Here is a 56,585-nt window from a genome sequence, read left to right as displayed (position 1 = left end):
ACTCAATCCGGACACCGCGCTGAGCATCTCCAAGCGGCCGCTGTGGCAGATCGCCGCGGCCGTCCTGCTGTCGCTGACCTTCGCGGTGCTGTTGCAGCAGGAACGATCCACCGTGCTGCTCGTCTCCCTCAACGGGGGTGTCGCCTGGTCCGTCTACGGGGCGATGCACTTCGTCGCCGGGATCTCGCCGGTCGCCTCTACGGCCGTGGCGGCGGGGCTGGTCGGGCTGTTCGGGCAGCTGCTGTCCCGGTACCGGTTCGCGTCGGCGCTGCCGTACACGACCGCGGCGATCGGGCCCCTGCTGCCGGGGTCGGCCACGTATTTCGGGCTGTTGTCGATCGCTCAGAACAAGGTCGACAAGGGCCTGGTGTCGTTGGCCACGGCGGCGTCGCTCGCCATGGCCATCGCCATCGGGGTGAATCTGGGGTCGGAGATCTCGCGGTTGTTCTTGCGGGTGCCGGGCGCTGCCGCGGGGGCTCGGCGGGCTGCCAAGCGGACTCGGGGTTTCTGAGCGCCTGGTAGCTCGGGGGGCCTTGTCTGTCGGCGAGTGCGGGTCGCGTGTGGCTGGTCGCGCCCACGCGGCGGAGCCGCACATCGATACAGCCCCGCGCCCCTAAAGGGGCGCGGTAGCTAGCCCTGCTAGTAACCCTGGCCCTGGTCGTTGTACTGCGGCGGGTACTGCTGGTTGCCGTAGGGCTGCTGTTGGTACGTCTGCTGGGGGTACTGCTGCTGTTGGGGCTGCGGCTGCGCGTAGTACTGGTCGTAGCCGTTGTTCTGGTCGTAGCCGTTGTTCTGGTCGTAGCCGTTGTTCTGCTGGGGCTCTTCGATGCGGCGGAGCTGGGTCGTCGAGTCGTCCATGATCACCGGGAACGGCTGGGTCGCGGCCGGGTCGGCGGGGGGCTCCTGGTGGGGGCCCTGGGGCTCCTTCTTGGCCTTGGAGCGGGCGCGGAGGAACTCGATGATGATCGGGACCACGGAGACGAGGACGATCAGGATCAGGATCAGTTCGATGTTCTTGTTGACGAACTCGATCTTGCCGAGCCAGGAGCCGAGCAGGGTCACGCCGGCGCCCCACAGGACGCCGCCGATCACGTTGTACGTGATGAAGGAGCGGTACTTCATGCCGCTGACACCGGCGATGATCGGTGTGAACGTGCGCACGATCGGCACGAAGCGGGCCAGGACCAGGGACTTGGGGCCGTACTTCTCGAAGAACTCGTGCGCCTTGACCACGTTCTCCTGCTTGAAGAGGCGGGAGTCCGGGCGGTTGAAGAGCGAGGGGCCGACCTTCTTGCCGAAGACGTAACCCGCCTGGTCGCCGAGGATCGCGGCGACGCAGATGAGGGCGATCGCCGCCCACAGCGGGAAGTCCAGGGTGCCCGCGGTGATCAGCAGGCCGCAGGTGAAGAGCAGGGAGTCACCCGGCAGGAAGAACCCGATGAGCAGGCCGGACTCCGCGAAGACCACGAGCAGGAGGCCCCAGATCCCGAACCTGTCGAGCATGGTGTTCGGATCGAGCCAGCTCGGGCCGAGGGCGAGCGTCATCACGGTTCCGGGCTCCTGAGGGGTGGAGGGAGGTGCCAGCGTCCAGGTACAGCCGCACAAAGCTATCAACGCGATGTGTCCGCCCCAGGTTCCACCGGTGTCTCCAGGATGCACTGTGCATCCCATAGGACAAAGCTGTGAGCCATGGGTATCGAAGAGTACGGCGGCGGCCAGGGGCCGCAGGCCGATGTACTGGTCGTGACGACGAACGACGTCCCCGGGTACCGGGTCGAGCAGGTGATCGGTGAGGTGTTCGGCCTGACCGTCCGCTCACGGCATCTCGGCAGCCAGATCGGCGCCGGTCTGAAGTCGATGGTCGGCGGTGAGCTCAAGGGGCTCACCAAGACCCTCGTGCAGACCCGCAACCAGGCCATGGAGCGGCTGATCGAGCAGGCACGCGCGCGTGGGGCGAACGGCGTCCTGGCGTTCCGCTTCGACGTGACCGAGGCGGCGGACGTCGGCACCGAGGTGTGCGCCTACGGGACGGCGGTGGTGCTGGCCCGGGTGTGACCCCGGGCCGGGCCCCTAGGAGGTGTGCCGGGACGCGTTCGCCAGGATCGCGTCCCTCAGGTGCTCGGCGAGACCGGGGGCCATGGAGTCGTAGAACGCCTTGAAGCGCTCGTCGGAGACGTACATCTCGGCGAGGCACGCGTGCGTGCCGTACGAGCACGGGTAGAACCAGCGGTCGATGTGCAGGCGGTGTTCCTCGGCCAGGTCGAGCGCCGCGTCGGCGGTGGGCGGTTCGCCGGTGGTCACCAGGGCGGCGTAGCGCTCGCTCCAGGCGTCGACCTCGGCCTGGAGGCGTTTCCAGTCGGCCTTGGTGTAGCGGGCGGCCCTGCGCTGCGACTCGGCGTAGGACTCGGTGCCGCCCCAGCGCCGCTCGGCCTCTTCGGCGTACTGCTCGGGGTCCTTGTCCCCGAAGACCTCGAAGCGTTCCTCGGGGGTGAGATTGATGCCCATCGTGCGTGCCTCCATGGCGTGTTCCACGGCCTCGGCCATCTTCTGGAGCTTCTCGATCCGGGCGGTCAGCAGCTCGTGCTGCCGGCGCAGATGCGCGCGCGGGTCCGTCTCCGGGTCGTCGAGCAGGGCCGCGACCTCGTCGAGGGGGAAGCCGAGTTCCCGGTAGAACAGGATCTGCTGCAGCCGGTCGAGGTCGGTGTCGGCGTAGCGCCGGTGGCCCGCGTGGCTGCGCTCGCTGGGGACGAGCAGGCCGATGTCGTCGTAGTGGTGCAGCGTGCGCACCGTGACCCCGGCGAATCCGGCGACCTGTCCTACGGAGTAGCTCACTTCCGCTCCCTTCTTGTGTCCGCACCCCACGCTGAGGCCTCACGTCACGTGAGGTGCAAGCCCCGCGAGCCCCACGTTCCCAAGATGTCCGGCCTCAAGATGTTGGGTCCGTTTTGCCCGCCTATGGTGAGCCCGTGGCCCAGGACAGCGCGCAGCAGGCACCCGTTGCCCCTACGACCCCGGCGCGCACCCTGCTGCCGTTGATCGTCCCCGCTCTCGTCGTGGGCGTGCTCGCGAGTCTGCTGTTCCTCGGGGTGAGCGCGGCGGCCGAGCAGCTTCAGCACGTGCTGTGGAGGAACCTGCCCGACGCGCTGGGCATCGGCCGGTACTCGGTGCTGTGGATGCTCGTCGTGCTGACGGCCACCGGCATCGCGGTCGGGCTGGTGGTGTGGAAGGTGCCGGGGCATGCCGGTCCCGATCCGGCCACCACCGGCCTGGAGGCCGTACCGCTGCCGCCCATGGTGCTGCCGGGTCTCCTGCTGGCGACCGCGCTGATGCTCGCGGGCGGGCCGAGTCTCGGGCCGGAGAACCCGATCATCGCCGTGAACGTGGGGCTCGCGCTGTGGGCGGGGCGCGGGCTGGCGCCCCGGGTGCCGGGCGGGGGGTGGGGCGCGCTGGCCGAGTCGGCGACGATCGGGGCGCTGTTCGGGACGCCGGTCGCGGCGGCCCTCCTCATCTCGGAGGCGCTGGCCGGGCGGCAGACCAGGGGCGCCCTGTGGGACAACGTGTTCGCGCCGCTCGCGGCGGCGTCGGCGGGCGCGCTGACGACCACCCTGGTGGCCCATCCGACCTTCGACCTGCACCTGCCCGCGTTCGGCCGCCCGGGTTGGGCCGACCTCCTGGCGGTCCTGGTACTGGCACCACTGGCCGCACTCCTCGGAATGGCCGCGGTATACGCCTTCCCCTACGCCCATGGCGCCTTCTCCCGCCTCGGGCACCCCATGCTGGCGCTTCCGGCCGGTGGACTGGTGCTGGGCCTTCTGGCGGCCGTGGGCGGCCATCTGACGCTCTTCAAGGGGCTGGACGAGGTCGGAGAGCTGGCGGCCGATCCCGAGGGCTGGTCGGCGGGCCGGTTCGCGACGATGACGGTGGTGAAGCTGGCCGCGCTGTTGGTCGCCGCGTCCTGCGGTTTCCGGGGCGGGCGGATCTTCCCGTCGGTGTTCATCGGCGTCGCCTTCGGCCTGTTCGCCCACGCGGTCGTACCGGCGGTGGATCCGGCGCTGGGGGTCGCCGCCGGCGCGCTGGGCATGCTCCTGGCGATCACCCGGCAGGGCTGGGTGAGCCTGTTCACGGCCGCGGTCCTGGTGTCCTCGCCCGCCATCCTCGCCCTGCTCTGCATCGCCTCGCTGCCAACCTGGCTGCTGGTGACCGGAAGGCCGCAGATGCAGTTGCACGCCGACGGAACTCCGGTTCGCTAGTACCCGTTGGTTCTTTTGATCCTTATCGGAGGCACGCCCATGCCGTTGCACAAAGGTCCCGACCGGTCCGCCGAGCGCCCGATGTCCGTGAACCCCTTCTACGGAGAGGCCAATCCGGTCGGCGGCATGACCGAGGCCCCGCCCAAGCACCGGCTCCCGGAAGCGCCGTTGTCGCCGATGACGGCGGCCCAGCTGGTGCACGACGAGCTGATGCTGGACGGCAACTCCCGCCTGAACCTGGCGACTTTCGTCACCACCTGGATGGAGCCGGAAGCCGGCGTCCTGATGGCGGAGTGCCGGGACAAGAACATGATCGACAAGGACGAGTACCCACGCACCGCGGAGCTGGAAAAACGCTGCGTGGCCATGCTCGCGGACCTCTGGAACGCACCGGACCCCTCCGCGGCAGTGGGCTGCTCGACAACCGGCTCCAGCGAGGCCTGCATGCTCGCCGGAATGGCCCTCAAGCGCCGCTGGATGCAACGCAACAAGGACCGCTACCCGGCCGCCCGCCCGAACCTGGTGATGGGGATCAACGTCCAGGTCTGCTGGGAGAAGTTCTGCAACTTCTGGGAGGTAGAGGCCCGCCAGGTCCCCATGGAGGGCGACCGCTTCCACCTCGACCCCCAAGCAGCGGCCGAGCTGTGCGACGAGAACACGATCGGGGTCGTAGGCATCCTCGGCTCCACCTTCGACGGCTCCTACGAGCCGATCGCCGACCTCTGTGCCGCCCTCGACGCCCTCCAGGAGCGCACGGGCCTCGACATCCCGGTCCACGTGGACGGCGCGTCCGGCGCCATGGTCGCCCCCTTCCTGGACCAGGACCTGATCTGGGACTTCCGCCTCCCGCGCGTGGCCTCGATCAACACCTCGGGACACAAATACGGCCTGGTCTACCCGGGCGTCGGCTGGGCCCTGTGGCGCGACAAGGAGGCCCTCCCCGAGGAACTCGTCTTCCGCGTCAACTACTTGGGCGGCGACATGCCCACGTTCGCCCTCAACTTCTCCCGCCCCGGCGCCCAAGTGGTCGCCCAGTACTACACGTTCCTGCGCCTCGGCCGAGAGGGCTACCGCGCCGTACAGCAGTCCACCCGAGAAGTGGCCCGCGGCCTGGCCGACCGCATCGAGGCCCTCGGCGACTTCGAACTCCTCACCCGGGGCGACGAGTTGCCGGTCTTCGCCTTCACCACAGGCCCGGACGTCAAGGCATACGACGTGTTCGACGTCTCCCGCCGCCTCCGGGAGCGCGGCTGGCTGGTCCCCGCGTACACCTTCCCGGCAAACCGAGAGGACCTCTCGGTCCTACGGGTCGTATGCCGCAACGGCTTCTCGGCCGACCTGGCAGAGCTGTTCCTCGAAGACCTGCAACTACTCCTCCCCCAGTTGCGAAACCAGCCGTACCCCCTGACCCGAGACAAACAAGCGGCAACGGGCTTCCACCACTGAGACGACCGGCCGGGGGCCGTGAGTGGCGTCCGAAGCGCGGACCGTCAGCCGCGTACGGCGAGAAGGGGCCGTGTCGGGGGGTGTCCGCCCGCAGCGGTTGGCGCGTCAACACGAGCGCGTTGGTAGGCACCCGATTCCGCGCCGTTCCGAGGACGGACACCCCCCGGCGCGGCCCCGACCCACCACCGAACCAAGGGCGAACCACCCGCACACCGCCGACCGCCGACTCACCCCCCAAGCCCCCGGAACCGCCGCACCGCAAGCGGAATGAACACCACCAACAGCCCCAGCGGCCAAGCCACAGCCGCCCACACATGCCCCGTTTCGCCGCCGGGCCCGCCAAACAGATCGCGTACGGCCGTCGCGGTCTGGGACATCGGGTTCCACTGCACAACCGTGCCCAGCCAGTCAGGCATGGCGGCAGGCGTGGCAAGCGCGTTGGACAGGAACCCGACCGGCCACACGAGGATCTGCACGGCCTGCACCAACTCCGGCCGCCCCGCCACCAGCGCCAGTTGGATCCCGACCCACAACATGGCGAACCGAAAAAGCAGCAACAGGCCCACAGCACCCAGGAATTCACCAGGCCCGGCATGCGGACGCCAGCCGAGCCCCAGCCCGACCCCGATCAACACGACCAGCCCGATCGCCGACTGCAGCATGTCGGCGGCCGAACGCCCCACCAGCACCGCCCCATCCGCCATCGGCATGGACCGAAACCGGTCGATCACCCCCTTGTTGAGATCCTGCGTGACGGCGAGCATCGTGCCCTCCAGCCCGAAGGCCATGGTCAGCGCGAACATCCCGGGAACCAGGTAGTCGACGTAGGCTCCCTCGACCGCCCGGCCACCGCCGATGAGATAGCCGAACATCAACAGCAACATCACCGGGAAGACAAGACTCACCACCACCCGCACGGGCTGCCGCACCCAGTGGGCGAGTTCACGCCGGGTCATGGTCCAGGAATCGCTCAGGGCATGGGCGTTCACACGGCCTCCTTCACGTGCGTACGGGCGTCGCCTTCCGCTCCCGTGAGATGCAGGAACACCTCGTCCAGGGTCGGCCGCCGCAGCGCCACGTCCTCGGCATCGATCCCGCCCTCCTCCAACGCCCGCACAACGACGGAGAGCGCCGTCATCCGATCGACGACCGGCGCACTGAGCAACCGCCGGTCGGCATCGACCCGGATGTCGGCCGCGGGAAGCGGCAACAGCGCTACGGCGGCGCCCAGTTGCCCCGCGTCACGCAGGACGACGTCGATACGGTCGCCGCCGGTGCGGGACTTCAGCTCGTCCGGGGTGCCGTCGGCGATGACCCGGCCCCGGTCAACCACCGACACCCGGTGGGCGAGTTGGTCGGCCTCCTCCAGGTACTGGGTGGTGAGCAGGACCGTCGTACCGCCGCCGACCAGGGAGCGGACCGCAGCCCACACCTCGGCCCGGCCGCGCGGGTCCAGGCCGGTCGTCGGCTCGTCCAGGAAGAGGACCTCCGGGGCGGTGACGAGCGAGGCGGCGAGGTCGAGGCGGCGGCGCATGCCTCCGCTGTAGGCGCGGACGGGTTTGCGGCCGGTGTCGGCGAGGCCGAAGCGCTCCAGGAGTTCGTCGGCGCGCACGCGTGCGTGGCGGACGCCGAGGTGGTGGAGGCGGGCGAACATCTCCAGGTTCTGCCGGCCGCCCAACTCCTCATCCAGAGCGGCGTGTTGACCGAGCAGACCGATGCGGAGGCGGACCGCGCGGGCCTCGGTCAGCACGTCGTGCCCGGCCACCTCGACGCGTCCGGCGTCGGGCCGCAGCAGGGTGGACAGGATACGGACCAGGGTGGTCTTGCCCGCGCCGTTGGGCCCGAGCACCCCGTGCACGGTGCCGCGCGCGACTTGGAGGTCGAGCCCGTCGAGCGCCTTCTTGACACCCGTTGCCTTCTTCGCGTCCTTCTTCGCGTCCTTGGCCTTCTTGCCGCCGTACGTCTTGTGCGCGTCCTCGACGGTGATCGCCGCGTCGGCCACGGAGCACCCCTTCACTAATCAAGTTTGACTACCAACCCGAAGACGTCGAAGATAACGCCGTCGATCGCGTTAGTCAAACTTGATTAGCGAGCGTCCCCGGGATGCCGCTCCCCCGTCGCGTACGGGTTCTCCACACCGTCCGCCAGGACGCCGACGAACGGTTCACCCTCCCCCGCGAACGTGTACGCCCCGCCCTCGATGCGCGCGATCAGCCCCTGGGTCCACGCGGCCTCGGCATCGGCCGTGTGGATCCAGAGGTTCATGATCTCGCCGATGTGGCCCAGCTGTTCGGGACCGTCCTCGGGGATGTAGTGCTCGGTGACGGAGGCGCGCCACTGGTCGATGCCCCGGGTGCGCTCCTTGAGCAGGGCCACCGCCTCGGCCCTCGGCAGTTCGACGAGGAAGCCGATGGCGGCGGACTTGACGTCCATCTGCTGGTCGTACGACGTCAGCGCCGCGCGCAGCAGCCGGAAGAACTCCTCGGTGCCCGGGTCGGTGATCTCGTACTCCGTGCGCGGCGGCCCGCCCACGGTGGACGGCGCGACCTCGTGGGCGTGCAGCAGGCCCTGCTTGGCCAGTTGCTTGAGGGCGTGGTAGATCGAGCCCGGCTTGGCGTTGGACCACTCGTGCGCGCCCCAGTACTCCAGGTCGTTGCGCACCTGGTAGCCGTGGGCCCGCCCGTGCTGGCGGACCGCGCCGAGCACGAGGAGACGGATCGCTGACATGGGTTCAGCGTAGAACCCGGGAGATCAGCCCCAGCTCGCGCCCTGCTCCTTCGCGACCAGCTCGAAGGCGGTGGCGCCGTCGAGGGACTCGCGGATGATGTCGGCGTGGCCGGCGTGCCGGGCGGTCTCTCGGATCAGGTGCAGACAGAGCCAGCGCACGGAGACACGGCCCTCCGGCGGGAACCAGGGGTCGTTCGGGAGCGGGAAGGTGTCGTCGAGGCTGGGCACCGAGCGGATGTAGGCCTCGGTCTCGGCGGCGACCTTCTCCCAGTACGCGAGCTGGGACTCGACACTCTCGCCGTCGACCAGTTGGAACGTCTCGTGCCAGTTGGTCTCGTCGCGCTTGATCGCCGGCGGCTCCTGCTTCGCCCGCGCGATCCAGCCCTGCTCGACCTCGGCGGCATGCTTCAGCAGCCCGGAGAGGGAGAGTTCGCTGGCGCTCGGCCTGCTCGCGGCCTGCTCCTCGGTCAGCCCGAGCAGCGCCCGCCGGATACCGCCCCGCTGCTCCTCGATGAACGCGAGCAGCGCCCCGCGCTCGTCGCCCTGCGCCTCTGCGGGTACGTGAGTGACCATGACCGTCGCCTTTCGCCGGTGCCGGCAGGGAGCCCGTCCCCCTGCCCGACATCGACGAAGCTACGGGCCATTGAGGTCAGTTTCTGTCCTCAATGGCTACCCCCATTGGTATTGAGGAGCCGAGACTGGCCATTCTCATAATCATGCGGTTACTGAGAAGCCGGGTTCTCAGGCTCGATATTGCATAAAGAGACACCAAGGCCTAAGGTAATCAGGGTTGAAAGTGAGACCGCAGTCAGGTCACCGGCACAGCAGCTATCCGCCGCCCATCGCGAGGCTCCGGACATAGCTGTGCCCCGGGCTGTGTGCAATGCAGTGACAGTACTCCGGGGCGCACGTAGCCGAGGCTAACACGGAAGCTTTCATTCAGGGGAGGGTCAGCGGTGACAGAGGACGAGGCCAAGCGGATCGTCGACGCGATCTCGGTGGAGCGGTTCCAGCCGTTCCTCGACGAGTGCGGCGGCGACTTGAGCATGGCGTTGCGCCTGTACTGCTGGGACGGTGAGATCTCCCGCGCCTTCCTCGGCGTTCTGCGTGACTTCGAGGTTGCCATGCGGAACTCGTTCCACGCCAAGCTGAGTGGACGGTACAGCCGCACCGACTGGTGGGACTCTCCACGCGTCCAACTCACCGGAACGGGTCGCGAGCAGGTACGGAGCGCTCAGCTGGCTCTCCATCGCGAGTACGGCGCCGGGTACACCGCGGACGACATGGTGGCCAAGCTGACGCTCGGCTTCTGGGTCGGCCTCACCGGTCGCGGCCTCAACTACGAGATGCAGTTCTGGAATCCAGCTCTGCGCCACTCGTTCCGCGGCTATCAGGGCCGCCGCGGCGCGCTCCAGCAACAGCTGGACTATGTACGCAAGTTCCGCAATCGCATCGGCCACCACGAGCGGATCTGCCACCGCCACTTGGCGCAGGACTTCGATACCCTCCTCCGGCTCATGCAGTACGTGTCGCCAGAGAAGGCCAGTCTTCATCGACAGCACAGTCAGGTGCCGGCCGTCCTCGCCCGAAAGGCGAGCGTGCTGTCCGGTCAGGAACCGGTGAGGGTCTGATGACGCGGGCGATTCCCAGTACGGAGCCTGCGCTCTACGCGCCGGTCACGCTCGGTGAGATCAAGGAGCTCGCCAAAGTGGGGCGCCCCACAGTCAGCAACTGGCGCCGCCGGTTCGCTCCCGCCGCGCTGGTCGCAGCCAAGGACGGACGAAAGCCCTTCCCCTCCCCGGTCGGCGGCAGTGAGAGTAAGCCGTTGTTCGACGCGTTGGCGATCGCGGACTGGCTGGATCTCCGCCCAGTCCCGGAAACTGAGCCGGACGAGCAGGGCAAGGTGCCCACCTACGGCGACAGGTTCCGTCGAGGCCTGAAGCTGCGTGGCCTGGTGGCGCTCAAGCATCGTTTGGGCTCGGCGGAGACGCTCGTCGCGCAGGCACTGGCCGTCATCGCCATGGAGGCGGAAGGTCGAGACCTTGTTCCCGAATGCCTGCCCGAAGACCTGCAAACCGACTGCGACGCGGCAGACCCTGGCGTCCGTCGGGCCGTCTCTTCCCTGGTGCATGAGATCGGTTCGCCGGGCAAGGCCGCAGACGCCTTGCTTGGCATCGACGAAGATGTCGAACTCGCCAAGCGACTCGAATCCGACCTCGTCATGGATACGGTTCCCAAGGAGATCGTCTCTCTGGTGGCCTCTCTCATCGGGCCGAACGAAGGCGGTCCGGACGAGCGGTCCACCATCAGCCTGTGCGCGGGGCTCGGAGAGCTTCTCCTCGGTATGGACGGCGGCCCGTACGGAAAGCTCGGCGGCCACGGCGAACTGGTGGCGGTCGAGCCGGACCCACTGCGCCGGAAGCTGCTGCAGTACCGACTGCTCAGCTACTCGATGTACGGCGGCGGCACGGACGTATGCGCTCAACCCTCCGACCTCGACACACTGCGTACGTGGGAGCAGGGAGAGAACGACGAGCCGTGGGGCTTCCCGAATGCCGACATCGTGCTGGCCTCTCCGCCGTACGCCTCCGGGGAGCGAGAACGGGATGAGAGAGGACCACTCTGGTGGGCCCAGGAAGCAGTCCGCCGTCTCAACCCGGGCGGGCACGCCTACGCAGTCGTACCAGCCTGGACTCTGACGCGTACCCGTGGAGCTGTACCCGCGCCCACGGTCGACGCTCGGGATTCGCTCCTGACGCAAGGAAGCGTTGAGGCGATCGTCCAACTCCCGCGCCGCATCCACCCGTTCCGTACGGGGGCCGAGTTCGCGCTGTTGATCCTGCGCCCGCCGACATACGACCCTGCCGACCTCCAGACCCTCCTCATCGACGCCGACCGCATTGCTCAGCGGACCGGTGGACGGAAGTGGATCGGTCAGGTGACGCAGTTGGCACTCTCGGAGGGCGTGGCCGACCCTCGGGACGCACGGTCGATCCCGCTACGGTCAATACGCCCCGGTGGGGAGCAGTTGCTCGACAGGCGTTCGGTCCTGCCCTCTCACCGGCTGGCCGCCCCGGAAGCCGGGGTCGACCACTTCGAGGAAACGGTCACCGCGCGCCGGGCTACTGCCGCGGCCATGCCCCAGCTCCGGGACTGGCTTGGCGCCATGGACATCGACAAGCGACGTACGCCCATACGTCACCGCAAGCTCGACGAGCACCTCACGGCCGGGCAGTTGAAGTCCCTCACTGGGCATCGCATTAAGGACTCGGACATCGTGGATGCCGGCCTGCCGGTCATCGGACGCGAGGAAATGCTGGGCGAACTGCCGCTCGGACAGCGGCGGATCACTCCGGAGGCTCTCTCAACGTACTCTGCCGCCAGAATCACGGAGCGGGGCGATGTCGTCGTACTCGCCGAGCACGGAGTGCGTTGCCAGGTGGACCCGGCCGGAGGCTGTGTGCTGCTCTCCCCTGTGCAGGGACTGCGGATCGCGGCGTATCGCGATCACCTGGTGGCAGTTGCCAAGGGCGACCCCGTCCGTCCGGACGCCCTCTGGATGCGCCCCCATTCCCTGGCCCAACTCCTCCAGTCGCCGCGCAACCAGCTTCGCGGCAGCGGATCGCTCGTACGGCGGGTGAGCGTGCGCGACATGGACCTCCCTCAACTACCCGCCGAAGAGATCGCCGAGTTGGAGGCCATCCTCACCGAGACAGAACGGCTGCGCGCCGATGTGCGACGCCAGTTGGAGGCACTGGACCACTTGGCCGAGCGTATCTCCGCGGGAGTCGCTGACGGTGACCTCGCGTTGCGGCGACGCTGATCGGCACCGTGTGTAGGAAAGTTGCAGAGCCCGTCCCCTTAAGTGACTTGAGAGAAACGAGAACTCCCGTGCCCCCCCGTAAGAAGAAGGAAGCCAAGCCGGAGGACATGAAGTCCATCCTCTGGAAGTCCGCGGACAAGCTGCGCGGAAGCCTGGACGCCGCCGAGTACAAACACTTCGTGCTGGGGCTGGTGTTCCTGAAGTACGTGTCAGCGGCTATGGAGGAGAAGCGGGCGCAACTGGAAGAAGGGCTCCGCCCCGGGGGCTGGCTGCTGGCCGACCTCGGTTTCGACGGGGAGGCACCGGCGGGGGCAATCCCGCAGATCCTGGAGGACCGCGAGCTCTATACGGGTGCCGGAATCTTCTACGTTCCGCCGACCGCCCGGTGGGAGGTCGTACTGGAGCGGGCCAAGGGCACGCTGGACGACCCCACCCTCGGCAAGGTCATCGACACGGCGATGGAGACGATCGAGAAGTTCAACACGTCGCTGAAGAAGGGCACGCTGCCGCAGCAGTACAACAGCGGCCGGGTCGATGAGACAACCCTGGCCGGTCTGGTGAAGCTGCTCGACCGGCTCACTTTCCAGGCGCAGGTGAGCGAGGACGGGCAACGGGTCGGGGCGCGGGACCTGATGGGTGAGGTGTACGAGTACTTCCTCGCGCAATTCGCCCTTCAGGAGGGGCGCAAGGGCGGTGAGTACTTCACTCCGCCGAGCGTGGTGAAGCTGCTCGTGGAGATGCTCGAACCGGCGGAGAGCGAGCGCGTCTTCGACCCCGCATGCGGGTCGGGCGGCATGTTCGTGCAGGCCGAGAAGTTCGTGGAGACGCATGGCGGCGACCGTGTGAACGTGGCGGTGTACGGCCAGGAGCGGAACCTCACGACGTGGCGTCTGGCCCACATGAACCTCGCGATCCACGGCATCGAGGTGGACTTGGGCGAGGAACCGGCCGACTCCTTCCGCAACGACCAGCACGGGGACCTGAAAGCGGACGTGGTTCTTGCCAATCCGCCATTCAACATCTCGGACTGGGGTGGGGAGTTGCTGGGTCTAGACGACAGGTGGGTGTACGGAACTCCGCCGGTCGGCAACGCCAACTTCGCGTGGATCCAGCACATGGTGAGCAAGTTCGCGCCCGGAGGGCGGGCGGGAATCGTCCTGGCGAACGGCTCGATGAGCAGCAAGTCGGGTGGCGAGGGGGACATCCGGCGGGCGATGGTCGAGGACGACGTGGTCGCTTGCATGGTGGCGTTGCCTGGGCAGTTGTTCCGATCCACGCAGATTCCTGCGTGTCTGTGGTTCCTCGCAGAGGGCAAGGGGCGGCACTCCAAATGGGTTCGGGGGCGGAAGGGCGAGGTGCTCTTCATTGACGCCTCCAAGATGAGCGAACTTGAAGAGGGAAGTCGCACAGTCAAGAAATTGCTCGCCGCCGAGATCGAAAAAGTTGCAGGAACCTTTAGGGCCTGGAGGGGGGCCGGAACATACGAAGACGTGCCCGGGTTCTGCCGAAGCGTTCCGTTGGCCGAGCTGCGAGAGCACGAGTTTGTACTGACGCCGGGGCGGTACGTGGGGACTGCGGAGGCCGAGGAAGATCCGGATGCGGAGCCCGTGGAGGAGAGAGTGGCTCGGCTGGCCAAGGAGTTGTTCGGGCTATTTGAGGAATCGGGACGACTGGATGCTGCCGTGCGTGGGCAGTTGGGGAGGCTGTAATGCACACCTGGCAGCGTCGCCATCTGTCCGATCTATGCTCAACCATCACCGTTGGCCATGTTAGCTCGATGACAAGCGAATACGTTTCCCGAGGGGTTCCTTTCCTCCGTTCCAAGAACGTTAAGCCGGGACGCCTGGATCTCTCAGATCTAGTGTTCACGCGAGAGTCCTTCCATCAGCGCCTGAAAAAATCACAGCTGCGCGCCAATGACATTGTCATCGTACGCACCGGAACGCCTGGATCTGCCGCACTCATCCCAAAGGAACTGGGCCCAGCAAATTGTTCTGACATCATCATTGCCCGACCAGGTGAGCACGTGAATCCGCGCTTCCTCTGCTACGCGATCAACGCTACCGCGGGCTCCTTTGTCGCTGCACACACAGTCGGCGCTGTACAACAGCACTTCAATATCGGGTCGGCTCGAAAACTGCAGATCCTCACTCCCCCAAGAGCAGAACAGCAAGCCATCGCTGAGATTCTCGGCGCCCTAGACGACAAGATCGCGGCCAATGAGCGCATCATCAGCACAACCCGCGAACTGGGCAAATCTATGTTCCGTGCCCATGTGGAGGGCCCCAACCACCAGCTAACGCGGCTCACGGAAATCACGACTGGGCTGATGCGTGGCGGTGCCCCAAAATACACCGACCCCAAAAGCGGAATGGTAGTCGTCAACCAGAAGTGCGTACGGCGCGGGCGCATCGACCTGGAAAGGGCCCGGCACACCGCGCCCACCCAAGTCCGAGGAGATCGCCTACTGAGCTACGGTGACGTATTGGTCAACTCCACAGGCGTGGGAACTCTTGGCCGGGTGGGACGATGGGATCATGATATCGACGCGACCGTCGACTCACATGTCACGATCGTGCGGTTCGACTTCGGCGTGGTAGCCCCTATCATCGGCGCATATGCCCTCTTCGCTGCTCAACCCAGGATCGAAGCCATGGGCGAAGGCAGTACCGGCCAGACGGAACTGAGCCGCATCAAACTTGGCCAACTGGTAGTCACGCTGCCGAGCGGAGATCTCTCAGGAGACTTGGCCGACTCCCTAACCGCACTTGAGCACGCAGCCCGTGCACGGCTGGACGAAATTCGAACCCTTGAAAAGCTCCGGGACACCCTCCTCCCCCAGCTAGTAACAGGAAAGCTCCGTATCAAGGACGTCGAAAGCACCGTGGAGGCAGTCGTATGACAACCGAAAGTGGGCAGCCCGGCAGCACCGGCTCCGAAAGAGACGGAACCACTTCGGAGATAGCCAACGTGGACCTCGACCCCACAACCCCGTCCCCCGAAGCCGCCGCCACCCACGCCGAAGCCCTCACCTTCTCCGAAAAGGACTGGGAGCACATCGCCCTGGACCAACTCGGAGAATTCGGCTGGCTGCACATCGATGGGAAGGACCTCGGCCCCGCTCACGGGCAGCGCAAGGCGTGGGACGACCTCGTTCTCTACCCCCGCCTGCGTACCGCAATCGCCACTCGCTACCCGCACCTGCCCGAACCCGCTGTCACCGCGGCCATCGACGAGCTGCTCAAGCCGCCCCCCGGCTCCGACATCCGCCAGAACTGGCTTTTCTACAGGCGGCTCACCTTCGACGCCGTGAAGGTCTCGTACAAAGACGCCCTCACCGAAACCGAGAAGCACGAGACCGTCCGAGTCGTTGACTTCGCCAACCCTCACGGCAACGACCTGGTCGCCGCATCCCAGGTGCGCGTCAAAGGCATTCGCGAGCGGGAGTTCGTCTTCGACATCGTCCTGTACGTCAACGGACTCCCCCTGGCCGTCATCGAGTTGAAGAAGGCCAGCGGCCCGGACGACGCCCGCAAGGCCTACGACCAGATCCAGAACTACCGACGCGAGCTGAGGCCCGACGGCGTCTTCCGGACCCTTCTCCTCTCCGTCGCATCCGACGGGATAACCGCCCGTCTCGGCACCCCCTTCACGCCCTGGCAGCACATGGCTCCCTGGCACGCCGACGAGGACGGAACCCTCCTCCGGAAGAGCGAGTGGCGGGACGGGCGCGCACTGGAGCGGATGATTCAAGGTCCGCTCGAACCGGGCCGGTTCCTTGACCTCATCGGGTCCTACCTCTCCTACTCCGCCGAAGGCACCGGCGGCGACGTCGACACCGTCAAACTCGCAAAGGCTCACCAGTACTTCGCCGTGCGCGAGGCCGTCGCCGCGACCGAGTCCGCCGTCGCCACCGACGGCAGGGCAGGTGTCGTCTGGCACACACAGGGCGCGGGCAAGAGCGAGGAGATGCTCTTCTACACCGGGAAGGTGGCTGGCACACCTGAGCTGTCGAACCCGACGATCGTGTTGCTCACTGACCGGATCGACCTCGACGGCCAGCTTTTCACCACCTTCGCCAAGAGCCACAGCCTGCACCGAATCGTCGGCGAACCGGAGAAGGCCGAGAACTCCAAGCAGCTCAAGGAGCTTCTCACCCGAAACGAGAGCGGCGGCGGTGTCGTCTTCAGCACGCTTCAGAAGTTCCGTATCAGCAAGGCCGAGCGGGAAGCCGGCGCCCGTCACCCCGTCATCTCCACGCGCCGCGACATCATCGTCGTCGTCGACGAAGCCCACCGCAGCCACTACGACTTCGAGGACGGCTTCGCCCGGCACCTGCGGGACGCGCTCCCCAACGCCACCTTCCTCGCCTTCACCGGTACGCCCATTGACAACGTCACCGGCAACACCGAGGCGGTCTTCGGCCCGACCATCCACACGTACGACCTGACGCAGGCCGTCGACGACGGGGCGACCGTCCCCGTCTACTACGAGGCGATCCTCCACAAGGTCAAACTGAAGGTCAGCCTCCCGGAGGACGTCGATCTCGATGACCTCGACGCCCAGGCCGAGGGACTCGTCGAGGGGCTCTCCGACGCCGAACAGGCTCGCGCCCGGCGCCGGTTCGCCTCCTTCGAGGACCTCATCGGCGCCCACGAGCGGATAGAGGAACTGGCCGCCACCGTCCTCAATCACTGGGACGTACGCCGTCGCGAGATGATCAAGCTCACCGGCAGGCCCGGCAAGGGAATGATCGTCTGCTCCTCGCGCGCGATCGCCGCCCGCCTTTTCAACGCCCTGGCCCGTCGCCGCCCGGAGTGGGTCGGCGAGCGCGACAAGAAGAGTGGACTGTACCCCGACGACACCGGCAAGATCCGCGTCGTCTTCACCGGAAACGCCGGACATGACAACGCAGAAGTCGCCGACTACGTCCGTACCCCCGCCCAGCTCAAGCGCATTCAGAAGCGCGTCGTGGACAAAGAACAGGACGACGAGCTCGAACTCGTCATCGTCCAGTCCCTGTGGCTGACCGGCTTCGACGCTCCGCCTCTTCACACCCTCTACCTGGACCGCCGTATGCGTGGCGCGGCCCTCATGCAGGCCATCGCCCGGGTCAACCGCACCTGGGGCGAGAAGCCCTCCGGTCTGGTCGTCGACTTTCTCGGAGTCGCCCAGGACATCACCGCCGCCCTCGGCGAGTACTCGGCACCCGACCAGGAGAACCAGACCATCGGCGCCCCCATCGAAGAGGCGTGCGTGTCCGTACGGCGGATGCACCAGCGGATCGGGGACGTGCTGCGGCACTGCCCATGGCGCGCGACCCTGGACAGCCACGGCTACAAGGAAGCCCTGTACGACGTCCTCGAATTCCTTGAGGAGGCCGAGCCGGACCTGGAGCCCGGCAAACCCACTCGTCTACAGCGGTTCATGCATTTCGGCCGCCTACTGTCCCGCTCGTTCTCACTCTGTGCCACGCACCCGGACGTCCAGGACCTGCTGCCCGACATCCGGTTCTACGCGGCCGTCCGTACCTCTCGCGAGAAGATCACCGTCGACGACCGATACTCAGACGGCCTGGCCACCGCGGCCGACGTCAACCGACTCATCGAGCAGCTCAACGCCGAAGCCGTCGCCGCCGACGGGGTGGTCGACATCTACGACGCCGCCGGCCTCACCAAGCCGGACCTGTCCCACCTCGGCGAGGACGTCATCCACCGGATGAAGGCCAGCCGTCACCCCAACCTCGCCATCGAGGCCCTGCGCCGCGCCATCAAGAAGGAGATCCGGGACTCCCACCCGGGCAACGTCGTACGCCAGCGCACCTTCACCGAGAAGATGCAGGAGGTCATGAACCGGTACCACAACGGTCTCCTCACCTCCGCCGAGGTCATGGACCTCCTCGTCGACCTGGCCCGCACTATCTCCGCCGACCGCGCACGTGCCGAGGAACTCGGCCTCACCGAGGACGAGTTGGCCTTCTACGACGCGGTCGCCGCCAATCCCTCCGCCCTGGAGATGGGAGAGGGTGTCCTCTCCGAGATCGCCCACAAGCTGTGCGAACTCGTACGCAAGGACGTCACTGTCGACTGGCGCGTCAAGGGCCAGGCCCGCGACCGCATCCGCGGCAAGGTCAAGCTCCTGCTCCGCCTCTACGGCTACCCGCCGGACAAGGCACCGGACGCGATCGACCGCGTCCTGAAGCAGACCGAGGTGAAGGCGGAGGAGTGGGCCTGAGCACCCTCCGCCCCACTCCCCCCGCCGGGGGTCAGGGCCAGCGCGCCGGAGCCGGCCGACAGGCCGGAGTCTCCTCCTCACCGAACGCATAGCACAGCTCGGCGTGCAGTTGTTCCGCCTCGGACGGGCTGAGGCGGAACACGGTGTCAGCCTTGTGCTCGCCGTCGTACAGCAGCCAGAGCGGGAGCCGTACGCCCTCCTCGGTCGTCGTCACGCACTTGGCGGGGATACGGTCAACTCGCCATCCCCTGGCGATGTTTGGAGCACTCACGTGAACCTTCCTTTCGTTACGTGGAGTTGTCGAATGCCGCTCCAGCGTGACGCGACGCGGACTACTGTCGGTAGTGGAGCGGCGTAGGCCCGCACGTCAGGACAACAGGGGGCTCCGGCGAAGCCACCACGCAAGTCCAACCCGGGCCGCGACGGCCGTCACAACGGGTCAGCGCGGCAAGTGCTGGCCAAGGAACTCGCCCGGCTGCGCGAGCGGTCCGGCAAGTCGTTGAGTGATCTCGCGGGCGAGACGACGTACGACCGCACGTACCTGCACAGGCTGGAGAGCGGAGTCAAGCTGGGCTCGCCGGAGGTCATGGCGGCACTGGACAAGGTGTACGGGACGGGTGAACACCTCGGCGAGCTTTGGGAGTTGGCAAGGGACGACGTCGTCAAGGACAGATACAAGCACTTCATGGATCTGGAGAAGAAGGCGACCATGCGGTACGAGTACGCCTCGTCCACGGTCCCCGGTCTGTTGCAGACGGACGAGTACGCCCGGGAGCAACTGTTCACCGCGCGGCCGAAGGACGAGGACGAGTTGGAGGAGCAGGTCACCAACCGCATGAGCCGCCAGCGGCTGCTGTACAGCGAGGATCCCGTCCAGTTCCGTGCGGTGCTCGACGAGTCCGTGCTCCGTCGGCCCCTGCGGGAAGCCGCTCCGTGGCAGCGGCAGTTGGAGCGTCTCCTGGAAACGACCAAGCTCCCGAACGTCACGCTTCAGGTGTTGCCTTTCTCCGCCGGGCTACAGGATCTGCTCGGTGCCTCGCTCACTCTGCTCTGGATGAAGTCGAACGCCTGCGCCTGTCCTACGATCTGTTTCGAGACTCGGCGCTCTCTCCACGGGACTCCGTGGCACTGATCCGAACCATCCTGGAGGCCTGCGCATCATGCGAACCTCCCGACCCGACCTGAGCGGCGCGGCCTGGCGGAAGTCGAGCTACAGCAACGCCGACGGCGGCAACTGCGTGGAAGTGGCCGACAACCACCCCGCCCTCGTCCCCATCCGCGACAGCAAGCGGCCCCACGCTCCCGCCCTCGTCGTCCACGCCCTCGCCTGGACTGCGTTCGTCACCCACCTAAAGCCCGCCGAAAGCTGAGATCACCGCCCCTCCCTCACGTCAGTCCCTCATGAGAGGCTGACCACGCCCAGCACACAACGGCGAAAGGGGGAGGACAGGTGTACGTATCCGGAATCGGCTTCTCGAACGTCAGAGGCTTCACCGGCGCGCGTGCCGTGGAGCGGCTGCCTCTGCCCGTACCCCGAGACGGCGGAAGCTGGACCGTGCTCGCCGGGCGCAACGGCTCGGGCAAGTCCACCCTGCTGCGCGCCCTCGCGCTCGCCATCGCCGGTCCCCAGGTGGCCCGTACTCTCGTGCAGGACTTCAGCGGCTGGATCACCACCGCCGAGCGGTCGGCGTGGGCGCGGGTAGACGTCCTACCCGACCGTTCCGTCGACCGGTTCACCGGACGCGATCAGACCCTGGACGGACCGATCGCCCTCGGGCTCGACTGGACGGTTCCCGAGGACCCTCCCGACAGGCCGCGCCACGGGCCACCAGCACAGCCGCAGCTCTCCCGGTACGGCGGCGAGGAGGACGACCAGAGAGGTGCCGCCCGGGGCCCCTGGGCCAACAACCCCCAGGGCTGGTTCTGTGCCGCCTACGGGCCGTTCCGGCGCCTGGTGGGCGGTAGTGGCGAGGCGCAGCGGCTGATGCTGGCGCCCGGCCCCGCCGGACGCATGGCCTCCCTCTTCCATGAGGACGCGTCGCTGGCCGAGGGGGTCGCCTGGCTCAAGGAGCTGCGGCTGCGGAGCCTGGAGGAGGAGCAGGACGCCACCAAGCTGCTGGACTCGGTCATGGAGTTGCTCTCCGACGGGCTGCTGCCGGACGGCTACCGTGCCCTGCGGGTGAACTCCGACGGGCTGTGGGTGGCCCCGGCCGGGAACACCGAACGAGCCTACCCGCTGAGGGAGATGAGCGACGGCTTCCGTACCGTCGCCTCCCTTGTCCTGGACATCGTGCGACAACTGCAGAACGCGTACGGAACACTGAACACGATGACGGACCACAACGGTCGGTACGTGGTCGGGATGCCCGGGGTCGTGATCATCGACGAGGTGGACGCCCACCTCCACGTCACCTGGCAGCGGCGGATAGGCCGTTGGCTGCGCACACACTTCCCGCGAATCCAGTTCATCGTCACCAGCCACAGCCCGTACATCTGTCAGGCAGCCGATCCGGGCGGGCTGATCCGACTGCCGGGGCCGGAGGAGCAGCGTGGCCCCGAGGTCGTCGATGAGGCGCTGTACCGACGTGTCGTGTTCGGAAGCGGCGACGACGCGGTGCTGTCCGAGCTGTTCGGCCTGGAGACGCCGTATTCGGACGAGGCCGAGAAGCAACGCGGCAGGCTCGTACAACTGGAGCGGAAGGTGTTCCGCGACGAGGCCGACGAAGCGGAGCTGCGTGAATACCGGGAACTGACCGATCTGCTCACCAGCTCCCTGTCGGCACGGGTGGACGAGGTGGCGGCGAGGTTCGGAGGCGCCCAGTGATCCCGGTGGCACGTCCGCCTGCCCCACGGGAGTTACTGGAGCTGCTCACGAGCGCCACCGACCGGGTCGTGAAGAAGGGGGCTGACAGCGCTGCAGCGGACTCCGTGTGGGACAGCAGCCGCGCGGCCAAACGCGAGATACGCGTCCTGCTCCACCTCATGGCTCCAGCCATCCAACGCTGCATGTACTGCCTCGACAGCCAGGGCACCGACATCGACCATTTCCAGCCCAAGGCGCTGGCACCACTGCGTACCTTCGACTGGCTGAACCACTTGCTGGCCTGCTCGTTCTGCAACAGCAACGCGAAGCGGGAGGCGTACCCCTGTGACGAGGAAACCGGGGAGTGCCTGCTGCTGGATCCCAGCGTCGACGATCCGGCCGACCACCTGACGCTGCTGCCCGCGTCGGGGAAGTACGACGGTCTGACGGCGAAGGGCTGGAAGTCGATCACGGTCTTCGATCTCAACCGGGAGACGCTGAGACGTGGCCGCGTCCGCATGTACCGGCTGTGCCGGGATCTGCTGCCGGTCTGGCACGGGAAGGTACTCCGGGGTGACCTGAAGGGTGCGGGCGACACCGCCATGACCTTGCGCGAGGAGCCCTTCGGAGATGTGCTGCGCACTCTGTGTCGACGGGCCCGCACACCCACCGTGGCGGAGCTGACTTACGGCGAGGAACTGGGACGGGCGCTGGTGGCTTGGCGGCGGACCCAGTCGTGAATACGGGCCGCCCCGGATGTAGTCGATCAGGCCCCGAGTTCAGGGGTCATGGTGGGGGCGGCGATGACCGACGCCGCGAGGGCCGCTTCTGAGATCGCCTGGTGCCGCAGCGAGAGCTGCCGCTGACCGGACCCGTCTGGTCACTCACTCCTCCCAGCGGCCTCGATCAGCACGCGGCGCGCCTCGCGGTGCGGGATAGGTGGCCCGGTGCGCCGCTCCATCCTCACGAGAGTCAGGGCGTCCTCGAGATCTTCCCATGCGGCCGGCGAGACGCGCTCTCCGCCGGGACACCCCGGGCAACCCCACGGGTCCGTTCGCCGAGCCCGGCCTGCGTCTCGGTGAGGGAAAGAGAATGCGAAACGGACATGCACCCGGTCAACACCCGGATACATGCCCGCCGTTACGCGTCAGTGGCCGCCGATCAGAACGGGAACCCGCTCCGCCCGTGCTGCACCGAGATCCACTTCAGGCTGGTGAACGCGTCCAGCATCGACTCGCCGTTGAGGCGGCCGAGGCCGGAGGCCTTCTCGCCGCCGAAGGGGACGATCGGTTCGTCGTGGACGGTGCCGTCGTTGACGTGGAACATGCCCGTGTCGATCTGCTTGGCGAAGTTGACGCCCCGCTCGATGTCACCCGTGTGGACGGCGCCACTCAGGCCGTACGGCGTGTCGTTCACGATGGCCACCGCCTCCTCCTCGCCGTCGAAGGGGATGAGGAAGGCGACCGGGCCGAAGACCTCCTGGCGGAGCAGGGCCGAGTCGGCGGGGAGGTTCGTCAGGACCGAGGGCGCGACCAGGTTGTCGGTGGTCGTGCCGTGGACCAGAGCCGTCGCGCCTTCCGCGATCGCCTGCTCGACGACGTTCGAAAGGGCGTCCGCCTGCGAGGAGTTGATGACCGGGCCGATGACGGTCTGCGGGTCGCGGGGGTCGCCGACCTTGAGGGACTTGACCTTGGTGACGAACTTCTCGGTGAACTCGTCGGCGATCGCACGGTCGACCAGGACACGGTTCGCGGCCATGCAGACCTGGCCCTGGTGGACGAAGCGGCTGAAGACCGCCGCGTCGACCGCGTAGTCGATGTCGGCGTCGTCGAGGACCACGAGGGCGCTGTTGCCGCCGAGTTCGAGGACCGCCCGCTTGAAGTGCGAGGCGCAGACGGTCGCGACGTGGCGGCCGACCTTGTCGGAGCCGGTGAAGGAGATGACCTTCGGGATCGGGTGCTCGATGAAGGTGTCGCCGATCTCCGCGATGTCCGTGATGACGACGTTGAGGAGTCCGCCCGGCAGGCCCGCGTCCTCGAAGATCTTCGCGACCAGGGAGCCGCCGACGATCGGGGTGTTCTGGTGCGGCTTGAGGACCACGCCGTTGCCCAACGCCAGTGCGGGGGCCACCGACTTGAGGGAGAGCAGGAGCGGGAAGTTGAAGGGGCTGATCACGCCGACCACGCCCACCGGGACGGTGTAGACGCGGTTCTCCTTGCCGTCGACCGGCGAGGGGATGATGCTGCCCTGGGGGCGCAGCGCGAGGTGGATCGCCTCGCGCAGGAACTCCTTGACGAGGTGCAGCTCGAAGCCGGCCTTCAGGAAGGTGCCGCCGAGTTCGGCGACGATCACCTCGGCGATCTCCTGCTCGCGGTCCTCGATGATCCGCAGGGCCTTCTCGAACACCGCACGGCGGGCGTAGGGGTTGGTCGCGGCCCATGTCTTCTGGGCGCGGGCCGCCGCCCGGTACGCCTCGTCGACCTCGTCGACCGTGGCTATGGTGATCGACGCGAGCTTCTCACCGTCGTACGGGTTGAAGTCGATGATGTCCCAGGAGCCGGTGCCCGGGCGCCATTCACCGTCGATGTACTGCTGAGCAAGGTTGGTGAAGTAGGACGACATGTGATCCCTCAATCGCTAGCAGACACGATCAACAGCAGACACGATCATCACGGTCTGATCACACGTCATCGTACTTGTGTTTCAAGAGAGTTGGAGCAGTCCCCGAAGAAGATCCCGGCTCTCGTCCGGGCCCGGGCTGTCCTGCTGGAGCTCCTTCAGCGCCTTCTCGTACTGGGCGACGTCCTCGGCCTTGTCCAGGTACAGCGCGCTGGTGAGCTGCTCCAGATAGACGACGTCCGACAGGTCCGACTCCGGGAAGGACAGGATCGTGAAGGCGCCGGACTCGCCGGAGTGACCGCCGAAGCCGAACGGCATGATCTGCAGCCGGACGTTGGGGTGTTCGGAGACGTCGATCAGATGCTGGAGCTGGCCGCGCATCACCTCGCGGTCGCCGTACGGGCGGCGCAGGGCGGCCTCGTCCAGGACGATGTGGAAGTCCGGCGCGTTCTCGTTCACCAGGTACTTCTGCCGCTCCAGGCGCAGCGCCACGCGCCGCTCCACGTCGGCCACGCTCGCGCCCTTCATGCCGCGCCGGACGACCGCGCGGGCGTAGGCCTCGGTCTGGAGCAGTCCGTGCACGAACTGCACCTCGTAGGCGCGGATGAGCGAGGCCGCGCCCTCCAGGCCCACATAGGTGGGGAACCAACTGGGCAGGACGTCCGAGTAACTGTGCCACCAGCCCGCTACGTTGGCCTCCTTCGCGAGGGAGAGGAGTGAGATGCGCTCCGCCTCGTCCGTGATGCCGTACAGCGTCAACAGGTCCTCGACATCCCGCGTCTTGAAGCTCACTCGCCCCAGCTCCATGCGACTGATCTTGGATTCGGAGGCGCGGATCGAGTACCCCGCGGCCTCGCGGGTGATTCCGCGTGCTTCCCGCAGTCGCCTGAGTTGCGAGCCGAGCAGCATCCGCCGCACCACCGATCCGGGCTCTCCCGCGCTCACGTTCGTCAGCCTCCCCAACCGTCTTCAGGGGCCGCAGTCTGCCACTAAAACACTTCGAGCAGTACTCGTTCGATTACAGAAATGGAAAGAAGACGCTCCTCTTCACAGGAAGTCGTCAGGAAGACGTCAGCCAGATACAAGGTCCGGGGCCGAGATCGGCGCGAAGTTGGCGGAAAAAATGGCCAACAAGCGGTACGGGAGGGTCCAATTCGGTCAGCTGCACGTGCATCTGCCCTTGCATCTGCTGTACGCATCCGAAACCATGGTCTCGCGCCACCGCTGCATCGCAACGACCGCGAATTCCCGGGAGTGCCTCGCATGGGGACGAATGGATCGACCATGCTCGAGCCGTTACGGCAGGGCCTTCCACCGCTGGACCCGTCAACCGTGTCCAGCGCCGCCTCTTGTGCCCTGCCCGCCCGCTACGAAGCGGTGCGCGAGGCACGGCAGTTCACCCGTCGCACGCTCGACCAGTGGGACATCGGCGACCGCTTCGACGACGTCTGCCTGGTGGTCTCCGAACTGGTCACCAACGCGCTGCGGCACGCCCTGCCGGCCAACACCACGCGCGCGCCCGAGCAGAACCCGCCCGTGCGGCTGCATCTGATGCGGTGGACCGAGCGGCTGGTGTGCGCGGTGCGCGACCCCAGTCACGACAGCCCCGTCGCCTGCGAGTCCGAGGACTTCTCGGCGGAGTCGGGCCGCGGCCTGTTCCTCGTCGACTCGTTCAGCGACGGATGGGGGTGGCACCCGCTGGCGGGGACGCTCAGCGGCAAGGTGGTCTGGGCGCTGTTCCGGCTGCAGGGCGAGCCGGCGCAGAACAACGCGTGAGGAACCGCGGCTCTTTTTGAGGCCGCGGTTCTACGCGCGTTGCCGTCGGGTGGGTGCGTCGGCCGGCTAACCCACTATCAGGTGGTCGAACTCGCCGTCCTTGATGCCCAGGAGCATCGCCTCGATCTCGGCGCGCGTGTAGACGAGCGCGGGACCGTCCGGGAAGCGCGAGTTGCGTACGGCGACGTCGCCGCCGGGCAGCCTCGCGAACTCCACGCAGGAACCCTGCGAGTTGCTGTGCCTGCTCTTCTGCCAGGCCACTCCGTCCAGCTGCGTGGCAGCCATGCCGTTGTACACGTCGTACCCCAAGTACACGCTGTCAACGCGGTGGTCCACAGGTCGCTCCCGGTTGTGCACTGGCTGGTGTGGCCATTGATGCAGTGGTCAACTGTTCCGGATCATAGCCCTGTTCATGTGCAGATGCATGGGCAGATGCACGTGCACGGGGGGTGGTCCTCCGGTTACAGCTTTGACGACTGCTTTACCGATGCCGTTCCAGCGTCTGCCCCGGTCCGTGCAGGACATGTACTACTGAAGACGCGCACCGGGGCGCTCGTGTTCCGGGAGCGGGACGGCTATCGGGTCGCGTAGGGCAACAATGCCATCTCCCGGGCGTTCTTGATCGCGGCGGCCAACTGCCTTTGCTGCTGGGCGTTCACACCTGTGACGCGTCGGCTGCGGATCTTGCCGCGGTCGGAGACGAACTTCCGCAGCAGGTCGGTGTCCTTGTAGTCGATGTACGTCACTCCGGCGGCTTCCAGGGGGTTGCGGCGGGACTTGGCAGGCCTGCGCTCGGGCTTGCGGGGCACGGTCAGATCTCCAGGAGGGTGTCGAAGGCGGGCGGGAGGCGTTTCCAGGCGGCACGGCCGGCGGCGTACTCGGTGTCGGTCAACAGGCAGGACTCCAGGAGCCGTTCGAGTCCGTCGCGGTCGAGGGCGGGGGACGTGAAGACGAGGTGCTGACAGCAGTCGCCGTGCTCCGGGTGCCAGTCGAGCGCGGCGGCGGCGCGACGTATCGGCGGCACCAACTCCCAGGCGGCGTCCGGCAACGAGGCGAGCCACGGCCCCGCGCTCTCCACACACAGGGCACCGCCCGCGGCGTCCCAGTGGAGCAACGAGTCGGGCTTGTCAGCGAGCCAGAACCGCCCCCGGCTGCGGGCGGCGGCGCAGGTCAGGTCCTCCAGCGCCTCGTACAGCCGCTCCGGATGAAAGGGCCGGCACCGATGCCAGACGAACGTGGACACGCCGTGCGCGTCGGCCTCGACGGGGAGGAGGGCACAGGCCGGGTGCTGGGCGGCGGCTGCGGCTTCTACGTCGAACCCGGCCAGGGCTGCTTGGGCAAGGGGGGATGTGGGGGGTGGGGTGGGGGTAGGGGTGGGGGTAGGGGTGGGGGTGGGTCCGAGGGGTGGAGTGGATACGGGGGATCCGGGTCCGGGGGATCCGGGTCCGAGGGATCCGGGTTCCGACGATTCCGGCGCAGGGGATCCCGGCACGGGCGGCCCGGATCCACGCACCCCCCACGCGAGATCCTCGAATCCCCGCGCCCCCGGTGTCCCCGGCGTGAGCGGCCCGGTTGCCGGAGTGCCGGGGTCATGGCCCCACGGCGCTGAGAATCCCTCGGCCTCCGGGGTCGCCGACCCCCGCTCACGGATGGCCACTTGGCGAGCCGTGGGATGCAACTGCCCCAGCAGCTCCCGGTCCTCGTCATCCGCCTCCTCCGAGTCGAGGACCGCGAGGACGGGGGCGTACTCCAGTTGTCGGGCGAAGGTGTCCGCGATCGTGCGCTGGTCCGTGGCCGCCGCGAGGCCGGCTGCGGCGAGGTCGTCGCCGTTGCCGAGGTAGGGGAGGAGGAGGGCCGCGTCTACGGCGGTGATGACGCCGGTGAGGGTGAGGCCGCCGGACACGATCACCTCGGCCATCGCTTTCGGCTCGACGGAATCCCACAACTCGACTATCGCGAGCCGGACTTGACCGGCCGCGGCCAGGCGGCGCAGTTCCGGGACCAGGTCCTCGCGGAGCGCGCAGCACGCGCAGTCGTTGACGAGGGGGGTCTCGGCGAGGGAGAGGATGCCGGTGGCGTCCCTGGTCGTGCGGACGACGGCGCCCGCCGCCGCCGTAGCGAGGTCGTGGTGGAGTACGACGCTCCCGGGGACGTCGTGGAGGAGTTGGGCGACGGCCGCTCTGCGGGCGTCGGCGTGCAGGCCGGCGACGATGACGACGGAGAGGTCGGGCACGGTCAGTCCTGCTTCCCGTACCGGCGCTCGAAGCGCTCCACGCGGCCGGCCGTGTCCAGGACGCGGGCCGTGCCGGTGTAGAAGGGGTGGCTGATGTTGGAAATCTCGACGTCCACTACGGGGTACGTGTTGCCGTCCTCCCACTCGATCGTCTTCGCGCTCGTCATCGTCGAGCGGGTGAGGAAGGCGTGGTGCGCGGCGCGGTCCCGGAAGACGACCGGGCCGTAGGGCGGGTGGGTGTTCTCGCGCATGACGGTCAGCGCTCCTCTCGGAAGTCGACGTGGCGGGCGACGACCGGGTCGTACTTGCGCAGGGTCAGGCGGTCGGGGTCGTTGCGGCGGTTCTTGCGGGTCACGTAGGTGTAGCCGGTGCCGGCGGTGGACCGGAGCTTGATGACCGGGCGGAGTTCGTTGCGAGCCATGCTGGTACCTTACTGAAAATGAATTCCATTAGCATCATCGGCTACAGCCCCGATCGAGGAGAGGTACGTCACTCGTGTCCGCCCACTGCATGCCGACCGGCGCCCGGCCCGGCTTCGGCAACCGCGTCTCCCACTCCCGCCGGCGCACCTCGCGCCGCTACTGGCCGCCCGGCGAGGGTCGTTACGCACGGCTGCGGCTGACCACCAGGGGAATCAAGACCGTCGACACGGTCGGCGTCGAGGCGGCCGTGGTCTGATGGCGAAGAAGAGCAAGATCGCGAAGAACGAGCAGCGGCAGCGGGTTGTCGCGCGGTACGCGGCCAGGCGGGCGGAGTTGAAGGAGATCATCCGGCGGCCCGGTTCCACCGAGGCCGAACGGGCCGCCGCCCAGCGGGAGTTGCGGAGCCAACCGCGTGACGCCAGCGCCACCCGCGTGCGCAACCGCGACCAGGTCGACGGACGGCCCCGCGGGTACTTCCGCGCGTTCGGGCTGTCCCGGGTGAACCTGCGCGGCCAGGCTCACAGCGGATACCTACCCGGCGTCCGCAAATCCTCCTGGTAGTCACTGGTAGCTTGCTGCGGTCGTCCCGGCCAAGGCCGACCGGGCGGCCGTCCGGCTACAGCTTGGGAGCTACCAGTGACTACGGCGAACTCGACGGTGTCGACTGTGTCGACGGTACGGATCGTGGCCGCTGCCGCCGGTCTGGCGGGTGCGCTCGTACTGACCGCGTGCAGTGGCGGCGATTCCAAGGACGGCTCCTCGTCCACGCCCAGCGCTTCCGCGACCTCGACCGCGACCGCGGACACCGGGGGTTCCACCGGCAGCAGTCCGTCGGCCGCGTCCGACGGACTGCAGGGCAGCTGGCTCGCCACGACCGACGGCAAGGCCGTGGCGCTGGTGATCACCGGCAAGCAGGCCGCGCTGTTCACCACCGGCGGGAGCGTGTGCAGCGGGACCGCGGGCGAGGAGGCGGGGATGCGGATGATCCACCTCAAGTGCACGGACGGCAGCAAGACCCGGGCGACCGGAATGGTCGACTCCGTCAGCAAGTCCGGTCTCGCGGTCACCTGGTCGGGCAGTCTCGGCAAGGAGGCCTACACCCGGGCGGAGGGCGGGAAGCTGCCGTCGGGGCTGGCTACGGCGGGGCTCGGGGGGTGATCGAGGCCGGGCGGTGACGTTGCCCAGTCGTGCCGGAGGCCGGGCTGTGCCCGAGGCCGGGCTGTGTCGTTGCCCGGTCTTGCCGGAGGCTGGGCGTGTCGGTGGAGTGTCGTCCTGTGCGGGATGATCCCCTCATGCGCACCATTTCCCTCGCTGTCACCGCCGTCGCGTCGGCGCTCCTCCTGACCGCCTGCAACGGCAGCGGCGGTGGCTCCGCCGACAGCAAGAACGGCTCGGCCTGCTCCTTCGACGGAGTCGCCGTGCAGGTCGGCCCCGCCAGCACCGCTCCGTCCGCCGGCGACACGGGCGAGGTCCCCGTGTCGCTCACCAACCAGAGCAAGCCGTGCACGCTGGACGGCTTCCCCGGCGCCTCGCTGGAGGGCGGCGGTACCAAGGTCGCCCTCGCCACACAGAAGGGGGCCAAGGCGCAGAAGCTGAAGCTCGCCAAGGGTGACGCGGCCTCCTTCACCATCACCTACGTGCGCGGCGCGGCGGGCGGCAAGCTGAGTCTGGCCGCGACGAAGCTGGTCGTCACCCTGCCCGGCAGCAGTGGCACCGCGAGCTACAAGTGGTCGTACGGGCCCGTCCAGGGCAAGACCTCCGTGAGCGACTCGGAGGCCTCGGTCGGCGCCTTCACGCAGGCCGGCGACTGACGCACATCAGCCGAGCGGTGGCCGGGCCCTCACCTGGGCCCGGTCCGCCGCCTCGGCGCCCTCCGTCCAGCCCGCCTCGTCGCTGACCCCGCGCAGGCGGGTCGTGGTGGTCTCCGGGAACATCTCGTCGACGCGGTCGGTGACGGCGACCTCGCGGGTGGCGAGGACCGGCAGCAGGTCGTCGGTGACCTGCGTCTCGGCGGCCTCGGCCAGCCGGGTCCCGATGCGGTGGGCGTAGGCCGCGAGGAACGACTGCCGGAAGGTCTTGGTCCGCCTGCGGCCACCCGCGCGCTGGGCCGCCTCGGCCCGCGTCATCGCGGTCGTGGCCTGCACGAGGAGTGAGGTGTAGAGCAGCTCGACCACCTCCAGATCGCCCTCGAAGCCGACGACGGTCGAGAAACCGTAGGCCTCGTTCCACACGGCCCGGCAGTGGTTCGCGGCGGCGACCGCGTCCAGCAGCACCGCCTTCGCCTGCTCGTACGGCGCCTCGACCCCGATCCGGCACGCGCCGGGCGCGTCCTTCGCCGGCGCCTGCGCGTCGAGCAGCGCCTCGTCGATACTGTGCCGCGCCATCAGCTCCTGCGCCTTGGCGCTCAGCGCCTCCGCCTCCTCCGGGAACCCGGTCGCCTCCGCCTTCGCTAGCAGCGCGCGGATGCGGGTGAGCATGCGGGAGGCGGGCCGTCGGCTGTCGTGCCGTTTCGGTTCGTCGAGAGGTTCCAGGCTCGGCAGCCGTAGCAGGAGCCGGTACAGCTCCAGCACGGTGGTGGCGTGCGTGAAGCGGTCCGTGCGGGGCGGCGGCGCGTCGGCGGCCAGGTCGTCGAGTTGCGCGCCCCAGCGCGGGCCGCGCGCACGGTCGTCCGGCGCCTGCGCGCGGATCAGCGCCGACACGAGCCGTACGTGTACGTCGTCCAGGTCCCGCCGCACCAGCCGTACGACATCGGCGGGCTGCCATCCGCGCCGCCAGGCCGCCGCCACGAACTCCCGCCCGCGCCGGTCGAGTTCGGCGTCGGCCGCGGGGTCGGCGGCGAGGATCGAGGCGCCCGTGTCGAGGGCGTCGTGGGTGTCGGTGTAGAGGGCGGCCTCGAAGGCGCGCTCGACGGTGCCGGTCGTGCTGCTCACCGGTCGATCGTGTCATGAGGCGCCGGGGTGGGAGGGCGGGGTAGGTTCTCCCGGAAATTGTGACACTGACACGTGCCAGTGTCACATTTTCCGGGAGAGGGTGGGGCTGGTCCTACCTCCGGGACGCCCGCAGGTGGTTCGTGTTCCGGCACACGGAACGCCGCCGAGACGTTCACGGCGGTGATGGGGCCGTCGGGTCCTTCAGCCTCCTCCCTCACGGCCGCGCAGAATGTGGCGCCGCCGCTACGGCCGGCCGGGCGCTGATCACGCGTCCGGCGGTGCTGTTCGGGGACGAGCCGACGGGCGCGCTGGATACCGTCACCAGTCGCCAAGTGCTCACTTCGCTCCGGGAGTTGGTGGACGGGGAGGAGCAGACGACGGTCCTGGTCACGCATGATCCGGTGGCCGCCAACTCCTCGCGGATTTACGGGTGTTGGGACCGGTCCGGGTGGACGGGGGCGGGGGCGGGGGTGCCGCCGTGGTCGCGACGGTTGATCGGCGGGCTGCTGCTGGCGGCCGGACTGGCCCTGCTCGCCCGGTCGTTGTGGGCGGACCTGGCGGACCTGCTGAAGCGGAAGACGTACACGACCCGGCCGATGATCCTCATCACCGGGGTGGCCGTGCCGGCACCGGGGCTGGTGGGCCCTGTCGTGCGGCTGCTGGTGCGGTTGCCGGGTGCGGGTGGGTTGCTGATCCGCGAGAACGCGGCCACGTCGGGGCGGCGAACTGCCGCTGTGGCGGCGCCTGTTCTGGTGACGGTGGCGCTGGCGGGTTCGTTGCCGGGGTCGGCGTGGACGGTCGCGGGGGCCAGGACGGCGGAGGGGCGTGCGCGCACTCGGGCCCAGTTCGTCGTCACCGGTGAGGAGGTGAGGGTCCCGGCGGTACCCGGGGCAACGGTCTCCGCGTCCGCTTCGACCGCGGTCTTCGCACGGGAGGGCGGTACGGCTCTCGTCCGGTCCGACGCTCGGGCCGTGCGGGATGTGCGGGCGTTCGCAGAGGTCACGCGGTTGCCGGTGGTCGCCGGTGACGTAAGGGAGGTGGACGACCGGTCGATCGTCGTGAACGAGGAGTGGGAGCGGCACACGGTCGGCACGTGGGTGCGGGTGCGGCTCGGGGACGGGCGGGCGGCACGGTTGCGGATCGTGGCGGTGCCGGCACGCGGGACGGGGGACGACGGCGCGTATGTGACGGCGGCGAACGCGGCGGGGACGGGGACGGGGGAGGACCGGCTGGACGTGCGGGTCGCGGGCGGGGCTGCTGAACGGGCGCGGGTGGTGGCCGAGTTGAGGACATCCGGGGGGACGGTTCGCAGTGCGGGGGCATGGTTGGCGGAGGTGTATCCGCAGATGGGGATCTGGGGCGGCGGGGGTGGCCGGGGCGGGGCTCGGACGCGGCTCGGGGTGTTCGTGGTGCTGGGCATCTCCCTTGCATACGCGGGGATTTCACTCGCCACGACACTGCTGACGGCGACGTCCGCGCGGCGTGGCGAGCTGCGGCCACTGGGGCTCACGGGGGCAAGTCAGGTGCAGGTGCTGGGAGTTGTGGTGGGCGAGGCACTGGTGGCCGTGGAGGTGGTCGCGGCGGGGGTTGGTGGGGCCGCAGCCTTCCTGCATCTCGGCGTCACACGACTGTCAACTCGGGGTTGACAGTGCCCTACTGTCAACCTACGGTTGACACATGACGACCAACCCGAACGTCACCTCGTCCGTACGTCTCGACGACCTCATCGACGCCATCAAGAAGGTCCACCCCGCACCCCTGGACCAGCTCCAGGACGCGGTCATCGCCGCCGACCACCTGGGCGACGTGGCCGACCACCTGATCGGTCACTTCGTGGACCAGGCCCGGCGCTCCGGCGCGTCCTGGACCGACATCGGCAAGAGCATGGGTGTCACCCGACAGGCCGCGCAGAAGCGCTTCGTGGCCAAGGAGTCCGCCGACCTCGACCTCAGCCAGGGGTTCAGCCGGTACACCATCCGCGCCCGGAACGTGGTCATGGCCGCGCACAACGCGGCCATCGCCGCCCGCAACCCCGAGGGCCGCCCCGAGCACCTGGTTCTCGGCCTGCTGGCCGAACCGGACGGCCTGGCGGGCAAGGCCATCGTCGCGCAGGGGGTCCCCCTGGACGCCCTGCGCCAGGCGGCCGCCACGGCGCTCCCGGCCGCGGCCGACGAGATCCCGGACCTCGTCCCCTACGGCCCCGACGCCAAGAAGGTCCTGGAACTCACCTTCCGCGAGGCCCTGCGCCTGGGCCACAACTACATCGGCACCGAGCACATCCTGCTCGCCCTGCTGGAGCACGAGAACGGCGAGGGCGTGCTGAACGGCGTCGGCATCGACAAGCCCACGACCGAAGGGCACATCGCCGAGATGCTGCGCGGGTATCAGGCCTGAAACACCAGGTCATGGCCGTTGTCAGTCCCGCCTGTCACACTCGCGAACATGACCGACCGCTGGGCGCTCGCTCCGGCCGAGGGTGGTGGTGCCGAGGTCGCCGCCCTCGGTCCGGACGGGCTGCCCGAGGGTGCCGTACGGCGGGAGCCGGATCTCGTCGAGGCCGTACGCGGGCGGCCCGAGGTGAGCCGGTGGGTGTGGCGGTCCACCGCCGAGGTGTATCCGGCGCTGCTCGCCGCGGGGGTGCGGGTGGAGCGGTGCTACGACGTGGAGGACGCCGAGACCCTGCTGCTCGGGCACGAGGGGCGGCACGGCGAGCCGCGGTCGGCCGCCGCCGCGCTGGCCCGGTTGCGGGGTGGGCCGGTGCCGCCGGATCCGCCGCAGCGGGCCGCCGAACCCGGCGCGCAGTCCTCGCTCTTCGAGCCGCAGAGTGTCCATCTCCCCCTGAGCGACCTCCTCGCCGTCTACGCCGAGCAGCAGCGGCGGCACGACTCCACCGCGCACCCGGACCGGATGCGGCTGCTCACCGCCTCCGAGTCGGCGGGGATGCTGGTCGCCGCCGAAATGAACCGGGCGGGGTTGCCGTGGAGCGCCGAGGTGCACCGGGAGATGCTGCACGAGTTGCTGGGCGAGCGGTATCCGGGCGGGGGTGAGCCGCGGCGGCTCGCCGAGCTGGCGGACGAGGTGTCCGCCGCCTTCGGGAGACGGGTGCGGCCCGATCTGCCCGCGGATGTCGTCAAGGCCTTCGCGGAGGCCGGGATCAAGGTCAGGTCGACCCGGCGCTGGGAGATCCAGTCCCTCGACCATCCGGCCGTGAAGCCGCTGCTGGAGTACAAGAAGCTGTACCGGATCTGGGTGGCGCACGGCTGGTCCTGGTTGCAGGACTGGGTGCGGGACGGGCGGTTCCGGCCGGAGTTCCTGGCCGGCGGGACGGTCACCGGGCGCTGGGTCACCAACGGCGGGGGCGGGCTCCAGATCCCCAAGGTCATCCGGCGTGCCGTGGTCGCCGACCCGGGCTGGCGGCTCGTCGTCGCCGACGCCGACCAGATGGAACCCCGGGTGCTCGCCGCGATCTCCCGCGACCCCGGGCTGATGGAGGTGGCCGGCCGGGCCACCGACCTCTACCAGTCCGTCTCCGACCGCGCCTTCTCCGGCGACCGCGACCAGGCCAAGATCGCCGTACTCGGCGCGGTCTACGGCCAGACCTCCGGCGACGGCCTCAAGAACCTCGCCGCGCTCAGACGCCGCTTCCCCCAGGCGGTGGCCTACGTCGACGACGCCGCGCGCGCGGGAGAGGAGGGGCGGCTCGTCCGGACCTGGCTGGGGCGGACCTGCCCGCCGGTGGTCGGGGGCGAGGACGCCGGGGAGGAGGCGGGCATCCCCCAGGACGACCCCGCCGCACCCCCCGCCGACCAGGGCTGGGTGCCCGGTTACGCCTCCACCAACTCCCGCGCCCGGGGCCGTTTCGCCCGTAACTTCGTCGTGCAGGGCAGCGCGGCCGACTGGGCCCTGCTCATGCTCGCCGCGCTCCGCCGGGCCTGTGCGGAGCTGGCGGCCGAGCTGGTCTTCTTCCAGCACGACGAGGTGATAGTCCACTGCCCCGAGGAGGAGGCCGGGACCGTGGTCGCCGCGATACAGGAGGCGGCCGACCTCGCCGGACGGCTGACGTTCGGGGAGACACCGGTGCGGTTCCCGTTCACCGTCGCGGTGGTCGAGTGCTACGCCGACGCCAAGTAGGGCCTACGGTCTCGGTGGTCGACGCGCGTCACGCTGCGACAACAGCTCGCCCAGCTCCTCGACGACCGCCTTCTCGTCCGTCCCGTCGAGCGCTTCGAGAGCCGCCCGCCACTCCGCGTACGCCTGCTCCACGCGGCCTTGTTCCCGCAGCAGCAGGCCGAGTTGGTGGCGGGCCAGACCGCCCATGTAGCGGTCGGCGCGGGCGTCCGCGCGGCGCAGCAGTTCCGCGCAGTCGGTGTCCGCGCGTTCGGTGCGGCCGAGGAGGCGGAGGGCGCGGACCAGGCCGAGGCGGGTCTGCGACTCGCCGTGCCAGTCGCCGTGGCCGCCGAGGATGCGCAGGCTCTCCTCGAAGTGCGGCAGGGCGGCGGCCGGTTCGCCGAGGGTGAGATGGGCGTAGCCGATGTTGCAGTGCGCGGAGTGCTGCACGATGACCGCGCCGATCTCGTCGCCGATGGCCAGCGAGCGCCGGTGCTGCTCGATGGCGGCGCGCGGGTCGGTGTGCTCGTACAGGTTGCCGAGGTGGCTGTGGGTCACGGCCTCGCCGTACGGGTCGTTCAACTGCCGTGAGTACGTGAGGCTTTGGCGCAGGGCGACCCCGGACTCGGCGTAGTGGCCGAGGCCTTCGAGGAGCAGGCCGCGGTTGTTGAGGCAGCGGCGGATCCAGGAGGGCGTGTCGAGCCGCCACCAGATCGCCAGGGCCTGGTCGTTGAGGCCGAGCGCCTCGCTCTGCCGGCCGGTCAGGAAGTGCAGGCCTGCGAGGTCGCCCAGCGCGTACGCCTCGGCCGCCGCGTCGCCGAGCCGCCGTGCCGCGCCCAGGGCGGCCCGGCCGAGCACCTCCATCTCGGCGACCCGGCCGCCGCGCAGGAGGTAGGGGAAGAGGAGCCGGACGAGGGTCGAGACGTGGGCGGTCCTGCGGTCGTCGGAAACCTCCTCGCCCCCGTACCGGTTCACCAGTGTCAGCACGTTCTCCAGCTCCAGGTCGCCCCAGGCGAAGGCGTCTTCGGAGCTGCGGAAGGGGGCGGTGGCCGTCACCTCCGGTGTGTGGCCGGGGAGTTGGGCGGCGGTCGGGCGGCGGCGGTCGTCCTGGTCGAGGCCCGGTTCGACGATCGCGGTGAGGGTGCGTTCGGCGACGGCGGCGTACCAGCCGAGGGTGGTGTCGACGAGGCCGCCTTCCCCTCCCCGCTGCGCCAGTTCGCGGGCGAAGTCGCGGACCAGGTCGTGGGGGGCGTAGCGGCCGTACGCCGTCTCCTCCAGGAGCGCGACGTCGACGAGGCGGTCGAGGGCGGCCTCGGCGCGGCGTTCGCCGGTGCCGGCGAGACGTGCCAACAGGGGTGCGCCGTACGCCGGGAGGTCGAGGGTGCCGATGTGGCGCAGGGCGAGGGCCGCGTCCCGGTCGGTCCCGCGTTCGGAGGCGGCGAGGGCGTCGTGGGCCACGGCGAGGGAGCGCCGGACGCTGAGGTCGTCGTATTCGAGGTGGTTCAACCGGCTTTCCGTGGCGGCGAGTTGACCGGCCAGGACGTCGGGGGTGAGGGCCCGGCGGGCGGCCAGCCGGGCGGCGACGACGCGCAGGGCGAGCGGGAGGCGGCCGGTGAGTTCGACGAGGGGGTGGGCCGCGTCGAGGCCGTCCCTGCCCGACACCGCGCGCAGCAGCGCCGCGCTGTCCTCGCCGGAGAGGGGCGCGAGCGGGAAGCGGCGGGCGCCGTCGAGGGCGGTCAGCGGCGAACGGCTGGTGACGATCACCGCGCAACCGGTGCCGGCCGGCAGCAACGGCCGTACCTGGGCGGCGTTCTCCGCGTCGTCCAGCACCATCAGCGTGCGGGTCGGGGCGAGCAGCGAGCGGAGCAACGCGGCTGCCGCGTCCGGGTGTTCGGGGATGTGCCGGGGTTCCGCGCCGAGGTCGCGGAGCAGGGCGTGGAGTGCCTGGCCGGAGGTGAGGGGGGTCATGCCCGGGGTGGCGCCGTGCAGGTTCACGTACAACTGCCCGTCGGGGAAACGTTCCCGCAGCTGGTGGGCCGTATGCAGGGCGAGCGCACTCTTGCCGACGCCGGCCATGCCGCTGATGACGGCGAGGGGGTGGGCACCGGGGTCTGCGGAGAGGGGGGCGAGGGTGTCGTGCAGGGCGTGGAGGGTGTTGGCGCGGCCGGTGAAGTGGGCGGGTGGGGGTGGGAGTTGGGCGGGGTGGGGGGAAGGGGGTGCGTGGGGAGACGGGGGTGCGTGGGGGGTGGGGGCGGGTGCGGGAGCGGTGGGCTCGGGGACGGAGTCGGTGGGCTCGGGGACGGAGTGCGTGCCTCTTGGAGCGGAGTCGATGGGCCCGGGGACGGAGTCGGTGCGCCCGGGAACTGAGCGCGTGCCTCTTGGAGCGGAGTCGGTGCACCCGGGAGCGGAGTCGGTGCGCCCGGGAACTGAGCCGGTGCGCCCGGGAGCGGAGTCGATGGGCCCGGGAACTGAGCCGGTGCGCCCGGGAGCGGAGTCGGTGCGCCCGGGAACTGAGCCGGTGCGCCCGGGAACGCCGCCCGAAGTCATCGGTTCGTCCGCGCCGACGGCTTCACCGGCCCCGGCACGGCGGACACCGCCGACGGCTTCACCGGCCCCGGTACGGCGGACACCGCCGACAACACCACCGCCGCTCGCCGCACCTCCGGCGCCACCAGAAACCCCACCACCCCCAAACCCCCCACCCACCCCCACATCCACCACCCCCCGCAACACCTCCGCATGCGCCCCCCGCACCCCCACCCCCGGCTCAATGCCGAGTTCCTCGATCAGGCGGTTGCGGAGGTCCCGGTGGACGGCGAGGGCCTCGGCCTGGCGGCCGGTGCGGTGGAGGGCGAGCATCAGCTGGCGGTGGTAGCCCTCGCGGAGCGGGTGGTCGGCTACCAGCGCGGCCAACTCCGGTACGAGCGCGCCGAGTCGAACGCCACCGAGGGCCAGCTCGGCATCGTAGCGCCATTCGAGGGCGAGGAGGCGGGCCTCCGTGAGGCGTTGCGCGAGGGCGTAGCCGCCGAGTTCGGCGGGGAGGCCGCTGAGCGGGGTGCCGCGCCAGAGGGCGAGGGCGGCCGTGCACGCGCGGACGGTGACGGGCCAGTCCGCCGCCGCGTGCGCGGTGCGGGCCGCGGCGACCCGGGTCTCGAAGACGTGGACGTCCAGTTCGCCCTCGTCGACGCGGAGCACATAGCCGGGCGGTACCGCGCGCAGCCGGTCGGGGTCGTCGAGGAGGCGGCGCAGACGGGTCACGTGGTTGTGCAGGGAGGCGTGCGCGGAGGCCGGCGGCGAACCGCCCCACAGGGCGTCCTTGAGGGCGTCCACGGAGACGACCCTGCCCGGTTCGAGGAGCAGCGCGGCGAGCAGGACCCGCACCTTGGTGCCGCCGATGGGATGCACGGAGTCGTCGTCACGGCCGTAGAGGACGGGCGTGCCCAGCAGTCCGAACCGCAGCTCGCACCGCATCACACCGACCCGCCGCCCTTCCGCGCGGCCCTCGCGGCCGTGCTCCGCGGCGGAGCCCTCCGCCGTTGCTGGCGGATTTCCGCCGTGCCCACGGCGGTTTCCCGCCGCCCTGTCCCGGCCGTCGAGGGCCGGGATCCGCTACCGTACCCGGCATCTGCCGCCACCGCGCGGCGACTTCAGGCCATCCGGCCCGGCAGCATCGTGAGCACCGTTGGCCACATGTTAGCGATTCGTTGGTGCGACCTGATGTGATCACTTCATCGGATCTGGCCCGAGGGCGCGCGCGTACGACGCGCAGCTCGGGGGAGTGTCGCCGTCGTGGCCGGGTCCGGGGGACGCCAGAGGGCCCCGGTCGGCGGAGGTGACCGACCGGGCCCTCGTCCCTTACCGTCTCCCCAGGCCAGATACCGTCTCCCCGGGTCAGATGACGGGCGGACGGCCCAGCCGGGTCAGCCGCCATACCGTGCGCCAGCGCATCGGCCGCCGCTCCCCCGCCGGTTCGCGCACGCCCTCCATGAAGCCGCCGAACCAGGCCCGCAGCCCGGCGCGCGACCGCGTCCGTACGAGGGTGAGCAGCGTCCAGACGCCCAGGTGGACCGGGATCAGCGCGAGCGGGAGCCGGCGGCGGACCAGCCAGACGCGGTTGCGGGCGGTGACCCGGTAGTAGATGGCGTGCCGGGCGGGTGAGGTCTTGGGGTGCTGGAGGAGCAGCTCGGGGGCGTAGAGGACGCGCCAGCCGGCGTCGGCGGCCCGCCAGGCGAGGTCGGTCTCCTCGTGCGCGAAGAAGAACTCGGCCGGCCAGTCCCCCGTCTCCGCGAGCATCGCCATGCTGAGCGCGTGCCCGCCGCCGAGGAACCCGGTGACGTACCCGCCCTGCATCGGGTCCCCCGCGCCGACCCGGGGCACATGGCGGCGCTGGGTCTCCCCGTGCTCGTCGGCGATCCGGAAACCGACGATGCCGAGCCGGTCGTCGGCGGCGTACAGGTCGCGTACGCGGCGCAGCACGTCGGCGTCGACGAGCAGTCCGTCGTCGTCGAGTTCCACTACGACGTCCACGTCACCGAAGGCGCGGAGCCGGGCCAGGCCGACATTGCGGCCGCCGGGGCAGCCGAGGTTCTCGTCGAGGTCGATGACGGTGACCTCGCCGGGCAGGGAGAGCCGGTCGGTGAACTCGGGGAGCCGGCAGCCGTTTCCGACGATCACGACGCGGGTGGGCGGGAGGTCCTGCTTGGCCACGGACTCCAGGAGCGCGTCGACCTCGGCGGGCCGGTTTCCCATGGTCACCACGGCGACGGCGATCCTCGGCTCCACCACGTCCCTCACTCCATCCGGCCATCCGGCGATGCCCGCGCACTACCCGCGCAGCACTCACCGTTCACCAAGATGTTGCCTCAGATCGACCGGTTGCTCCGACTCAAGTTCATTTTGCGGGACCTTTGTTGCCGCTTTGCCGGTTTTCCCTCCGCCGCACGAACTTCAGCCCCGACCAGTCGTCCCCCAGCGCGGCGACCTTCACGTCGACGACCCCGAGGGGGAGGAACAGGTCGCGCAGGGCGTTCTCCGTGATGTCACTGACATGGCCCGCGGCCTTGCGGGGCCACGCGATCCAGAGCATGGCGGTGTCGGCGAGCTCCCGGACGAGATCCGGGCATTCCGCGTCGAGTCGCTTCCGGTCCTGGTAGAAGGCGACGGTGACGTCGGCGCCGCGCGGGGTGCCGGCCGCCACCTCGCAGTCGTCGGGCAGTCCGGGGACGGCCCAGTCGCCGGGGGCGTGGTGCAGGTGCAGCCGGTGGCCCGGTCTGACGCCGATCTTCTTGGCGAGGGAGGTGGCGGAGTAACCTCCGGCCGGGGTGGGGGAGTTGCTCATGACCTGCCCTTCGTCCCGTGCACCGTTATGCGGAAGAGACACCCGGTTCACCTGATGATCCAGGGGCGCTGTTAGCCTCCTGTGCATCTTGCATGGGGGGACAGCCGGGGGGCTGTACATACGCAGACACGTCACGGTATTCGCCGGCGCGCGTGTACATGTACACGCGCACGCGGCCACCGCCGTCCCGCCACGCCCGCCCTGTTCTCGTCCAGGAGGCCGCGTTGGCCCGTCGTACCACCGCCCGTGGCGTCGTCGCCGCGTTGGCGGTTCTTGTCGTGGCCGCCGGTACCGGGCCGCTGTCCGTGCCGGCCGGTGCGGTGGGGAACACCCCTGTCGCGGCGGACACGGTCTTCCAGTCGGACCGTTACCTCCCGCGCGGCGACCGCATCTTCAGTGCCGGCCCGAGCGGCTATCTACATGCGCGGGAGGGTACTTCGGGATACCTGTGGACGTCGTACGACAGTGGTACGACGACTGCCGCGCTGGGAGATGTCGCCCGGCTCGAAGTCCCCGGGTACCTGGGCTCGTCGTCCGACATCGTGACCGAGGTCGTCTCGCCCACCTCGAAGGTCGTCCTCAAGGACATGGCCACGGGTACGAGCACGGAGGTCGCCCTCACACACGGCAGGTACTGGGCGACCTACGGCACCCATGTGCTGGCTCAGGCAAGCACCGTCGGCGGCGGGCACGCGCTGTATCTGTACGGCGGCGGCGCGCCCGCCGAAGGCGCGCTCGTCGAGGGATTGCCGGCCGATGTCACCGACAACTACACCGTCATGGGCGGGGACAGCGGCACCGTGGTGGTCCGCTACCTCCTGGCAGGCCAGTACCACTTGGCACTGGTGGACCTCGCCGCCGCGAAGGTCACCGCCGACGTGCCGGTGGCCGCCGCACCGACAGCCGTCGCACTGAGCGGCGACCGCCTTGTCTGGTCCGCGTCCGGCAGCGGCACGGCACACGTCCTGGACCGTGCCGACCTCTCCGCCGCCGGGACGACGGTGACCCTGCCCGGCACCGAGGGCAGCCCCTACCTGGGGATCGCCGGACGCTGGCTGGTCGTGGCGCGTTCCGTGCCCGGGGACCCGCACAACTGGGTCGACAAGTCCGGCGAACCGCTCATGGCCGTCCCCCTCGCGGGCGGCGACGCGGTCACCCTGCTCCGGCACGCGAACACCTCGGTCACCGCGACACCGGACGGCGGCCTGCTGGTCGCGGGCGGCGCCGACTCCGCGCACTGGGCGGTGCGCGAGGTCACCGACACGGGCGCGGACACGCCGGCATCGACGGAGGTGACCGCCGTACCGCCGGTGGCCGCGACGATCGACCGGCTGTCCCTGCAGAACGGCACCCTGGCCACCGACGAGCGCAACACCACCTTCATGGGTGCCTACTACTCCCGTCAGGTCTCGGTCACCGGCACCTCCTACTCGCCGAGCGCGCCGGTCTGGCAGACGTGGGACGGCCGCGGGACGGGTCCGTACGCCACCGGCGAGGGACACGCGGTGACGTTCACGGCGTCGCCCGACCCCTCCATAGGGTCGTACCTCCAGTCGATCGACACCGACCCGGTGGGCTTCTATCTGCCCTCCGCCACCGGAAGCGTCCTCGACATCTCCGGCCGCTACGCGATCGTCAACGGCTCCTCCCCCGCCAAGCAGTACGTCGGCGACCTCGGCGTCCACACCGACCTCCAGCCCGTCGTCACCCGCTCCGTCACCGCCGCCTCCGTCTGGGGCACCAAGCTGTGGACCCCGGGGACCGGCAACGGCGTGGTCACCGCGAAGGACCTGAAGACCGGCAGGAGCACCGACACCGTCAGCACCGGCGCCCCGTGCGTCGCCAAGGAGTTGCAGGTCGTCGGCCGGTGGATCTACTGGTCCTGCGGGACGACCGCCGCGGCCGGCGTCTGGGACCGTACGGCGAAGAAGAACATCACCGTCCCGTCCGGCGAGGCGCTGCTCGGTGACGGCTATCTCGTCCGGCACGACACCGCGGCCGGGGAACTCCGGCTCACCGCCTTCGCGGACGGCACCGCGACCACCCGCACGATCGGCGCGCTCGCCGCGGGCGCGGCCAACTCCAGCCTGCGCGGGGTGAGTTGGACGGTGGACAAGTTCGGCGGACCGGCGGCCTACGTCGACGCCGAGCACCGTATCCATCTGGTGCCGAGCGGGGTCACCCCGCAGCCGCTCGCCGTCACCGAGTCCGACGCGACCCAGAGCGACGCGATCGCCGACCCGTGGTGGCAGTACCGCGCGGTGCTCTCCCGGCCCGCCGCCTCCTGGACGGCGACGCTGACCAGCAAGGTCACCGGCAAGGCGGTGCGGACGTACACCGGCGGCGAGGTGGACGGCGCGCTCACCGCGCGCTGGGACCTGCGTGACAGCGTGGGCGCGCTCGTGCCCAACGGGGCGTACACCTTCACGCTGACGGCCACGCCCGCCGACGGCTCGGGGCCGGCGCCGACGATGTCGCGGACGGTGGCCGTGTCCACCGGTGCCGCCGTGCGCCGCGACTTCACCAACCGCACGACCTGGGGACCGGACGGCATCGGCGACGTCCTCGCCCTCTCCTCGAACGGTGTCGTCACCTACCGCCCCGGCAACGGCACCGGCGGTTTCTCCGGCGCGATGTCGGCCTCGGGCTGGCCCTCGACGGTGACCCTGGTCCCGTTCGGCGACCTGAACAAGGACCGCCAGAACGACGTCCTCGTCCGCTTCGCGAGCGGCGAACTCCGCGTCTACCGCACCTTCCGCGGCCAGGCGTTCACCACCTCCACCCCGCACACCTCGCTGGGCACCGGCTGGAACCAGTACAACGTGCTGACCTCCCCCGGCGACCTCACCGGCGACGGCCTCCCCGACCTGATCGCCCGCAAGGCGTCCACCGGCGAGGTCTTCCTCTACAAGGGCACCAGTGCGGGCAAGCTGTCGGCGCGGGTGCGCATCGCGACCGGCTGGTCCGGCTACAAGAAGATCGTCGGCGTCGGCGACTTCAACGGCGACGGCCGCGGCGACCTCCTCGCCCAGGACAGGTCCAACACCCTGTGGCGCTACGACGGCACCGGCACCGGCGGCTTCAAGCCCCGCGTGAAGCTGGCCGCCGACTGGGGCTCGTCCTACAACGCCGTCATCGGAGTCGGCGACCTCACCGGCGACGGGAAGGCCGATCTCGTCTCCCGCGACACCGCGGGCACCGTGTGGCGCAACACCGGTGACGGGAAAGGGTCGTTCGGGCCCCGGGTGAAGGTCGCCACGGGCTGGCAGACGTACAAGAACCTGTTCTGACACCGACGTTCGTTCCGCTACGACAACGGCGCCCCGTCTCGGTCGAGACGGGGCGCCGCTTCTCAACCGTCCGCGTCCTGAGGTCAGTCGGCGACCTCGAACGTGGCGGTCTTGGACGCGAACGTCGTACCGCAGGTCCGTCCTGGTCGGCGCCAGCTTCGAACTCGCGGGCCAGGCTACGACCTTGAGGCCGCCGGCGAGGGAGAGGCGGAGGGCGCGCTTGGGCATGGACATGGGAGATCCCCCTGGTGGTGTGGGTGGTGACGGGAGCGGTGGTCGACCGCTTCCCTCGATGTGATCGAGCCTAGGAGCGGGCCGGGGCGCGGTCCTCGGGCTGGAGGACGGTTGCCGCGTCGAACCAGAGATAGAGAGGGCGGGGACCCGAATCCCCCTTCAGCCCGAGTCGGGCCCCTCACCTGCACCCATAGCCTGTGAATGTCATGAACCGAACCGACGACCGGCTGCTCCCGGTCCTGCTGATCTGCGCCCAGGCCCTGGTGTGGCCGGGGGTCCCGCTGCTGCGCGGCACCGTGCCGGCCGCGGCCGACCTGCTCGTGGCCGCCCTGGTCGCCGGACCGGTCACGGCCGCGCTCGCCCTGCGCCGCACCCGCCCGGTGACCGCACTCGTCGTGGTCGCGGCGGCCTGCGCGCTCGGCGCCGGACCCCTCCCCACCGGCGCGATGGCGGTCCTCGGTACCGCGGGCGTCGCGCTCGCCCTGTTCACCGTGGCGACCGAGCGCGACACCTTCACCACCGTCCTGAGCGTGGTCACCCTCGCCGCCTGGCAGCTGCTCCAGAACATCACCCTGCACGGCCTCAGCGACCACGACGGCCTCGACCTCGTCCTGACCGCCCTCCTCTACGGCACCGCGTGCGGCGCGGGCCTGTTCGTACGGCGCACCCGTCGCGCCCGCCAGGCCGCCGCACTCCTCCTGAACCGCGCCGAGACCGAACGCCACCGGCTCCCGGCGGCCGAACGGCGCCGCATGGAACGGGAGTTGCACGACGTCAGCGCCCACCACCTCACCGCCGTGGTCGTCACCGCCGGCGCCGCACTCGGCCTGCGCGAACGCCGCCCCGAACTCGCCGCCGAAGCACTGGAGTTCGCAATCGAGACCGGCCGCGAGGTCACCCGCGCACTCGGCGCGGTCCGCGCACCGGCCCCCTCCCGCGAGGAACTCCCGTCCCCGGAGGAGCGGTTGGGGGCCCTGATCGCGGGCTTCCGCCGCCTCGGCCAACCGGTGGACCACGAGATCGACCCCCTCCCGGACGGCACCCTCGCCGACGCGGCCTACGGCATCGTCCGCGAGGCCCTGACCAACGTGGCCCGCCACGCGCCGGGCGCCCACACCACGGTGACCTGCCGCTACGGCGACACCCGCACCGACGTCGTGATCACCAGCGCGGCACCCCCGTCCACCACCCCGGCCCACGCCGCGAACCTCGGCGGCGGCCGAGGCCAGGCCTTCCTCCGCTCCCGGGCCCGGGAAGCAGGCGGCACCCTGACCACCGGCCCGACGGCGGACGGCGGCTGGGAGGTGCGGGCGACCCTGCCCGGCCGCACGGCGGCCCCGGTGGAGCAAACCGTTCCGTCGAGCTACCGCGCGGCCCAGGTGGTCGCCGCGATCGGCCTGTGCGTACAGCCCCTGCTACCGGCCCTGATCATCCGAACGGCGACGGCGTCGAGCGGTTCGCACGTCTCGGCGGGGGTCCTGTTCGCCCTGCTGGCAGCGGCCCAGGCGGTAGCACTGCTGTGGCTGCGCAGGTCGCCACGGCTGGCACAGGTCGCGCTCCTGGGCTTGGCTCTGCTGTGGCCAATGGCAATGAGGGTGGGCGACTACACCGGCCCAGTACTGTTTCCACCAACGCTGAGCATGCTGGCAACTTGCGTGGCGCCAGGCGCTTTTAAGGGGCGCGGGGCTGTGTCGAATTGCGGCTCCGCCGCGGGGCGCGCCCAGCCCCCACCGGCCCGCGCCTACCGACTACCTCAAGTCCCCTTCTCTCTCTTTCCAGTCGCAGCCACAGCCGCACATGCCACCGCCCTGGCCACCGCCGTCCTACACCGCGGCACAACCATCCCCGCCTGGTCGGTCACAGCGGCAGCAACTGTCTTTGCCGCCTTGGTAATCGGTGCGGCCCACTACGGCGGAGCCGCGCGCGACAGACGCGACAAGGCCGCTCAGGACACCCAAGCCCAACGCCTCGCCACCTGGACCGAGGAAGCCGTTAGAGACGCCTGGTCCGAACGCCGCAGAATCGCCGCCGGCCTCGAATCCACCGTCCTCGCCAGAACCACCGACATGATCGCGGAAGCACAGGCCGGCCACCTGGACGCGACAGCGACCCGCGCCCGCGAGGCCCTCGCCGCGATGCGCGCCCTGCTCGACGCGGTCCGCGACGGCGACCCGGCCCCCGAACTCCGCCCCCAGCCCACCCTCCAGGCCCTCGACCTGCTCGCCCACCAGTGCCGGGCCACCGGCCGTGACGTGGAGATGCGCCTCACCGCCCGGGTACCGGAACGGCTCCCCACCGAGGTCGACCTGGCGGCCTACCACGTCGCCGAGACCCTGCTCGCGACCGGCGACGACGAACCCGCCGTACTCGAACTCGACGCGGCGGAGGGCATGTTGACGATCACGGCGACCGGTGTGCCGCGGGCCGCCGGCACCGCCGTACGGGACCGGCTGACCGCGCGGATCGCGCCGCTCGGCGGCACACTGACCGCCGGGCGCCCGCCGGGCACGGTCCGGCTCCGGCTGCCGCTCGTGGCGGTGCCGGACGACGAGGGGACACAACGATGAGCCTCAGGGTGCTGGTCGTCGACGACCAGGGCATCGTCCGGGCGGGCTTCGCCGCCGTGATCGACGCCGAGGACGACATGACGGTCGTAGGAGAGGCCGCCGACGGGGTGACGGCGGTGGTGCTCGCCGCCGAACTGGCGCCCGACGTGGTCGTGATGGACGTACGGATGCCCGAGATGGACGGTATCGCCGCGACCCGGATCATCACGGGACGGGAGGACGCGCCCCGGGTGCTCGTGCTGACCACCTTCGATCTCGACGCGTATGTCTTCGACGCGTTGCGCGCGGGAGCCTCCGGGTTCCTCCTCAAGGACGTGCACGCCTCCGAACTCCTGCACGGCATCCGGGTGGTGGCGGGCGGCGAGAGCGTGCTCGCGCCGTCCGCGACCCGGCGGCTGATCGGCCACTACGCGTCCGGCGCGGGCACGGGATTCCGCTCCGACGGCGGGAGCGGCCCGCGCGAGCTGGAGAGCCTCACCGACAGCCAGCGCACCGTCCTCGCCCTGCTCGCCTCCGGCCTCAACAACGCGGAGATCGCCGGGGAGTTGGGCATCACCGTCGGCACCGTCAAGTCCCATGTGAACGCCCTGCTCCGCAAACTCGGCCTGCGCGACCGCGTCCAGGCCACGATCCTCGCCTACGACCTCGGCATCACCCGCCCGAACCCGCCCGGCACCGACCACCTCTGACCCGCGACCCCCAGGAGTACCTCCCGTGACCGGTACCGACACCCCTGCCGACCGATCGCCGCTGCGCCGACTGGGCCGACTGGGCCGGAACCTCCGCAATCCCTTCGCCCTCGGCTACCTCGTGCTCTGCGGGGGCCTGGTCGTGTGGGCACTCGCCGTGAGCGTCGCCGACGACTCGGGCGAGTCCATGGCGGGCGTCGTTCCCCTGCTGACCACGGCCCCGGCGAGCCTGGTGTTCCTCGTGCTGCCGGACGGCGCCGCGATGCTCGTCGTCGCCATGGTCGTCGGGGCGCTCGTCAACGCCTCGGTCATCGGCTGGTGCGCCCGCGCGCTGGGCCGCGGCGGCCGTCCGGATCCGACGCCCTGAGCCGACGCCCTGAGCCCGCGTCCTGAGCCGGCGTCCTGAGCCCGCGTCCTGAGCCGGCGTCCTGGGCTCCGGGTGGGGCTACGCTGTCGGTGAGGCCCCAGTCCCCGGTATCGACGCTGTCGCCATACCCCGGGGAGGTCCCTGCATCATGCGTCAACTGACTCGACTGACCCAGCCGACCACAACCCGTGACGAGCGGTCGCTGCCGGCGACCGCGCCCGCGGCGGGCGACGCGGCCCTGCTGGCCGAGAACGTCGCGCTGCGCGCCGAGAACGAGCAGCTGGGGCAGGCCATGGCGACCCGCGCGGTCATCGACCAGGCACGCGGCATGGTGATGGCCCTCGCACCGTGCTCCGCCGACCGGGCCTGGGACCTGCTGGTCGGGGTCTCGCAGCACTGCAACATCAAGCTCCGGGTGGTGGCGGAGGCGCTGGTCGCCACGACACGGGACGAGCCCCTCCCGGCCCCGATCGGGCGGGAGCTGCGCCTGGCGCTGCGGCGCCTGCACGCGACGGACGGGACATGAGCGATGCGCGCCGGACGGCACCGGGAGCTGTGGGCCCAACTCTCCGGCGCCTTCGTCCCGAACGGCCGTCGGACGCCCCTGGTGGGTAGCCCGGCCTGCGGAATCCAAACCCCTCCAGATTATCCGGGCCGCTGGGTCCGGTCGTTGTGGGCGAGACCGTCCGGGTGGTCCTCCGTACGCTCACCGAGCGGAAGGACCAGTACACGTACGGCAGTTGTGTCGGGCTCGCGCTCGATCCGCCCCACCTCCTGCCAGCCCCAGCCCTTGAGGGCGGCGAGGGTCCACCGGGCGGACTGGTCCACCAACGTGACGCCCAGCGAGGCCTGGTGATCGGTGAGCAGCCGCTCCTGCATCCGGCGGGCGAGCCCGCGGGCGTGCTGGTGCGGATGGACGAGGGTTTCCAGGATCGCGAACACATGCCCGGACGCGGTCAGTTGCTCCAGGTTCTGCGGCAACGGCCCGTCGAAGCCCCGCCACCACGACCCGTCGCGCGGCACGGAGAACCCGCAGACACAGCCGGCCAGGGCCGCCGCCTCGGCGACGAGCATGTCGAACCCCGGCAGCTTGACGTCGTCCGCGAGCCGGACCAGGAACTTCTGCCGGTCGCGGAACTCCTCGCCCGCCTCGGCGTCGGAGGACTCCACGTACAGGTCCGCCAGATCCTCCCGCATGCCCTCCGCCTGCCAGCGGTTCAGCCGGCGCAGCCGCACCGTGTCCATGGCGTCCGCGGCGCCCGTGACGGACGGCTTCGGGACTTCGGGTTCGTGCGCTTGCCGCGCGGTGCTCATGAGGCGCCTCGGTTCGGAAGACCGGGAGGGAAGAGGGTTGGTGCGGCGCCGGGGGCTGGGACGTCTCCTCAGCAGCATAGCCGCGGATCGCCGCCGCACCACGGCCGGTTGGGGCACGGACACCCACCCGAGTGCGCCGGTTTGAAAAGGGTCCGTCCGGGCAGTCGTCCCCTGTGCTTCGGACCGGAGGCACCCCCGTGGGAGCGGTGTTCACTGCTCCCCCACGCACTGCGGTCCGCCGGCCCCACGGTGAGCGACACCACCGACGAGGGAGCACGTCCCCATGCAGGCCGACCGCACCCGTAAGTCCCGTACCACCAAACGTTCCTACGACGACTCCCCCGACACCGCCGAGTCGTTCCGCCGGCTCGCCGCGCTGCCCGCCGGTCCGGAGCGGTCCGCGCTGTGCCAGGAGCTGGTGGTCGCCTGGATGCCGATGGCCGTACGGCTGGCCCGGCGCTTCCGGCATCGCGGTGAGACCTTCGACGACCTCGCGCAGGTCGCCCAACTCGGCCTGGTCAAGGCGGTGTCCAGGTTCGACCCGAGTCTCGGCTCCGCCTTCCCGAGCTTCGCCGTACCGACGATCCTCGGCGAGGTGAAGCGGCACTTCCGTGACGAACTCTGGGTCGTCCATGTCCCGCGCCGCGTACAGGAGTTGCGCGGCCAGGTCCGCTCCGCCGACTACGAACTGAGCGCCACGCGGGGCGGGATGACATCCGCCGTCCCCGAGATCGCCGCGCACGCCGGGCTGACCGAGGCCGAAGTGCGGTTAGGACAGGGGGCGTTGGAGGCGTACACCGCCTGGTCGCTGGACGCCGTACCCGGACACCCCACGGACGGTCACCCGTTGACCGACACCCTCGGCGGCGTCGAGCCCGACTTCGATCTGATCGTCGACCGCGAGGCGCTGCGCCCCCTGCTGCGGGCCCTGCCCGCCCGCGAACGCGAGATCCTCTACCTGCGGTTCTTCTGCGAGATGACACAGGCCCGCATCGGTCTGCGGCTCGGTGTCTCCCAGATGCACGTCTCCCGGCTGATCTCCCGCACCTGCGCCCGTCTGCACGACCAGGTGATGGCCGAGCCGCGCGTCGCGAAGAGGGCGGCCTGACGGGTCAGACGGCCAGTCCGGGGAGGGGCTCGGAGGCGTCGATGAAGGCACGGGCCACGTCGGACAGGCGCCGGTTGTGGGAGCGGGCGTAGGCGCGCAGCGCGGTGAAGGCCTGTTCCATGTCGACGCCCCGGCGTTCGGCGAGTTTGCCCTTGGCCTGCTCGATCAGGATGCGGCTGTTCAGGGCGCTCTGCAGCTGCTCGTTGAGGATCGTGCTGCGGTGGGTGGTGCGTTGCTGCAACAGGCTGATCGTGGCCACGTCCGCCAGGGCCTGGGCGATGAGGGTGCCGGCGGGGTCGAAGGGGCCGGGTTCGGCGCGGAACAGGTTCAGGGCGCCGACGACCTCGTCCCGCAGCCGCATCGGCAGCGCCTGTACGGCGGTGAAACCGCTGCGGTGGGCGGCGGTGGCGAACCGCGGCCAGCGCTCGACCTCCCGGGTCAGGTCGGTGACGAGCACGGGTGCGCCGGTGCGGTAGCACTCCAGGCAGGGGCCCTCGTCGCTCTGCAACTGGAAGAGCTCCAGCAGTCGCACCTGCTCGTCGGAGGCGGCCATCACGCGCAGTTCGCCGTCGCGGTCGGCGAGCAGGAGCCCGGCGGCACTCGCGCCGAGCAGGCCGACACAGCGATCGGTGAGCAGGCGCAGGAAGTCGATCAGGTCGAAGTCGGCGACCAGGTTGTCCGCCAGCTCGACGAACGTCTTGGCCAGGAGCTGCTGATTCATCATGAACACCCTCATTGCGTCAGGTCAGGTCTGGTCGTTGTCGTCGCGCTGGTCGTGGTCGCCGGGCCGGTCGTGGTCGTCGGGGTCAGCGGAGTCAGCGGAGTCAGCGGAGTCAGCGGGGTCAGCGGGGTCCGGAGAGAAGCGCAGCCGGTGGGCCACGACGTCGGCGGCCACGTCGGCGAGCCGGCGCCCCCGCATATAGGCATGGGCGCGCAGTCGTACGAAGGCCTCGTCGATGCCGGTACCCAGCTGGACGGTGAGGATGCCGGTGGCCTGGTCGATCTCGGTCCGGTAGCCGCCCAGATCCTCGAAGTCCCGTGCCGCGGCCGGGGTGTTGACCGGCGGGGCGCTCTCGTCGATGCGGGCGTCGAGCAGGAGCAGCGTCGCGAGCTCGGCGAAGGCGAGCGCGTCGGCCAGCTGTTCCGGGTCCAGGACGGTCGGCACGTCGGCGTACAGGTCCAGGACTCCCGGGCTGATCGCCCCGATCTGGAGGGGCAGCGCGAAGACGGCGCGTGCCCCGGCCTCCAGGGCCGCGTCGGCGAACACCGCCCAGTGGTCCTGGAGCCGGCCGTTCAGCAGGTCGGGGGTCAGGACGGCGGAGCCGTGCAGGAAGGCGTCCACGCAGGGCCCCTCGCCCAACGTGAGCTGTAGCTCCTCCAGTTGCTCGCTGATGTCGTCGGTGCTGCACAGCGGATGGCTCGCCGCGGCCGTGGACGTCGTGGGCCTGGACATCGCGGACAGCCCGGCTCCGCCGACCGGGAGCGCGGCCACGGCGGCGGTGCACACGTCGGCGACACCCACCGGGCCGCCGTGCAGCGCGGCCTGCTCGGCGACCAGCACCTGGACCCGGGCGGACCGGTTGTCGGACCTCACCCGGACCACCTGGCCGATGTCCGGGGGACGGAGCGGAGCGGGCGGGCGTCAGCTGGGGGCATGTGTCGTATCGGCATCGGAGTCGACCCGCTTCCCGCCCAGGGAGAAGACGGGCGCGGGGGTCGGGGCGGCCGGGGCGGCCGGGGCGGGGACGGTCGGCGCGGGTGTTCCGGGGAGCGCGGGCGGTTCGGGGAGCGCGGGCGGTTCGGGGAGCGCGGGCGGTTCGGGGAGCGCGGGGAGTTCGGCGATCGCCGGCCGCGTACCGGCGGTCCTGCGGGCGAACTCCGCGTCGGTCTCCCGCCCTTGGTGCTCGAAGAACCGGAGTATCTCCACCGGGAACGGCATGACGAGGGTGCTGTTCTTCTCCGCGGAGACGTCCACCACCGTCTGCAACAGGCGCAGTTGGAGCGCGCCCGGGGTGTCGGCCATGGTCGCGGCGGCGGCGCTCAGCCGCTGCGACGCCTGGAACTCGCCGTCGGCGGCGATGACCCGGGCCCGGCGCTCCCGCTCGGCCTCGGCCTGCTTGGACATGGAGCGCATCATCGACTCCGGGAGGGCGATGTCCTTGATCTCCACACGTTCGATGCGCAGCCCCCAGGGTTCCTCGGTGGGGGCGTCCATCACCTTCTTGAGCTCGGCGTTGATGAGGTCGCGGTCGGAGAGCAGCGTGTCCAGATCCGCCCGGCCGATCACCGCGCGCAACGAGGTCTGGGCGATCTGGGAGACGGCGCCGGGATAGTCACGGACGTTCACCAGGGCCTTCACCGGGTCGATGACCTTGAAGTAGACGACCGCGTCGACGGTGAGCGTCACGTTGTCGGCGGTGATCGATCCCTGCGGCGGGATGCTGAGCACCTCGGTCTGGACGGACACCTTCCGCATCCGGTCCCCGATCGGCCGGATGACCCGCAGACCGGGCTCGCGGATCTCCGGCAGCAGCCGCCCGAAGCGGAACACCACGCCCTTCTCGTACTGCTGGACGTTGCGCAGGCTCGCCGCGACCAGCACCAGCCCGATCGCGGCGACCAGCACCAGCACAGTGATCAGCACACCCATGGCTCTCACATTCCTGTCGTCTGTGGCGCGGCCGGGGTCCTGGGCTGCTGTCGAGGCTGTGCTACGTCAGTTACATCAGTCACGTCGGCTGGTGACTCACTTCTCCGGCGCTCCGGCCCGGCTCCGTGCCGGGGGCCGTGCGCTTCCGTCGTCGCGGTGGTCTCGCTGGTCGGGCCGGTCGCCGGTGCCGCTCGTGCCGGCACGGCTGCGCGCCTTGTGGGTGGCCGAGGGCGCCGACCCCCGGACGACCGGGCGGGAGCGGTCGTAGGGGAAGGCGTTGACGCGCTCGGCGCGCTGGTTGCGGAGTCGGTGGATCAGGAAGCCGCCCGCACCGACCATCGCGAGCAGCACGATCACGGTCACGGTCACGGAGTTGCCCATGCCCGTCACACACCCGGCGCCGGAGCCGGTACCTCTACCGCTACCGGAAGGCGTGCCGCCTCTTCCATCAGCGCGCTCGCGGTCGACGTGCGCGAGGGGTCGCTCGCGGCGGCCATCAGCCAGGCGGCCGTGGTGGGGTCCGTCTCCGGCGGGACGATCAGCAGGTCCCAGCGGGAGGTGCGGTACGAGAGGAGAAGCAGCTGGTGCGGGTCCTGTTCGGCCAGGAACCAGCCCACCTTCACCACATGCCCGGCGACGGGCACCTTGCGCGGGAAGTCGGCCGGCCAGTGCGTGGGGTTCACCGTGATCCTGGTGATCCGCCCCCACAGCGAGTCGAGTACGGCGGCCAACGGGGGAAGTTCCGCGGCCAGATCACGGGACCGGGGCCACCAGGCACCGTCCAGCAGAGCCGGTGCCGAACCAAGGGGAGCGAGCGACATCCGGACGGGCGGAGCGGCGACGGCCCGGTCCTCGAGTGTCGGCGCGTACGAAACGGGCGCAGTCATGACGCGAACCCTGCTCTGGACCGGTCGCAACCGGCCCGGCGTATTCAATCGCCGAAAACGACACGGGCGTGGAGGCCGGTGCGCGGAGTACCCTCGGTAACTTCCAGCCTACTCCTCGGACCTACGCTTTCCCGGGCCGCGGACGCTGTCCCGCACCGCCCCGCCGAAACCCCGCACCCCCAGCTCCCGAGCAACTCCACACTGGGGAGCGATCCTCGTATCCCTCGCGGCGGGCGGACTCGCCCCATGGTGCTGCCGGTCGTAGATCACCAGAGCGGCGAGGGAGAAGGCCGAACGCATGTGACGTACGCGCGCCCACCCCTAAAGTCACCCCATGACCCGCCCGCCGAACGGCCCTCGTACTTACGGCCGAGGCCGACGCCCCCAACCGGCCGTTGTACCGAGGCGGCGGACGCGGTCGCAGGAGGAGTCTCTGAGCAGAGCAGCCGGTACGGACCGGCCGCACCGCGAACCGAGGAGCACCCCATGAAGCGCATCGTCATTGCCCTGGCCGTGGCCGCAGTACTGGCGGCCGGCGTCGTGGTCGCATGGAACGTGTTCGACAACTCGTCGGTCGCCACCGCGAGCGGAGCGGATCACACGGTGCCGCGTGCCGAGGTCGAGAAGCAGGCCAAGGAGAACTACGCCATCCCCTTCGTCCAGGACGGCCCGCAGTCCGTGAGCTGCCCCGGCGGGCTGCGCGCGAAGATGGACTACACCGTGGAGTGCACCGCCGTCTTCAAGGGCCGGACCAAGAAGATGCTGATCTCCGTGACCGGAGTGGACGGCGACAGGGTGAGCTTCGACTACGGCCTGACGAAGTAGAAGTAGAAGTAGAGATAGAGACGGAGATAGAGACAGGTGCCCGACTCAGCGGTCGCCGACCACCCCGCACCGCCAGGCCCACGCGGCGATCTCCACCCGGTTCCGCAGCCTCAACTTGCTCTGAATGCTGGCCATATGAGTCTTGACGGTGGAGAGCGAGACGAACAGTTCCGCGCAGATCTCCTGATTGGTCCGCCCGTCGGCGACCAGCCGGACCACATCAAGTTCCCGTCCTGTCAGGGGACTTGAGGACACCTCGGCCCGCCGGGCATCCGCCGCGGGCCGTTGCTCCCCGATCCGCTCCAACAGCCGTACGGTCACGGCAGGCGAGACCAGCGCGTCGCCGCGCGAAGCCGCCCGCACCGCCTCCACCAGCAACCCGGGCCCCGCGTCCTTCAGCAGAAACCCGCAGGCACCCCCGTGCAACGCGCCGTAGACGTAGTCGTCCTGGTCGAAGGTGGTCACGACCACCACCCGCAACGGGTCCACGGCCTTCGGCCCCGCGAGCAGCCGGGTCACCTCCAGCCCGTCGAGTCCCGGCATCCGGATGTCGACGAGGCACACGTCGGGCCGCAGCCTCCTGGCCAGTTCCACGCACTCCACGCCGTCGGCCGCCTCGCCCACCACCTCGATGTCGGGCTGGAGTTGGAGGATCAACCGGAAACCGGTACGCACCATTTCCTGGTCGTCGGCGATCAGAACCCGGATCCGTCGCGCTGAACCACCGGCGCTGGCGCCGTCGCTGGCATCGGTCATGCGGGCGATCCTGTCACAGCCCCCCGCAACGGAAACTCCGCCGTCAGCCGCCAGCCCCCGTCCTCCGCCCGGCTCGCGTGCAACGTGCCACCGACGGCCTCGGTACGTTCCGCCAGCCCGACGAGTCCCAACCCGCCCCGCCCGCCCAGCGGTTCGGCGTTCGGCGCCGCCCGCCGCGCAGGCGGCGCGTTGTGCACCTCCACCCGAAGCCGCCGCACACCCCCGCCTCCCCCCTCACCCTCACCCTCCCCCGACAACCCGACCCGCACCGACACGGCCGGCGACCCCGCCGCATGACGGCGTACGTTCGTCAGCCCCTCCCGCACCACGTTCCGCACGGACGTCTCCACCTCGGGATCGGGCCGCGCCTGCCGTGCCTCGGCCGCGACCTGGAGCGTGGCGGGGGCGTCGCGTTCGGCGAACGCGGCGACCAGTTCGCCCAGTTCGGCGAAGAGATCCCCCGGCCGCACCGCCCGTCCGTCGTCCTCGCGCAGCACCCGCACCAACTTCCGCATGGACTGCAGGGTTTCGGACCCGGCCTGCTCGATGTGCCGCAGCAACGGGTCCACCTGCTCGGGCGCGCTCTCCCGGATCGCCCGCGCGGCCTGCGCCTGCACAACGATCCCGGTGACGTGGTGGGCGACGAAGTCGTGCAGTTCCCGGGCGAGTTCGAGCCGCTCGCTCTGCCGCACCGCGTCGACCGCACGCCTTCTACGGTCGTCGAGGCTGCGCAGATAACAACCGAGGCCGACGGCCCCGCCCGTGGGGAAGGTGAGAAGGAAGGAGAAGCCAACTCCGCCGCCCTCCAGTCGCGTTGGTGCCGCGATCACGGCGACGGCGAGTGCGGCACCCAGCACCGCGGCGGGCCAGGGCGGCGTCACATCCTGCGTCGTACGCACCAGCAGAAGCAGCAGGCACAACGTCTCCAACAGCCCCCAGCCCGCGAACGTCGGCGTCACGGACCCGAGAAGTCCCAGCGTGACCGCCCAGGAGACGGCCACCGCGACCCCCGCGCCCCAGGCCAACACCCCCGGCCTGCCCGGCAGCAGCAGCGCCACGGCGGCCACGACACCCGGGACCAGCCGCCACCACACCCCGCTCCCCTCCAGCCCGGCGACGGTCGCGACGCCGGCCACATCGAGCACCCACAACAGCGCCATGACCACGGCCAACGCGGTGAGTGCGGTACG

At 69.9% G+C, this 56,585-nt stretch carries 53 protein-coding genes and 1 pseudogene (2 of these 54 only partly in view); 28 read left to right on the top strand and 26 right to left on the bottom strand.

The window, feature by feature from the left end; genetic code table 11:
- A protein-coding gene (locus ACIQBL_RS24205; RefSeq protein WP_401944933.1) for a threonine/serine exporter ThrE family protein crosses the window boundary here: on the top strand, positions 1–511 show its end. 1,139 nt of this gene lie to the left of the window's left edge; only the last 511 of its 1,650 coding nucleotides appear in the window; its start codon lies beyond the left edge, outside the window; its stop codon occupies positions 509–511.
- A gap of 128 nt (positions 512–639) precedes the next feature.
- Here the strand turns inward: ACIQBL_RS24205 and ACIQBL_RS24200 are convergent, their stop codons facing one another.
- A complete protein-coding gene (locus tag ACIQBL_RS24200; protein WP_401944931.1) occupies positions 640–1,545 on the bottom strand; it encodes a DedA family protein in 906 nt (301 codons plus the stop codon).
- A 144-nt stretch (positions 1,546–1,689) separates the two neighbouring features.
- Between ACIQBL_RS24200 and ACIQBL_RS24195 the strand changes: the two genes are divergently transcribed.
- Positions 1,690–2,055 (top strand): YbjQ family protein, encoded by a 366-nt coding sequence (locus ACIQBL_RS24195; RefSeq protein ID WP_359613974.1) that lies wholly within the window; start codon positions 1,690–1,692, stop codon positions 2,053–2,055.
- A gap of 15 nt (positions 2,056–2,070) precedes the next feature.
- On the opposite strand, the gene ACIQBL_RS24190 is transcribed toward ACIQBL_RS24195, so the two are convergent.
- Positions 2,071–2,832: a MerR family transcriptional regulator gene (locus ACIQBL_RS24190; protein WP_401944929.1), complete on the bottom strand. Its 762-nt coding sequence runs from the start codon at positions 2,830–2,832 to the stop codon at positions 2,071–2,073.
- A 134-nt stretch (positions 2,833–2,966) separates the two neighbouring features.
- Between ACIQBL_RS24190 and ACIQBL_RS24185 the strand changes: the two genes are divergently transcribed.
- Both ACIQBL_RS24185 and ACIQBL_RS24180 read left to right on the top strand, forming a co-directional pair.
- Entirely contained in the window at positions 2,967–4,250 is a 1,284-nt protein-coding gene (locus ACIQBL_RS24185) for an ion channel protein (protein WP_401944928.1), read from the top strand.
- 39 nt (positions 4,251–4,289) lie between these two features.
- On the top strand, positions 4,290–5,696 hold the full coding sequence (locus ACIQBL_RS24180) for a glutamate decarboxylase (protein WP_401944926.1): 1,407 nt from the start codon (positions 4,290–4,292) through the stop codon (positions 5,694–5,696).
- Positions 5,697–5,923: 227 nt separating this feature from the next.
- Here ACIQBL_RS24180 and ACIQBL_RS24175 read toward each other — a convergent pair whose 3' ends face one another.
- From ACIQBL_RS24175 to ACIQBL_RS24160, 4 genes are all read right to left on the bottom strand, one after another.
- On the bottom strand, positions 5,924–6,652 hold the full coding sequence (locus tag ACIQBL_RS24175) for an ABC transporter permease (protein ID WP_401945074.1): 729 nt from the start codon (positions 6,650–6,652) through the stop codon (positions 5,924–5,926).
- A gap of 29 nt (positions 6,653–6,681) precedes the next feature.
- On the bottom strand, positions 6,682–7,698 hold the full coding sequence (locus ACIQBL_RS24170) for an ATP-binding cassette domain-containing protein (RefSeq protein ID WP_401944924.1): 1,017 nt from the start codon (positions 7,696–7,698) through the stop codon (positions 6,682–6,684).
- An 83-nt stretch (positions 7,699–7,781) separates the two neighbouring features.
- Positions 7,782–8,423: a PadR family transcriptional regulator gene (locus tag ACIQBL_RS24165; protein ID WP_401944922.1), complete on the bottom strand. Its 642-nt coding sequence runs from the start codon at positions 8,421–8,423 to the stop codon at positions 7,782–7,784.
- Positions 8,424–8,447: 24 nt separating this feature from the next.
- Positions 8,448–8,996, bottom strand: coding sequence for a DinB family protein (locus ACIQBL_RS24160; RefSeq protein WP_401944920.1), 549 nt, complete (start codon positions 8,994–8,996; stop codon positions 8,448–8,450).
- A gap of 383 nt (positions 8,997–9,379) precedes the next feature.
- Here ACIQBL_RS24160 and ACIQBL_RS24155 point away from each other — a divergent pair, with 383 nt between their 5' ends.
- The 5 genes from ACIQBL_RS24155 (at position 9,380) to ACIQBL_RS24135 (ending at position 18,480) form a co-directional block, all read left to right on the top strand.
- Entirely contained in the window at positions 9,380–10,054 is a 675-nt protein-coding gene (locus ACIQBL_RS24155; RefSeq protein ID WP_401944919.1) for a hypothetical protein, read from the top strand.
- On the top strand, positions 10,054–12,246 hold the full coding sequence (locus tag ACIQBL_RS24150; RefSeq protein WP_401944917.1) for a hypothetical protein: 2,193 nt from the start codon (positions 10,054–10,056) through the stop codon (positions 12,244–12,246). Before ACIQBL_RS24155 ends, ACIQBL_RS24150 begins: the two co-directional genes overlap by 1 nt.
- 68 nt (positions 12,247–12,314) lie before the next feature.
- A complete protein-coding gene (locus tag ACIQBL_RS24145; RefSeq protein ID WP_401944915.1) occupies positions 12,315–13,955 on the top strand; it encodes a type I restriction-modification system subunit M in 1,641 nt (546 codons plus the stop codon).
- Positions 13,955–15,148: a restriction endonuclease subunit S gene (locus ACIQBL_RS24140; protein WP_401944914.1), complete on the top strand. Its 1,194-nt coding sequence runs from the start codon at positions 13,955–13,957 to the stop codon at positions 15,146–15,148. Before ACIQBL_RS24145 ends, ACIQBL_RS24140 begins: the two co-directional genes overlap by 1 nt.
- Positions 15,145–18,480: a type I restriction endonuclease subunit R gene (locus tag ACIQBL_RS24135; RefSeq protein ID WP_401944912.1), complete on the top strand. Its 3,336-nt coding sequence runs from the start codon at positions 15,145–15,147 to the stop codon at positions 18,478–18,480. Before ACIQBL_RS24140 ends, ACIQBL_RS24135 begins: the two co-directional genes overlap by 4 nt.
- Positions 18,481–18,511: 31 nt before the next feature.
- Here the strand turns inward: ACIQBL_RS24135 and ACIQBL_RS24130 are convergent, their stop codons facing one another.
- Positions 18,512–18,751, bottom strand: coding sequence for a hypothetical protein (locus tag ACIQBL_RS24130; protein ID WP_401944910.1), 240 nt, complete (start codon positions 18,749–18,751; stop codon positions 18,512–18,514).
- Between the two features lie 180 nt (positions 18,752–18,931).
- On the opposite strand from ACIQBL_RS24130, the gene ACIQBL_RS24125 reads away from it, so the two are divergent.
- The 4 genes from ACIQBL_RS24125 (at position 18,932) to ACIQBL_RS24110 (ending at position 22,023) form a co-directional block, all read left to right on the top strand.
- On the top strand, positions 18,932–19,612 hold the full coding sequence (locus tag ACIQBL_RS24125) for a helix-turn-helix domain-containing protein (protein WP_401944908.1): 681 nt from the start codon (positions 18,932–18,934) through the stop codon (positions 19,610–19,612).
- Between the two features lie 28 nt (positions 19,613–19,640).
- Positions 19,641–19,850: a DUF397 domain-containing protein gene (locus tag ACIQBL_RS24120; protein ID WP_401944906.1), complete on the top strand. Its 210-nt coding sequence runs from the start codon at positions 19,641–19,643 to the stop codon at positions 19,848–19,850.
- Between the two features lie 80 nt (positions 19,851–19,930).
- Complete coding sequence (locus ACIQBL_RS24115; RefSeq protein WP_401944904.1) at positions 19,931–21,304, top strand: AAA family ATPase; 1,374 nt, start codon at positions 19,931–19,933, stop codon at positions 21,302–21,304.
- 5 nt (positions 21,305–21,309) lie between these two features.
- Positions 21,310–22,023 carry an HNH endonuclease gene (locus ACIQBL_RS24110; RefSeq protein WP_401944902.1) on the top strand — a complete coding sequence of 238 codons (714 nt, stop codon included), beginning with the start codon at positions 21,310–21,312 and terminating at the stop codon, positions 22,021–22,023.
- Between the two features lie 421 nt (positions 22,024–22,444).
- On the opposite strand, the gene ACIQBL_RS24105 is transcribed toward ACIQBL_RS24110, so the two are convergent.
- Entirely contained in the window at positions 22,445–23,905 is a 1,461-nt protein-coding gene (locus ACIQBL_RS24105; protein ID WP_401944900.1) for an aldehyde dehydrogenase family protein, read from the bottom strand.
- A gap of 81 nt (positions 23,906–23,986) precedes the next feature.
- Positions 23,987–24,811: a helix-turn-helix domain-containing protein gene (locus ACIQBL_RS24100; protein ID WP_401945073.1), complete on the bottom strand. Its 825-nt coding sequence runs from the start codon at positions 24,809–24,811 to the stop codon at positions 23,987–23,989.
- A gap of 375 nt (positions 24,812–25,186) precedes the next feature.
- Here ACIQBL_RS24100 and ACIQBL_RS24095 point away from each other — a divergent pair, with 375 nt between their 5' ends.
- Positions 25,187–25,678, top strand: a complete 492-nt coding sequence (locus ACIQBL_RS24095) for an ATP-binding protein (protein WP_401944898.1) — start codon at positions 25,187–25,189, stop codon at positions 25,676–25,678.
- A gap of 66 nt (positions 25,679–25,744) precedes the next feature.
- On the opposite strand, the gene ACIQBL_RS24090 is transcribed toward ACIQBL_RS24095, so the two are convergent.
- From ACIQBL_RS24090 to rpmG, 5 genes are all read right to left on the bottom strand, one after another.
- Positions 25,745–25,963 (bottom strand): DUF397 domain-containing protein, encoded by a 219-nt coding sequence (locus ACIQBL_RS24090; RefSeq protein WP_234478148.1) that lies wholly within the window; start codon positions 25,961–25,963, stop codon positions 25,745–25,747.
- A 290-nt stretch (positions 25,964–26,253) separates the two neighbouring features.
- On the bottom strand, positions 26,254–26,487 hold the full coding sequence (gene rpsR, locus ACIQBL_RS24085) for a 30S ribosomal protein S18 (protein WP_401944896.1): 234 nt from the start codon (positions 26,485–26,487) through the stop codon (positions 26,254–26,256).
- A 2-nt stretch (positions 26,488–26,489) separates the two neighbouring features.
- Entirely contained in the window at positions 26,490–27,911 is a 1,422-nt protein-coding gene (locus tag ACIQBL_RS24080; protein ID WP_401944894.1) for a GTP-binding protein, read from the bottom strand.
- A 2-nt stretch (positions 27,912–27,913) separates the two neighbouring features.
- On the bottom strand, positions 27,914–28,162 hold the full coding sequence (locus ACIQBL_RS24075) for a type B 50S ribosomal protein L31 (protein ID WP_401944892.1): 249 nt from the start codon (positions 28,160–28,162) through the stop codon (positions 27,914–27,916).
- A 5-nt stretch (positions 28,163–28,167) separates the two neighbouring features.
- Positions 28,168–28,332 (bottom strand): 50S ribosomal protein L33, encoded by a 165-nt coding sequence (gene rpmG, locus ACIQBL_RS24070; RefSeq protein WP_043685264.1) that lies wholly within the window; start codon positions 28,330–28,332, stop codon positions 28,168–28,170.
- A gap of 74 nt (positions 28,333–28,406) precedes the next feature.
- On the opposite strand from rpmG, the gene ACIQBL_RS24065 reads away from it, so the two are divergent.
- The 4 genes from ACIQBL_RS24065 (at position 28,407) to ACIQBL_RS24050 (ending at position 30,144) form a co-directional block, all read left to right on the top strand.
- The gene (locus ACIQBL_RS24065; RefSeq protein WP_401944890.1) at positions 28,407–28,589 is read left to right on the top strand and encodes a bL28 family ribosomal protein; all 183 of its coding nucleotides are present in this window, start codon (positions 28,407–28,409) and stop codon (positions 28,587–28,589) included.
- Complete coding sequence (gene rpsN / locus ACIQBL_RS24060) at positions 28,589–28,894, top strand: 30S ribosomal protein S14 (protein ID WP_401944888.1); 306 nt, start codon at positions 28,589–28,591, stop codon at positions 28,892–28,894. The genes ACIQBL_RS24065 and rpsN overlap by 1 nt, the downstream gene beginning before the upstream one ends.
- Positions 28,895–28,969: 75 nt before the next feature.
- Entirely contained in the window at positions 28,970–29,491 is a 522-nt protein-coding gene (locus ACIQBL_RS24055) for a hypothetical protein (protein WP_401944887.1), read from the top strand.
- Between the two features lie 134 nt (positions 29,492–29,625).
- Positions 29,626–30,144 carry a DUF4232 domain-containing protein gene (locus tag ACIQBL_RS24050; RefSeq protein ID WP_401944885.1) on the top strand — a complete coding sequence of 173 codons (519 nt, stop codon included), beginning with the start codon at positions 29,626–29,628 and terminating at the stop codon, positions 30,142–30,144.
- 6 nt (positions 30,145–30,150) lie between these two features.
- On the opposite strand, the gene ACIQBL_RS24045 is transcribed toward ACIQBL_RS24050, so the two are convergent.
- Complete coding sequence (locus ACIQBL_RS24045) at positions 30,151–31,263, bottom strand: DUF2786 domain-containing protein (RefSeq protein ID WP_401944883.1); 1,113 nt, start codon at positions 31,261–31,263, stop codon at positions 30,151–30,153.
- A 254-nt stretch (positions 31,264–31,517) separates the two neighbouring features.
- Here ACIQBL_RS24045 and ACIQBL_RS24040 point away from each other — a divergent pair.
- The 3 genes and pseudogenes from ACIQBL_RS24040 to ACIQBL_RS24030 all read left to right on the top strand — a co-directional run.
- A pseudogene (locus tag ACIQBL_RS24040) lies at positions 31,518–31,676 on the top strand (ABC transporter ATP-binding protein); the annotation flags it as partial.
- A gap of 1,264 nt (positions 31,677–32,940) precedes the next feature.
- A complete protein-coding gene (locus ACIQBL_RS24035) occupies positions 32,941–33,657 on the top strand; it encodes a Clp protease N-terminal domain-containing protein (RefSeq protein WP_401944881.1) in 717 nt (238 codons plus the stop codon).
- 48 nt (positions 33,658–33,705) lie between these two features.
- Positions 33,706–35,394, top strand: coding sequence for a bifunctional 3'-5' exonuclease/DNA polymerase (locus tag ACIQBL_RS24030; RefSeq protein WP_401944879.1), 1,689 nt, complete (start codon positions 33,706–33,708; stop codon positions 35,392–35,394).
- A 3-nt stretch (positions 35,395–35,397) separates the two neighbouring features.
- Here the strand turns inward: ACIQBL_RS24030 and ACIQBL_RS24025 are convergent, their stop codons facing one another.
- The 3 genes from ACIQBL_RS24025 to ACIQBL_RS24015 form a co-directional block, all read right to left on the bottom strand.
- A complete protein-coding gene (locus tag ACIQBL_RS24025; RefSeq protein ID WP_401944877.1) occupies positions 35,398–38,841 on the bottom strand; it encodes a BTAD domain-containing putative transcriptional regulator in 3,444 nt (1,147 codons plus the stop codon).
- 420 nt (positions 38,842–39,261) lie between these two features.
- Complete coding sequence (locus ACIQBL_RS24020; protein ID WP_401944875.1) at positions 39,262–40,155, bottom strand: glycosyltransferase family 2 protein; 894 nt, start codon at positions 40,153–40,155, stop codon at positions 39,262–39,264.
- Between the two features lie 106 nt (positions 40,156–40,261).
- Positions 40,262–40,708, bottom strand: a complete 447-nt coding sequence (locus tag ACIQBL_RS24015; protein ID WP_401944873.1) for a DUF3052 domain-containing protein — start codon at positions 40,706–40,708, stop codon at positions 40,262–40,264.
- A 224-nt stretch (positions 40,709–40,932) separates the two neighbouring features.
- On the opposite strand from ACIQBL_RS24015, the gene ACIQBL_RS24010 reads away from it, so the two are divergent.
- The 5 genes from ACIQBL_RS24010 to ACIQBL_RS23990 all read left to right on the top strand — a co-directional run bounded on the left by ACIQBL_RS24010 (position 40,933) and on the right by ACIQBL_RS23990 (position 48,381).
- Positions 40,933–43,998, top strand: coding sequence for an FG-GAP-like repeat-containing protein (locus ACIQBL_RS24010; protein WP_401944871.1), 3,066 nt, complete (start codon positions 40,933–40,935; stop codon positions 43,996–43,998).
- 440 nt (positions 43,999–44,438) lie between these two features.
- Positions 44,439–46,799 (top strand): histidine kinase, encoded by a 2,361-nt coding sequence (locus ACIQBL_RS24005; RefSeq protein WP_401944869.1) that lies wholly within the window; start codon positions 44,439–44,441, stop codon positions 46,797–46,799.
- Complete coding sequence (locus ACIQBL_RS24000) at positions 46,796–47,488, top strand: response regulator (protein ID WP_401944868.1); 693 nt, start codon at positions 46,796–46,798, stop codon at positions 47,486–47,488. Before ACIQBL_RS24005 ends, ACIQBL_RS24000 begins: the two co-directional genes overlap by 4 nt.
- A 25-nt stretch (positions 47,489–47,513) precedes the next feature.
- Positions 47,514–47,855, top strand: a complete 342-nt coding sequence (locus ACIQBL_RS23995; RefSeq protein ID WP_401944866.1) for an SCO4225 family membrane protein — start codon at positions 47,514–47,516, stop codon at positions 47,853–47,855.
- Positions 47,856–48,003: 148 nt separating this feature from the next.
- The gene (locus tag ACIQBL_RS23990) at positions 48,004–48,381 is read left to right on the top strand and encodes an ANTAR domain-containing protein (RefSeq protein WP_401944864.1); all 378 of its coding nucleotides are present in this window, start codon (positions 48,004–48,006) and stop codon (positions 48,379–48,381) included.
- A gap of 119 nt (positions 48,382–48,500) precedes the next feature.
- On the opposite strand, the gene ACIQBL_RS23985 is transcribed toward ACIQBL_RS23990, so the two are convergent.
- A complete protein-coding gene (locus ACIQBL_RS23985) occupies positions 48,501–49,169 on the bottom strand; it encodes a hypothetical protein (RefSeq protein WP_401944862.1) in 669 nt (222 codons plus the stop codon).
- 283 nt (positions 49,170–49,452) lie between these two features.
- On the opposite strand from ACIQBL_RS23985, the gene ACIQBL_RS23980 reads away from it, so the two are divergent.
- Positions 49,453–50,277 carry a SigB/SigF/SigG family RNA polymerase sigma factor gene (locus ACIQBL_RS23980; protein ID WP_401944860.1) on the top strand — a complete coding sequence of 275 codons (825 nt, stop codon included), beginning with the start codon at positions 49,453–49,455 and terminating at the stop codon, positions 50,275–50,277.
- 4 nt (positions 50,278–50,281) lie between these two features.
- Here the strand turns inward: ACIQBL_RS23980 and ACIQBL_RS23975 are convergent, their stop codons facing one another.
- The 5 genes from ACIQBL_RS23975 to ACIQBL_RS23955 all read right to left on the bottom strand — a co-directional run bounded on the left by ACIQBL_RS23975 (position 50,282) and on the right by ACIQBL_RS23955 (position 53,814).
- Entirely contained in the window at positions 50,282–50,998 is a 717-nt protein-coding gene (locus ACIQBL_RS23975) for an ANTAR domain-containing protein (RefSeq protein WP_401945072.1), read from the bottom strand.
- A 24-nt stretch (positions 50,999–51,022) separates the two neighbouring features.
- A complete protein-coding gene (locus tag ACIQBL_RS23970) occupies positions 51,023–51,871 on the bottom strand; it encodes a GAF and ANTAR domain-containing protein (RefSeq protein ID WP_401944858.1) in 849 nt (282 codons plus the stop codon).
- A gap of 48 nt (positions 51,872–51,919) precedes the next feature.
- Entirely contained in the window at positions 51,920–52,927 is a 1,008-nt protein-coding gene (locus ACIQBL_RS23965; RefSeq protein WP_401944856.1) for an SPFH domain-containing protein, read from the bottom strand.
- A gap of 96 nt (positions 52,928–53,023) precedes the next feature.
- Positions 53,024–53,308 carry a hypothetical protein gene (locus ACIQBL_RS23960; RefSeq protein WP_401944854.1) on the bottom strand — a complete coding sequence of 95 codons (285 nt, stop codon included), beginning with the start codon at positions 53,306–53,308 and terminating at the stop codon, positions 53,024–53,026.
- 5 nt (positions 53,309–53,313) lie between these two features.
- Positions 53,314–53,814, bottom strand: a complete 501-nt coding sequence (locus tag ACIQBL_RS23955; RefSeq protein ID WP_401944852.1) for a DUF5994 family protein — start codon at positions 53,812–53,814, stop codon at positions 53,314–53,316.
- Positions 53,815–54,300: 486 nt separating this feature from the next.
- Here ACIQBL_RS23955 and ACIQBL_RS23950 point away from each other — a divergent pair, with 486 nt between their 5' ends.
- A complete protein-coding gene (locus tag ACIQBL_RS23950; RefSeq protein ID WP_401944850.1) occupies positions 54,301–54,639 on the top strand; it encodes a DUF4333 domain-containing protein in 339 nt (112 codons plus the stop codon).
- A gap of 45 nt (positions 54,640–54,684) precedes the next feature.
- On the opposite strand, the gene ACIQBL_RS23945 is transcribed toward ACIQBL_RS23950, so the two are convergent.
- Together ACIQBL_RS23945 and ACIQBL_RS23940 are read right to left on the bottom strand one after the other, a co-directional pair.
- The gene (locus ACIQBL_RS23945; RefSeq protein ID WP_401944848.1) at positions 54,685–55,395 is read right to left on the bottom strand and encodes a response regulator; all 711 of its coding nucleotides are present in this window, start codon (positions 55,393–55,395) and stop codon (positions 54,685–54,687) included.
- On the bottom strand, positions 55,392–56,585 hold the 3' portion of the coding sequence (locus ACIQBL_RS23940; protein WP_401944846.1) for a sensor histidine kinase. Its footprint extends 45 nt past the window's final position; the window shows 1,194 of its 1,239 coding nt (coding positions 46–1,239); the start codon falls outside the window, past its right edge — the gene reads right to left on this strand; it ends in the stop codon at positions 55,392–55,394. The genes ACIQBL_RS23945 and ACIQBL_RS23940 overlap by 4 nt, the downstream gene beginning before the upstream one ends.

The organism is Streptomyces sp. NPDC088350 (assembly GCF_044753545.1).
In the GTDB taxonomy this organism is placed as follows: Bacteria; Actinomycetota; Actinomycetes; order Streptomycetales; family Streptomycetaceae; genus Streptomyces.
This window is presented reverse-complemented; position numbering and strand designations above follow the sequence as displayed.

Bases quoted from the DNA above. Each gene is read 5' to 3' on its own strand.
- rpmG (WP_043685264.1), bottom strand. From the start codon at position 28,332: ATGGCTCGCAACGAACTCCGCCCGGTCATCAAGCTCCGGTCCACCGCC.
- ACIQBL_RS24030 (WP_401944879.1), top strand. From the start codon at position 33,706: ATGACCGACCGCTGGGCGCTCGCTCCGGCCGAGGGTGGTGGTGCCGAG.
- ACIQBL_RS24105 (WP_401944900.1), bottom strand. From the start codon at position 23,905: ATGTCGTCCTACTTCACCAACCTTGCTCAGCAGTACATCGACGGTGAA.
- ACIQBL_RS24140 (WP_401944914.1), top strand. From the start codon at position 13,955: ATGCACACCTGGCAGCGTCGCCATCTGTCCGATCTATGCTCAACCATC.
- ACIQBL_RS23985 (WP_401944862.1), bottom strand. From the start codon at position 49,169: ATGAGCACCGCGCGGCAAGCGCACGAACCCGAAGTCCCGAAGCCGTCC.
- ACIQBL_RS24120 (WP_401944906.1), top strand. From the start codon at position 19,641: ATGCGAACCTCCCGACCCGACCTGAGCGGCGCGGCCTGGCGGAAGTCG.
- ACIQBL_RS24165 (WP_401944922.1), bottom strand. From the start codon at position 8,423: ATGTCAGCGATCCGTCTCCTCGTGCTCGGCGCGGTCCGCCAGCACGGG.
- ACIQBL_RS23975 (WP_401945072.1), bottom strand. From the start codon at position 50,998: ATGAATCAGCAGCTCCTGGCCAAGACGTTCGTCGAGCTGGCGGACAAC.
- ACIQBL_RS24135 (WP_401944912.1), top strand. From the start codon at position 15,145: ATGACAACCGAAAGTGGGCAGCCCGGCAGCACCGGCTCCGAAAGAGAC.
- ACIQBL_RS24175 (WP_401945074.1), bottom strand. From the start codon at position 6,652: ATGACCCGGCGTGAACTCGCCCACTGGGTGCGGCAGCCCGTGCGGGTG.
- ACIQBL_RS24025 (WP_401944877.1), bottom strand. From the start codon at position 38,841: ATGCGGTGCGAGCTGCGGTTCGGACTGCTGGGCACGCCCGTCCTCTAC.
- ACIQBL_RS23990 (WP_401944864.1), top strand. From the start codon at position 48,004: ATGCGTCAACTGACTCGACTGACCCAGCCGACCACAACCCGTGACGAG.
- ACIQBL_RS24095 (WP_401944898.1), top strand. From the start codon at position 25,187: ATGCTCGAGCCGTTACGGCAGGGCCTTCCACCGCTGGACCCGTCAACC.
- ACIQBL_RS24160 (WP_401944920.1), bottom strand. From the start codon at position 8,996: ATGGTCACTCACGTACCCGCAGAGGCGCAGGGCGACGAGCGCGGGGCG.
- ACIQBL_RS24200 (WP_401944931.1), bottom strand. From the start codon at position 1,545: ATGACGCTCGCCCTCGGCCCGAGCTGGCTCGATCCGAACACCATGCTC.
- ACIQBL_RS24015 (WP_401944873.1), bottom strand. From the start codon at position 40,708: ATGAGCAACTCCCCCACCCCGGCCGGAGGTTACTCCGCCACCTCCCTC.
- ACIQBL_RS23955 (WP_401944852.1), bottom strand. From the start codon at position 53,814: ATGACTGCGCCCGTTTCGTACGCGCCGACACTCGAGGACCGGGCCGTC.
- ACIQBL_RS24195 (WP_359613974.1), top strand. From the start codon at position 1,690: ATGGGTATCGAAGAGTACGGCGGCGGCCAGGGGCCGCAGGCCGATGTA.
- rpsN (WP_401944888.1), top strand. From the start codon at position 28,589: ATGGCGAAGAAGAGCAAGATCGCGAAGAACGAGCAGCGGCAGCGGGTT.
- ACIQBL_RS24180 (WP_401944926.1), top strand. From the start codon at position 4,290: ATGCCGTTGCACAAAGGTCCCGACCGGTCCGCCGAGCGCCCGATGTCC.
- ACIQBL_RS24035 (WP_401944881.1), top strand. From the start codon at position 32,941: ATGACGACCAACCCGAACGTCACCTCGTCCGTACGTCTCGACGACCTC.
- ACIQBL_RS23965 (WP_401944856.1), bottom strand. From the start codon at position 52,927: ATGGGTGTGCTGATCACTGTGCTGGTGCTGGTCGCCGCGATCGGGCTG.
- ACIQBL_RS24090 (WP_234478148.1), bottom strand. From the start codon at position 25,963: ATGGCTGCCACGCAGCTGGACGGAGTGGCCTGGCAGAAGAGCAGGCAC.
- ACIQBL_RS23945 (WP_401944848.1), bottom strand. From the start codon at position 55,395: ATGACCGATGCCAGCGACGGCGCCAGCGCCGGTGGTTCAGCGCGACGG.
- ACIQBL_RS23980 (WP_401944860.1), top strand. From the start codon at position 49,453: ATGCAGGCCGACCGCACCCGTAAGTCCCGTACCACCAAACGTTCCTAC.
- ACIQBL_RS24050 (WP_401944885.1), top strand. From the start codon at position 29,626: ATGCGCACCATTTCCCTCGCTGTCACCGCCGTCGCGTCGGCGCTCCTC.
- ACIQBL_RS24150 (WP_401944917.1), top strand. From the start codon at position 10,054: ATGACGCGGGCGATTCCCAGTACGGAGCCTGCGCTCTACGCGCCGGTC.
- ACIQBL_RS24100 (WP_401945073.1), bottom strand. From the start codon at position 24,811: ATGCTGCTCGGCTCGCAACTCAGGCGACTGCGGGAAGCACGCGGAATC.
- ACIQBL_RS23950 (WP_401944850.1), top strand. From the start codon at position 54,301: ATGAAGCGCATCGTCATTGCCCTGGCCGTGGCCGCAGTACTGGCGGCC.
- ACIQBL_RS24005 (WP_401944869.1), top strand. From the start codon at position 44,439: ATGAACCGAACCGACGACCGGCTGCTCCCGGTCCTGCTGATCTGCGCC.
- ACIQBL_RS23960 (WP_401944854.1), bottom strand. From the start codon at position 53,308: ATGGGCAACTCCGTGACCGTGACCGTGATCGTGCTGCTCGCGATGGTC.
- ACIQBL_RS24075 (WP_401944892.1), bottom strand. From the start codon at position 28,162: ATGCGCGAGAACACCCACCCGCCCTACGGCCCGGTCGTCTTCCGGGAC.
- ACIQBL_RS24000 (WP_401944868.1), top strand. From the start codon at position 46,796: ATGAGCCTCAGGGTGCTGGTCGTCGACGACCAGGGCATCGTCCGGGCG.